The 57,671-nt window shown below is 56.0% G+C and carries 46 protein-coding genes (2 of these 46 only partly in view); 23 read left to right on the plus strand and 23 right to left on the minus strand.

Annotation, left to right across the window (positions count from 1 at the left end; genetic code table 11):
- From RHM65_RS02265 to RHM65_RS02290, 6 genes are all read right to left on the minus strand, one after another.
- On the minus strand, nucleotides 1–448 hold the start of the coding sequence (locus tag RHM65_RS02265) for an aldehyde dehydrogenase family protein (RefSeq protein WP_322167579.1). The gene continues 998 nt to the left of window position 1, outside the view; 448 of the gene's 1,446 nt are visible here — the first part of the coding sequence; it begins with the start codon at nucleotides 446–448; the stop codon falls past the left edge of the window.
- A gap of 77 nt (nucleotides 449–525) precedes the next feature.
- Complete coding sequence (gene kdgD / locus RHM65_RS02270; protein WP_322167578.1) at nucleotides 526–1,437, minus strand: 5-dehydro-4-deoxyglucarate dehydratase; 912 nt, start codon at nucleotides 1,435–1,437, stop codon at nucleotides 526–528.
- A 538-nt stretch (nucleotides 1,438–1,975) separates the two neighbouring features.
- Nucleotides 1,976–2,725, minus strand: a complete 750-nt coding sequence (locus RHM65_RS02275; protein WP_322167577.1) for a FadR/GntR family transcriptional regulator — start codon at nucleotides 2,723–2,725, stop codon at nucleotides 1,976–1,978.
- Between the two features lie 99 nt (nucleotides 2,726–2,824).
- Nucleotides 2,825–4,561 carry an ABC transporter ATP-binding protein/permease gene (locus RHM65_RS02280; RefSeq protein ID WP_322167576.1) on the minus strand — a complete coding sequence of 579 codons (1,737 nt, stop codon included), beginning with the start codon at nucleotides 4,559–4,561 and terminating at the stop codon, nucleotides 2,825–2,827.
- A gap of 98 nt (nucleotides 4,562–4,659) precedes the next feature.
- On the minus strand, nucleotides 4,660–5,226 hold the full coding sequence (locus RHM65_RS02285) for a response regulator transcription factor (protein ID WP_322167575.1): 567 nt from the start codon (nucleotides 5,224–5,226) through the stop codon (nucleotides 4,660–4,662).
- Nucleotides 5,219–6,481: an ATP-binding protein gene (locus tag RHM65_RS02290; RefSeq protein ID WP_322167574.1), complete on the minus strand. Its 1,263-nt coding sequence runs from the start codon at nucleotides 6,479–6,481 to the stop codon at nucleotides 5,219–5,221. The genes RHM65_RS02285 and RHM65_RS02290 overlap by 8 nt, the downstream gene beginning before the upstream one ends.
- Nucleotides 6,482–6,923: 442 nt before the next feature.
- Between RHM65_RS02290 and RHM65_RS02295 the strand changes: the two genes are divergently transcribed.
- The 10 genes from RHM65_RS02295 (at nucleotide 6,924) to RHM65_RS02340 (ending at nucleotide 21,075) form a co-directional block, all read left to right on the plus strand.
- Nucleotides 6,924–7,637 carry an SIMPL domain-containing protein gene (locus tag RHM65_RS02295; protein ID WP_322167573.1) on the plus strand — a complete coding sequence of 238 codons (714 nt, stop codon included), beginning with the start codon at nucleotides 6,924–6,926 and terminating at the stop codon, nucleotides 7,635–7,637.
- Between the two features lie 850 nt (nucleotides 7,638–8,487).
- Nucleotides 8,488–10,074 (plus strand): HET-C-related protein, encoded by a 1,587-nt coding sequence (locus RHM65_RS02300; RefSeq protein WP_416195094.1) that lies wholly within the window; start codon nucleotides 8,488–8,490, stop codon nucleotides 10,072–10,074.
- Between the two features lie 101 nt (nucleotides 10,075–10,175).
- Nucleotides 10,176–11,774 carry an ABC transporter substrate-binding protein gene (locus RHM65_RS02305; RefSeq protein ID WP_322167571.1) on the plus strand — a complete coding sequence of 533 codons (1,599 nt, stop codon included), beginning with the start codon at nucleotides 10,176–10,178 and terminating at the stop codon, nucleotides 11,772–11,774.
- 269 nt (nucleotides 11,775–12,043) lie between these two features.
- Nucleotides 12,044–13,672: an ABC transporter substrate-binding protein gene (locus tag RHM65_RS02310; protein ID WP_322167570.1), complete on the plus strand. Its 1,629-nt coding sequence runs from the start codon at nucleotides 12,044–12,046 to the stop codon at nucleotides 13,670–13,672.
- 366 nt (nucleotides 13,673–14,038) lie between these two features.
- Nucleotides 14,039–15,418: an OprD family porin gene (locus RHM65_RS02315; protein WP_322167569.1), complete on the plus strand. Its 1,380-nt coding sequence runs from the start codon at nucleotides 14,039–14,041 to the stop codon at nucleotides 15,416–15,418.
- Nucleotides 15,419–15,508: 90 nt separating this feature from the next.
- Nucleotides 15,509–17,104 (plus strand): ABC transporter substrate-binding protein, encoded by a 1,596-nt coding sequence (locus RHM65_RS02320; RefSeq protein WP_322167568.1) that lies wholly within the window; start codon nucleotides 15,509–15,511, stop codon nucleotides 17,102–17,104.
- 76 nt (nucleotides 17,105–17,180) lie between these two features.
- On the plus strand, nucleotides 17,181–18,191 hold the full coding sequence (locus tag RHM65_RS02325) for an ABC transporter permease subunit (RefSeq protein WP_322167567.1): 1,011 nt from the start codon (nucleotides 17,181–17,183) through the stop codon (nucleotides 18,189–18,191).
- A 10-nt stretch (nucleotides 18,192–18,201) separates the two neighbouring features.
- Nucleotides 18,202–19,113, plus strand: coding sequence for an ABC transporter permease subunit (locus RHM65_RS02330; RefSeq protein WP_322167566.1), 912 nt, complete (start codon nucleotides 18,202–18,204; stop codon nucleotides 19,111–19,113).
- A gap of 10 nt (nucleotides 19,114–19,123) precedes the next feature.
- Nucleotides 19,124–20,092 (plus strand): ABC transporter ATP-binding protein, encoded by a 969-nt coding sequence (locus tag RHM65_RS02335; RefSeq protein WP_322167565.1) that lies wholly within the window; start codon nucleotides 19,124–19,126, stop codon nucleotides 20,090–20,092.
- Nucleotides 20,092–21,075 carry a peptide ABC transporter ATP-binding protein gene (locus RHM65_RS02340; RefSeq protein WP_322167564.1) on the plus strand — a complete coding sequence of 328 codons (984 nt, stop codon included), beginning with the start codon at nucleotides 20,092–20,094 and terminating at the stop codon, nucleotides 21,073–21,075. The genes RHM65_RS02335 and RHM65_RS02340 overlap by 1 nt, the downstream gene beginning before the upstream one ends.
- Nucleotides 21,076–21,329: 254 nt before the next feature.
- Here the strand turns inward: RHM65_RS02340 and RHM65_RS02345 are convergent, their stop codons facing one another.
- Both RHM65_RS02345 and RHM65_RS02350 read right to left on the minus strand, forming a co-directional pair.
- A complete protein-coding gene (locus RHM65_RS02345) occupies nucleotides 21,330–23,702 on the minus strand; it encodes a PepSY domain-containing protein (protein WP_322167563.1) in 2,373 nt (790 codons plus the stop codon).
- A 116-nt stretch (nucleotides 23,703–23,818) separates the two neighbouring features.
- Complete coding sequence (locus RHM65_RS02350) at nucleotides 23,819–26,113, minus strand: TonB-dependent siderophore receptor (protein ID WP_322167562.1); 2,295 nt, start codon at nucleotides 26,111–26,113, stop codon at nucleotides 23,819–23,821.
- Between the two features lie 190 nt (nucleotides 26,114–26,303).
- Here RHM65_RS02350 and RHM65_RS02355 point away from each other — a divergent pair, with 190 nt between their 5' ends.
- From RHM65_RS02355 to RHM65_RS02375, 5 genes are all read left to right on the plus strand, one after another.
- Nucleotides 26,304–26,984 (plus strand): Fe2+-dependent dioxygenase, encoded by a 681-nt coding sequence (locus tag RHM65_RS02355; protein WP_322167561.1) that lies wholly within the window; start codon nucleotides 26,304–26,306, stop codon nucleotides 26,982–26,984.
- 3 nt (nucleotides 26,985–26,987) lie between these two features.
- Nucleotides 26,988–27,764, plus strand: a complete 777-nt coding sequence (locus RHM65_RS02360; RefSeq protein ID WP_322167560.1) for a tetratricopeptide repeat protein — start codon at nucleotides 26,988–26,990, stop codon at nucleotides 27,762–27,764.
- Between the two features lie 398 nt (nucleotides 27,765–28,162).
- The gene (locus RHM65_RS02365; protein ID WP_322167559.1) at nucleotides 28,163–29,398 is read left to right on the plus strand and encodes an alpha-xenorhabdolysin family binary toxin subunit A; all 1,236 of its coding nucleotides are present in this window, start codon (nucleotides 28,163–28,165) and stop codon (nucleotides 29,396–29,398) included.
- A gap of 10 nt (nucleotides 29,399–29,408) precedes the next feature.
- The gene (locus RHM65_RS02370; protein WP_322167558.1) at nucleotides 29,409–30,419 is read left to right on the plus strand and encodes an alpha-xenorhabdolysin family binary toxin subunit B; all 1,011 of its coding nucleotides are present in this window, start codon (nucleotides 29,409–29,411) and stop codon (nucleotides 30,417–30,419) included.
- A gap of 202 nt (nucleotides 30,420–30,621) precedes the next feature.
- A complete protein-coding gene (locus tag RHM65_RS02375) occupies nucleotides 30,622–31,398 on the plus strand; it encodes a hypothetical protein (RefSeq protein ID WP_322167557.1) in 777 nt (258 codons plus the stop codon).
- A 53-nt stretch (nucleotides 31,399–31,451) separates the two neighbouring features.
- On the opposite strand, the gene RHM65_RS02380 is transcribed toward RHM65_RS02375, so the two are convergent.
- The 5 genes from RHM65_RS02380 to RHM65_RS02400 all read right to left on the minus strand — a co-directional run bounded on the left by RHM65_RS02380 (nucleotide 31,452) and on the right by RHM65_RS02400 (nucleotide 36,504).
- Nucleotides 31,452–32,612: a type III PLP-dependent enzyme gene (locus RHM65_RS02380; RefSeq protein ID WP_322167556.1), complete on the minus strand. Its 1,161-nt coding sequence runs from the start codon at nucleotides 32,610–32,612 to the stop codon at nucleotides 31,452–31,454.
- Nucleotides 32,613–33,040: 428 nt separating this feature from the next.
- Nucleotides 33,041–34,201, minus strand: coding sequence for an ABC transporter ATP-binding protein (locus RHM65_RS02385; RefSeq protein WP_322170713.1), 1,161 nt, complete (start codon nucleotides 34,199–34,201; stop codon nucleotides 33,041–33,043).
- Between the two features lie 14 nt (nucleotides 34,202–34,215).
- Complete coding sequence (locus tag RHM65_RS02390) at nucleotides 34,216–34,869, minus strand: ABC transporter permease (protein WP_322167555.1); 654 nt, start codon at nucleotides 34,867–34,869, stop codon at nucleotides 34,216–34,218.
- 13 nt (nucleotides 34,870–34,882) lie between these two features.
- Nucleotides 34,883–35,776 carry a glycine betaine ABC transporter substrate-binding protein gene (locus tag RHM65_RS02395; RefSeq protein ID WP_322167554.1) on the minus strand — a complete coding sequence of 298 codons (894 nt, stop codon included), beginning with the start codon at nucleotides 35,774–35,776 and terminating at the stop codon, nucleotides 34,883–34,885.
- Nucleotides 35,777–35,790: 14 nt separating this feature from the next.
- Complete coding sequence (locus tag RHM65_RS02400) at nucleotides 35,791–36,504, minus strand: ABC transporter permease (protein ID WP_322167553.1); 714 nt, start codon at nucleotides 36,502–36,504, stop codon at nucleotides 35,791–35,793.
- A 341-nt stretch (nucleotides 36,505–36,845) separates the two neighbouring features.
- Here RHM65_RS02400 and RHM65_RS02405 point away from each other — a divergent pair, with 341 nt between their 5' ends.
- Nucleotides 36,846–38,429 (plus strand): peptide chain release factor 3, encoded by a 1,584-nt coding sequence (locus RHM65_RS02405; protein ID WP_322167552.1) that lies wholly within the window; start codon nucleotides 36,846–36,848, stop codon nucleotides 38,427–38,429.
- 121 nt (nucleotides 38,430–38,550) lie between these two features.
- Here the strand turns inward: RHM65_RS02405 and RHM65_RS02410 are convergent, their stop codons facing one another.
- The 4 genes from RHM65_RS02410 to RHM65_RS02425 form a co-directional block, all read right to left on the minus strand.
- On the minus strand, nucleotides 38,551–39,687 hold the full coding sequence (locus RHM65_RS02410) for an alpha/beta hydrolase (RefSeq protein ID WP_322167551.1): 1,137 nt from the start codon (nucleotides 39,685–39,687) through the stop codon (nucleotides 38,551–38,553).
- Between the two features lie 111 nt (nucleotides 39,688–39,798).
- The gene (locus RHM65_RS02415; protein ID WP_322167550.1) at nucleotides 39,799–40,695 is read right to left on the minus strand and encodes a LysR family transcriptional regulator; all 897 of its coding nucleotides are present in this window, start codon (nucleotides 40,693–40,695) and stop codon (nucleotides 39,799–39,801) included.
- A 416-nt stretch (nucleotides 40,696–41,111) separates the two neighbouring features.
- The gene (locus RHM65_RS02420) at nucleotides 41,112–41,696 is read right to left on the minus strand and encodes an NAD(P)H-dependent oxidoreductase (protein ID WP_322167549.1); all 585 of its coding nucleotides are present in this window, start codon (nucleotides 41,694–41,696) and stop codon (nucleotides 41,112–41,114) included.
- 131 nt (nucleotides 41,697–41,827) lie between these two features.
- Entirely contained in the window at nucleotides 41,828–42,589 is a 762-nt protein-coding gene (locus tag RHM65_RS02425; RefSeq protein WP_322167548.1) for a sulfite exporter TauE/SafE family protein, read from the minus strand.
- A 97-nt stretch (nucleotides 42,590–42,686) separates the two neighbouring features.
- Between RHM65_RS02425 and RHM65_RS02430 the strand changes: the two genes are divergently transcribed.
- Nucleotides 42,687–43,604 (plus strand): LysR family transcriptional regulator, encoded by a 918-nt coding sequence (locus RHM65_RS02430; RefSeq protein WP_322167547.1) that lies wholly within the window; start codon nucleotides 42,687–42,689, stop codon nucleotides 43,602–43,604.
- A 65-nt stretch (nucleotides 43,605–43,669) separates the two neighbouring features.
- On the plus strand, nucleotides 43,670–44,014 hold the full coding sequence (locus tag RHM65_RS02435; RefSeq protein WP_322167546.1) for a cupin domain-containing protein: 345 nt from the start codon (nucleotides 43,670–43,672) through the stop codon (nucleotides 44,012–44,014).
- A 210-nt stretch (nucleotides 44,015–44,224) separates the two neighbouring features.
- On the opposite strand, the gene RHM65_RS02440 is transcribed toward RHM65_RS02435, so the two are convergent.
- From RHM65_RS02440 to RHM65_RS02455, 4 genes are all read right to left on the minus strand, one after another.
- Nucleotides 44,225–45,532 (minus strand): HAMP domain-containing sensor histidine kinase, encoded by a 1,308-nt coding sequence (locus RHM65_RS02440; protein WP_322170709.1) that lies wholly within the window; start codon nucleotides 45,530–45,532, stop codon nucleotides 44,225–44,227.
- Between the two features lie 111 nt (nucleotides 45,533–45,643).
- Nucleotides 45,644–46,531 (minus strand): 3-hydroxyisobutyrate dehydrogenase, encoded by an 888-nt coding sequence (mmsB, locus tag RHM65_RS02445; protein WP_322167545.1) that lies wholly within the window; start codon nucleotides 46,529–46,531, stop codon nucleotides 45,644–45,646.
- Nucleotides 46,532–46,633: 102 nt separating this feature from the next.
- The gene (locus tag RHM65_RS02450; protein ID WP_322167544.1) at nucleotides 46,634–48,172 is read right to left on the minus strand and encodes a CoA-acylating methylmalonate-semialdehyde dehydrogenase; all 1,539 of its coding nucleotides are present in this window, start codon (nucleotides 48,170–48,172) and stop codon (nucleotides 46,634–46,636) included.
- A 78-nt stretch (nucleotides 48,173–48,250) separates the two neighbouring features.
- A complete protein-coding gene (locus tag RHM65_RS02455; protein WP_322167543.1) occupies nucleotides 48,251–49,579 on the minus strand; it encodes an MFS transporter in 1,329 nt (442 codons plus the stop codon).
- Between the two features lie 181 nt (nucleotides 49,580–49,760).
- Here RHM65_RS02455 and RHM65_RS02460 point away from each other — a divergent pair, with 181 nt between their 5' ends.
- The 5 genes from RHM65_RS02460 (at nucleotide 49,761) to RHM65_RS02480 (ending at nucleotide 55,369) form a co-directional block, all read left to right on the plus strand.
- Nucleotides 49,761–50,711, plus strand: a complete 951-nt coding sequence (locus RHM65_RS02460; protein ID WP_322170705.1) for a LysR family transcriptional regulator — start codon at nucleotides 49,761–49,763, stop codon at nucleotides 50,709–50,711.
- A 290-nt stretch (nucleotides 50,712–51,001) separates the two neighbouring features.
- A complete protein-coding gene (locus tag RHM65_RS02465; protein ID WP_322167542.1) occupies nucleotides 51,002–51,853 on the plus strand; it encodes a sugar phosphate isomerase/epimerase family protein in 852 nt (283 codons plus the stop codon).
- A gap of 13 nt (nucleotides 51,854–51,866) precedes the next feature.
- Entirely contained in the window at nucleotides 51,867–52,934 is a 1,068-nt protein-coding gene (locus RHM65_RS02470; RefSeq protein WP_322167541.1) for an isopenicillin N synthase family dioxygenase, read from the plus strand.
- Between the two features lie 63 nt (nucleotides 52,935–52,997).
- Complete coding sequence (locus RHM65_RS02475) at nucleotides 52,998–53,801, plus strand: ABC transporter substrate-binding protein (protein WP_322167540.1); 804 nt, start codon at nucleotides 52,998–53,000, stop codon at nucleotides 53,799–53,801.
- Nucleotides 53,802–53,857: 56 nt separating this feature from the next.
- Nucleotides 53,858–55,369, plus strand: coding sequence for an amino acid ABC transporter permease/ATP-binding protein (locus RHM65_RS02480; protein ID WP_322167539.1), 1,512 nt, complete (start codon nucleotides 53,858–53,860; stop codon nucleotides 55,367–55,369).
- Nucleotides 55,370–55,484: 115 nt separating this feature from the next.
- Here the strand turns inward: RHM65_RS02480 and recD are convergent, their stop codons facing one another.
- Both recD and recB read right to left on the minus strand, forming a co-directional pair.
- Nucleotides 55,485–57,584, minus strand: a complete 2,100-nt coding sequence (gene recD / locus RHM65_RS02485; RefSeq protein WP_322167538.1) for an exodeoxyribonuclease V subunit alpha — start codon at nucleotides 57,582–57,584, stop codon at nucleotides 55,485–55,487.
- On the minus strand, nucleotides 57,581–57,671 hold the 3' end of the coding sequence (recB, locus tag RHM65_RS02490) for an exodeoxyribonuclease V subunit beta (RefSeq protein WP_322167537.1). The gene runs 3,617 nt beyond the window's last position; only the last 91 of its 3,708 coding nucleotides appear in the window; its start codon lies beyond the right edge, outside the window; it ends in the stop codon at nucleotides 57,581–57,583. Before recB ends, recD begins: the two co-directional genes overlap by 4 nt.

Below are 57,671 nucleotides of genomic sequence, written 5' to 3' on the forward strand. Positions count from 1 at the left end.
GGGTGATCAAACCGATCACGCCCAGCGGTTCGCGAGTGACTTCAACGTTGACGCCCGGACGTACGGACGGCAAGTAATCACCCGACAGTCGAAGGCATTCGCCGGCGAAGAATTTGAAAATGTTGCCAGCGCGGGTCACTTCGCCAATCGCTTCAGGCAGAGTTTTGCCTTCTTCACGGGCGAGCAAGTTGCCGAGCTCTTCACGCCGGGCGAGGATTTCGCTGCCGACTTTGTCCAGCGAATCGCTGCGTGCTTGAATGCCAGACGTCGACCAAGCCGGGAAGGCGGCACGGGCAGCATCAATGGCGGCGTTGACTTGCGCCACGTCAGCTTGAGCGTATTGGCCGACGACATCCGACAGATCAGATGGGTTGATGTTGGAGGAGTAAGTCGCACCGGCAACCCACTCGCCACCGATGTAGTTATCAAAACGTTTCGAATCAGACACGAACATTCTCCAAAAGGCACGAAAATCTAGAGGCAAAAAACCGCTGATCGCTCAGCGGCCTTGATTCTGCGTAATTATTATTGAGCGCCCTGCTTGTCCATCAACGCAGCGAGCATTTCAAACTCTTCTGCGGTGAGGTCAGTCAGTGGCGTGCGGACTGGGCCTGCGTCGTAACCAGCGATTTTTGCGCCGGCTTTAACGATGCTGACCGCGTAACCCGATTTGCGGTTACGGATGTCCAGGTACGGCAGGAAGAAGTCGTCGATCAGCTTGCCAACAGTGGCGTGATCGTCACGGGCAATGGCGTGGTAGAAGTCCATGGCCATTTTTGGCAGGAAGTTGAACACCGCCGACGAATACACCGGAACGCCCAGCGCTTTGTAAGCAGCGGCGTAGACTTCGGCAGTCGGCAGGCCGCCCAGGTAGCTGAAGCGATCGCCAAGGCGATGACGAATGGAGACCATCAGTTCGATGTCGCCCAAGCCGTCTTTGTAGCCGATCAGGTTCGGGCAGCGTTCGGCCAGACGTTCCAGCAGCGGAGCGGTCAGGCGGCAGACGTTACGGTTGTAAACGATCACGCCGATCTTGACCGACTTGCACACGGCTTCAACGTGGGCGGCAACGCCGTCCTGGCTGGCTTCGGTCAAGTAGTGCGGCAACAGCAAGATGCCTTTGGCGCCCAGGCGCTCGGCTTCTTGTGCGTATTCGATGGCTTGGCGGGTCGAGCCACCGACACCGGCCAGAATCGGCACGCTATTAGCGCAGGTATCGACCGCAGTCTTGATGACTTCGGAATATTCGCTGGCGGCGAGGGAGAAAAACTCACCGGTGCCGCCGGCAGCGAACAATGCGGTAGCGCCGTACGGGGCAAGCCATTCAAGGCGCTTGATGTAGCCGGCCTTGTGGAAGTCGCCCTGAGCGTTGAAATCGGTAACAGGAAAAGACAGCAGACCTGCAGAAAGGATGGACTTCAGTTCTTGTGGATTCATTATTCGAACACCCTGGGTAGCAAAATATGGAAGGAAGCGCATCAGCGCTCAACTGATGTTGTATGTCATCGTACAACTAGAAATAGAATGACTCAATAGGCTTTTAAACATTTGATTGTCGGCGCCGATCAGAGGTATCGAAATCGATGTGAAGCACCTGTGGGACCGAATTCATTCGGGAAGCAAACAACGCGATCTATCTGAAACACCCCGTTGCGGCCTTCCCGAGCGAATTCGGTCCCACAGATGCTGGCGTTGCACACGTTTCTATAGGCGCTGCCGAAGGCTGCGATCAGAATTTCAATGCCTACTGTTCCCTTGTCTGCCAAAAGTCTTTGTGGGAAGTTGGCTTGCCAACGAAACCGTCAATGCAGACGCCCAGGTTTCAGGTCGACATCAGCGGCGCGATGACCGGCTTCTTCGCAGGCAAGCCTACTCCCACCGTATCGGCGGCTGCTTGCTATCAACCGTGTCAATGAAATCCCAGAGCCATACCGGCTTCGCAGCCTTCGGCTCCTTCAGTAGTGACGCGGCCCAGTTAAGCCTGCTGCTTTTGCGCCTCTTCATGGGCATGGCGCAGGCGTTCGCGGCTATTGGTCAGATGCAGGCGCATGGCGGCGCGGGCGGCGTCGGAGTCTTGGCGGGCGATGGCTTCGAAGATTTCTTCGTGCTCGCGGTTCAAACGACTCATGTATTGCTGCTGATCGTCATGGGCCAGATGCGCGGAATTGAGGCGGGTACGTGGAATGATGCTGGTACCCAGGTGAGTCATGATGTCGACGAAGTAACGGTTGCCTGTCGACAGCGCAATCTGCAAATGAAACTGGAAGTCTGATGACACACCGTCGGCGGCGTTTTGCGCCCTTTCGATCAACGTATCCAGCGCTGTTCGCATTAACGAAAGTTGCTCTGGGGTGCGACGTTGCGCGGCCAATCCGGCTGATTCGACTTCAAGGCTGATGCGCAACTCGAGAATCGCCAGCACGTCACGCAACGTGACAATGGTCGCCGGATCGATACGAAACCCACTGGGGCTCGGCGTATCCAGCACAAAGGTGCCGATGCCGTGCCGGGTTTCTACCAAACCGGAGGCCTGCAATCGCGAGATGGCCTCGCGCACCACTGTGCGGCTGACGCCCTGTTCTTGCATGATTGCCGATTCGGTCGGCAATTTGTCTCCGCGCGTCAGTTGACCACCGCGGATCCGCTCGGAGAGTTCAGTCACCAACTCTTGGGCGAGGCTGCGGTGTTTTCTGCGAACACGTGGCGCAGGGCTCTGATTATCCATATCCGACATCAATCTCTAGAAAGCTTTATAAGCGCGCATGATAGCGCAACCGGGTTGTACGATAACATGCGTAAAAACCCGGTTACATTCAAGTATTTCTTACACGACGGCCTCAGGTTGAGGTTGTTCACGCAACTGGCCGCCATCAATCCGCACATGCCGGCGATGGAAGCGCTTAAGGCTAGCGCGGTGGCCAACACTAAGCAGGGTCACGCCCGGCAGCTCGTCGATCAGCGCCTGATACAGCGCGCCCTCATCTTCTTCGTCCATTGCCGACGTTGCTTCATCCAGATAAAGCCAGCTCGGTGCGTAAAGCAGCGCACGGGCAAAGGCCACACGCTGTTGCTCACCCGGCGACAACATGCGTTGCCAGTGATCACTTTCGTCGAGACGCGGGATCAAATGAGTCAGACGACAGGTTTCCAGCACCTGTGCATAACGGTCGGCCGGATACGCTTCCGGTGCCTGTGGATAACTTAACGCCTCGCGCAACGTACCAATCGGCAGATACGGGCGTTGCGGCAAGAACAAATAGCGCTCGGCGGGCAATTGCACACGGCCCTGCCCCTCATACCACAAGCCACCCAATGCACGCAGCAAGGTACTTTTACCGCTGCCCGAACGGCCGCTGAGCATCACGCGATCACCCGAAGCGATGTCCAGATTGGCGCCGGCCAATAGATCACGACCGTCCGCCAGCTTCAGCTGTAAGTTATCAAAACGCAGCGCATTGCCATCGCGGTCCAGCTTGATCTCAGAACTGTGCGCTTCGTTGTCTGACATACCCTGACGGAAACTCAACAGACGATCGCAAGTGGCGCGCCATGAGGCCAGCGAGGTATACGCGTCGATGAACCAGCTGAAGTTTTCCTGCACGTTGCCGAACGCCGAGTTGATCTGCATCAGACCGCCCAGTTCGATGGCACCCGAGAAGTAACGCGGGGAGGCGACAACGAAAGCGAACACCGTGGCGATCTGTGAATAACCAGCCGTGAAGAAGGTCAGGCGCTTGGAGACCTTCATGATGTTCCAGTAATTGGTCCAGATCATGCCGAAGCGCGAACTCAACCGCTGATTTTCATTCGGCTCCCCATTGGAGAAGGCAATACTTTCAGCATTTTCACGAACCCGGACCAGCGCGAAACGCAAATCAGCTTCGTAGCGTTCCTGTTGGTTGCTCAGCTTGATCAGCCGCTGGCCGATCTTGTGAGTCAGCCAGCTGCCCAACGCGGCATATAACAGTGCAGCCCAAAACATGTAGCCGGGAATCGTGATACCCAGCAGTACGATACTGCCCGAAACACCCCACAAAATGACCGAGAACGACACCAGGCTGACCACAGTGCGGATAAGGCCCAGCGCCAGGCTCAAGGTACTGGAAGTGAAGCTATTCAGGTCTTCGGACAATCGTTGGTCAGGGTTATCGGTGTAACCATGTTGTTCAAGCTGGTAGTAATTTTTGTGCGCGAGCCACTTGGCAAAGTGCTGCTCGGTCAACCATCGACGCCAGCGGATGGTCAGCATCTGCGTCAGATAGAGACGGTACACCGCACCGAGGATCGCGATGGCGGCGATACCGCAGAAATACAGAATCAGATGGGTAAACGCCTCTACGTTTTTCTCTTGCAAGGCGTTGTAGAAGTCTTTGTACCAACTGTTGATCATCACCGAGATCGCCACGCTGAACAGCGACAGCGCGATCACGGATACCAGCAGCAGCCAGGCCATGCCTTTTTCTTCGCTACGCCAGTACGGCGTTATCAGTTTCCAGACGCGGCGGAAGAACTCTCCACGAACGGCGTCATTGACCCCAGAATACTCGGCGTTGCGATTCATTATTCAAGCTCGATTGGGATAGAAAAAACGCGCCGGGCCGATCATAAGTGATCGACGCCGCGCTTCGCGAAGTCCAAGGACATTCGTTCAGCCCCTGTTCAGCGCCTGACCGGCCGCTTTTGCAACTTACGCTGCAAGGTCCGGCGGTGCATGCCCAGGGCTCGAGCGGTGGCAGAGATGTTGCCTTCATGTTCGGTCAGCACGCGCTGAATATGTTCCCACTGCAAACGGTCCACCGACATCGGGTTTTCCGGCACCAGCGTGTCCAGGTCTGCATGTTCGGACAGCAACGCAGCCAAAACGTCGTCAGCATCGGCCGGTTTGCACAGATAATTGCAAGCGCCGCGCTTGATGGCTTCCACAGCCGTGGCGATGCTCGAGTAACCGGTCAGGATCACCACGCGCATTTCCGGATCGATTTCCAGCAGCTTGGGCAGCAACACCAGCCCGGAATCGCCGGTCATTTTCAGGTCCAGCGCGGCGTATTCCGGAATGTCGTTTTGCGCCAACATCAGGCCTTCTTCGGCCGAACTGGCGGTGCTGACACGAAAGCCACGCCGACTCATGGCCCGTGCCATCACGCGGGTGAAGGTCGCGTCATCGTCGACCAACAACAAATGCGGCAGCTCTTCGCCTTCGCCTTCGACTTGAATTTCGTCACTCATGCTTGTCTCCTCGGGCGTCACGGGGCAGGCGCAACTCGGTGAGCGTGCCGCCCTCCTCATGACTGTAGAGTTTTACTGAGCCCCCGGCGCGGGTCACGCTGGCCTTGCTCAAAAACAGACCGAGGCCGAAGCCTTTGCCTTTAGTGGTAAAAAATGGCTTGCCGATTTGTTCGGCAATGGCCAACGGCACACCGGCACCGTGGTCTCGAATACTGATGCAAATTTCTGCGAGCCCCCAATCCAGACGCACTTCCAACCCTTCAGGACAGGCATCGGCGGCATTGTTCAACAGATTGAGCAACGCCTGGGTCAGATCCTGCGGTGGCGCCAGTCGGGGAATCGACCCTTGGCCCACAAGCTGGAAGCGGTAGCTGGCTTCAGGCCGCATCAAGTGCCAACGGTTCAAGGCTTCGTCCAGCCACTCAGTCACGTCACGCTCTTCAACGGCCATGCGCCGATTGGCTTCAGCGGCGCGCACCAGTTGTTGCAGGGTGTGCTTGCACTGCTTGACTTGCTCTTGCAGCACGGCCAAGTCTTCCTGCAACAGCGGATCGTGATGGTCCTGGCGCATTTCTTTGATTAGCACACTCATGGTCGCCAAGGGTGTACCCAATTCATGAGCGGCGCCAGCCGCTTGGGTCGCCACGGCCAGCAATTGTTGGTCACGCAGGCCTTCTTCTCGACGTTCGGCACGTAGTTGTTCTTGGCGTCGAAGCTCTTCGGCCATCTTTGCCGCAAAAAAAGTGATCACGGCAGCGGCCAATGCGAAGCTCAGCCACATGCCATAAATCTGCATGCTCTCCCGAGCGATGGGAAAGGTACCCATGGGGTAGAACTGCACCAGCAATAGGGTGTAGCTGGTCAGCGCCAAGCCCGAGAGCATCAATGAATACAGCCACGGCAACGTCACTGCAGCGATAGTCAGCGGTACTAGGTAATAGGAAACGAAGGGGTTGGTCGAGCCGCCGGAGAAATACAGCAATACGCTGTGGATCAGCATGTCGAGGGCCAGTTGTACGGCATATTCCAGCTCGGTGACCGGCCACGACGTACGCAGGCGAATGGCGGTCAATACGCACAGCACCATGGAAAAACCAAGCGTGATCGCCAATGGCAGCCAGGGCAGCGGTAACAGGTTCAACAGATAGGCGACACCCACCGAACCCGCTTGCGCGGCAAGCACTAAAGTACGGATCACGGTCAGGCGCCACAGGTTCTGGCGAGTGGCTGAAAGCAGTTGAATCGGGGCGAGCATGAGCTCTCCTGATGAGCGATGCAGGCGAATCGCGCGCAGTATAACGAAGCAAATGTAAAAACAGCGTAACTGCGTCAAAGCGTCACAGTGCCATCACCGTGCCTGACCCTTTTGCAGACCCATCGAACTCATTGTAGGAAGGTCCGCCACGTCTTCGACGCCGCGCTGTCTCGCGCAGCAACCTGGGTGGCACTTTGTGTGGTTTGAGGTTGCAGGGTGTCAGGACTGAAGCCTTCCCGAATAAATTCGGTCCCACGGTTTTGCGCTACACAGATTATGTAGGAGCTGCCGAAGGCTGCGATCAGGTCCGAAGGACCTTCGCCAACACGTTGGCTCTACAGTGGTCCGTATACCCCTCAGGAACCGGAGTGGATGATTTACAGTCTGATGGGTTTGCGTCTGACGGCTATCCGCTTCGGATGTTTTTCAACAAGGAGTTTTTATGTTCAGCCTTCGCCCCGCCGCTGCCCTCATTGCTCTCGGCGTTGTTACCTTTGCCAGCCTCCCAGCAATGGCCGATGAGCCGCGTTACAACCAGGTTTCCGTACGCGCAGAAGTCAGCCAGGAAGTGCCGCGCGACCTGATGATGGTCACGTTGTTTACCGAGGCGCAGAACACTGACCCGGCTAAACTCGCCACAGAGATTACTGAGTCGCTGAACAAAGCGCTTGGCCAGGCTCGCGAGGTCAAAGGCGTGACCATTCGCCAGGGCGCTCGCAACAGCTCGCCGATCTACGATGACAAGGGACAAAAAATTACGGGCTGGCGCGAACATGCCGAGCTGCGGCTTGAAAGCGCCGACTTTGCGGCTTTGTCGAAGCTCACAGCAACGTTGCTGGACGGTATGAAAATTAGCAGCATGGACTTCGCCATCGCCCCACCTACACGAAAAGCCAGCGAAGACTCCCTCCTCAAAGACGCCGTGACCGCGTTTAAAGCGCGTGCGCAGTTGGTCACCGACGCCTTGGGTGGCAAAAGCTACAAGCTGGTGAACCTGAACCTCAATACCTCAGGCTTTCCACAACCGTACCTGCGTGCGCCGGTCATGATGATGAAAGCCGCCCGTTCCGATGCGGCCCCTACCCCGGATGTTGAGGCCGGCACAAGCCAGGTCAGCGTTAACGCCGATGGCGTGATCGAAGTACAGATGCAATGACGCCAAAACGGCGGCAGGCCCTGGCTTTCCGCCGTTTCGCTACCTTCGCGCCGACATCGCGCCTTCACGCTGCACCCTCGCCCTACAGCGTCCGCTGACAAGGCTGATTTTCAGACGCCGCTCAAACCGTAAACTCCTGTCTCGCACCACCCATCACGTCGCGCTTCGAACCGCCTTGAAACAGGCTGCATCGCTGCACGTCGCTTTAAATACCTCATGGATGAATACACTGATGTCGTCAAAAATCGACGCTTACAAGACCCTTCGTTTTCTAAAACTCACACCGTACGAGCACCCGCTGCCGGGGTTGGCAGGCCAACTGCACACCACTTACGCCCTGGATCAACTGACGGACCTGGCAAGGATCACCCCGCCAGCCGCCTTCGCCTTGATGATGGCCGAAACGTTCGGCTTCGATATCCCGGCCCACACTTACTTCACGCTTCAAAAAGCCCTGCTGAGCGGAAACGTGGAAAACCCGAAACATGTGGTCATGCCGACTTACACCTACCCGGCCGACTATGACAATCGGGACCGCACCGTGCGCATCCACCCCGCAGCGATTGAACGCGTATTAACGGACCCAAGCACTTCCTGGGAGCTGCTGGCAATTTTGCTTCATGAGTTCGGGCATCATCTGGATAACGTGCTGCGCGGTGATCTTGCGGATAAAAACGCCGACGGCACGCCTAGCGTTGCCCCTGATTCAGCGCGGGAAGAAGGCTCAGGTCACGCTTATCGAATGGCACTTTTCGGCTCAATGGACCAGACCGACGGCGGTATCGAGATCGCCACCTTTTGCCCGCCCGATGCAGATCCGATTGCAATCAGCGCCTGTTACTTCAACGCCATGGAGCGAATTCAAGAAACACAAAGCGCAAACCTGAACAGCCCTATTAATGAACACGGTGATCGAGAAGGGTTTGAGGCGGGGTCCGGTAGCAAGGACAAGCACACCCACCAAACCATTGAAGCCGTACTGGGGTCCGTTGGTCTAGAAACGTCGCAAGTTCAGATGGCGTACTTCGGCAATTGGCTGCGCGATTATTCACAATTACTCGACCCGAAGATCGTCCGAGCCGCCACGATGCCCAAAGACTTTCCAAATGTGCTGTCCCGTGAGGCATTGACCAAGATAGTGGACGTCATGTCGGTGGCCAAATTCAAAAACCTGAGGTCCATCAGGCCCGAGTTCTACACGGTCACGCCAGACGTCCTGGGGGTCTACCGCCCCAGCCAACATATCGACAACCCGAAAGTCACCAACCCAACGCCGGCTGACCCAACGACGCGTGATGCCGAGTTTGAACAATGGGTGATGCCGGGTGACCCGCTGCTTGAGGTCGACCCACAGACCTCCATGAAACGCTACATTCAGCGCTCAGTAGCGGTCATGCAGGACGAACTGCGTCAGGCGATGGCGCAGGGCCCCGATTATCAGGGTTTAAAACCGTTCGGTGCAGCGCTGCACATCCTGGAAGACTTCTTTGCTCACTCCAACTTCATTGAGCTGAGCTTGATCAAACTTGGCCATAGCACGGTGCTGCCATGGACCTCAAAAACCGACTGTAAATGGCACCTGCCATTAGTCACCGGCACCTTCGGCGGTACCGATGTTATTTCCAGTCTGGCGGGCCCTATTGGCGACGTTTTGTTTTCAACCAAGGACGTCGGATTTAAACCCACCGTGCCGGGGTTTCGTTCAGAACGGGATCAGATCATATTGATCCTGCTAAACGAACATCACGATGAGAAACTACTCGACATATTCAACGCCTTTTTGGATGCTCGTGACCAATGGGCCAGTTTGCCGGTATCGGAATATGTCGAAATGTACGCCTGGTTTACCGGGACACCGGGGCGAATATTGAGCAATGTTTTCAACACCGTCATGCAAGGCATGTTGGGATTGATCGGAAACAGCATCGACGATGCCCAGACTCATTTCGGCGATGACCCCAATACCAGTGGCTCCACCGATCCATCGCACTCGCAGCTGTCCAAAGACCACGCGGAGCACCCACTTCATAAGTTGGCCGCCTTGCTGGCTGAAGAAGCAGTAAAACGCGTCGCCCAAGCGATGGTCGCCCATTGGAACGGCGAAGGTGAAGTCGACCCAGTGGCCATGGCAACAGCGTTCTTTGTTCACCCCATGGACTGCACATGGCAGGACGAAATTATAAAAGACTGGGCCTTCAACCACCCCTACCTTGTTCGCCGTAGCACCTCTAAAAGCGATCTGGATGATCTACAAAAAAATGCACATGACGCGGCGGAGCAGGCATTAAAACGATTAAGGAAAGACGGTAAAACTGTTCTGAACTTCATTTTCCGGGGTGAGAAAAACAAAGAATCTTTCTACCACTTGCTGGGTCAGCAAACAGCGCTTGGGCCATTGTTAAACGCCGTTAAGGACCGCGCGGACAAGCACGACTAACTCTGGGCCGTAAACACTGTAAGCAGTGCGGTACTCTCCGTTGTCTATTCGGCTGTCAGGCCCTTTCGACCACGCGATGACCGCACTTACTCGAGGCTCCCATGGGACACACATTTAGACCCTTGTTGCTTGCCACCGTTTTAATAGCCTGCGCGCCGCTCACTCAGGCGGCTACAACCCTGGTGTATTGCTCCGAAGCCAGCCCCGCTGGTTTCGATCCAAGCCAATACACCAGCGGCACGGAATTCGATGCGTCTGCCGAAACCGTGTTCAACCGTTTAACTCAATTCGAGCGCGGCAGCACCAACGTCGAACCGGGGCTGGCGACACGTTGGGAGGTCTCTGCCGATGGCCTGAGATACACCTTTCATCTGCGCCCGAACGTAAAGTTTCACACCACCGACTACTTCACCCCGACTCGAGACTTCAACGCGGACGATGTGCTGTTCACCTTCAACCGTCTGCTCGATCCAAACTACCCGTTTCGCAAGGCGTACCCGTCTGAGTCGCCTTACTTCAATGACATGGGCCTGAACACGACGATCAAAAGCGTCGACAAAATCGATGATCTCACCGTGCGTTTCAGCCTGAACAACGTGGATGCGGCGTTTATTCAAAACCTGGCCATGAGCTTCGCCTCGGTTCAGTCCGCCGAATATGCCGCGCAACTGCTTAAAGAAGGTAAGGCAGCTGACATCAATCAAAAACCCATTGGCACCGGACCGTTTGTGTTCAAGCGCTATCAGAAAGATTCGCAGATTCGCTACAGCGCTAATACCGCGTATTGGAAGCCGGAGGACGTGAAAATCGACAACCTGATTTTCTCGATCAATACCGACGCCGCCGTACGCGTGCAAAAACTCAAGACCAACGAGTGTCAAGTCAGCGGCTACCCTCGGCCACAAGACATTGAACTGCTGGAAAAAGACCCGAACATTACTGTCCTCAGTCAGCCCGGCTTCAACCTCGGCTTCCTGGCCTATAACGTCACCCATAAACCGCTGGACCAGCTCAAAGTGCGTCAAGCGTTGGACATGGCCATCGATAAGCCCGCGATCATCAAGGCGGTCTACCAAAGTGCCGGGCAACTGGCGCAGAACGCGTTGCCGCCTAACCAATGGAGTTATGACCCGACGATCAAGGACGCGCCGTACGATCCAACGAAAGCCAAACAACTGCTCAAAGAAGCCGGCATTGCACCGGGCACAGAAATCAGCCTGTGGGCGATGACGGTACAACGGGCTTCCAACCCCAACGCACGAATGTCTGCGCAGATGATTCAAGCCGACTGGGCGAAGATCGGCATCAAAGCCACGATTGTCAGCTACGAATGGGGCGAGTACATCAAGCGCGCCAAGAACGGCGAGCATGACGTAATGACCTATGGCTGGACCGGTGACAACGGTGATCCCGACAACTGGCTCGGCGTTCTTTATAGCTGTGCGGCAGTGACCGGGAGCAACTTTGCCAAATGGTGCGACCCGGCCTACGACGCGCTGGTAAAAAAAGCCAAAGTCACCAGTGATCGCGCAGAAAGAATCAAGCTGTACCAACAAGCACAGCACATTTTGAAGGAACAAGTGCCCATTACGCCGATTGCCAATTCCAAGGTTTTTCAGCCAATGCGCAAAGAAGTGCAAAACTTCAAACTCAGCCCATTTGGCCTCACGCCCTTCTACGGAGTGAGCCTTAGCCAATAGCCATTCAGTAACACCTTTGCTCTAACCGGGTGCAATTTACACGCCCGATCGCACTTACTCGGTGCAGGCCATGTTGCTAAAAACGACCACGCAAACGATCAAATGCGCGTCGAATTACATTTATGCGACATTCCTGTACGTTCGCGCCACTGTTTGACACTTCAATGGCGCCAGCATCTTGCTTTGGGTATGGCGCCTGCATAAGTATCCGCAGGGTCGACTCATAAGGTCGCGCCCTCTACTAAAAAATGACAACAACTGAGGCCACCATGCTCAAACAAGCGGTCATTCCGTTTCTACTCAGCGCAGGTTTAATTGCCTGCGCTCCGTTCGCCCAAGCAGCTCCTACTTCACTGGTGTTTTGCTCCGAAGGCAGCCCGGCCGGTTTTGACCCAGGTCAGTACACTACCGGAACCGATTTTGACGCTGCCGCCGAGACGATGTTCAACCGTCTCAGTCAGTTCGAGCGCGGTGGTACCGCTGTTATTCCAGGCTTGGCGACTAGCTGGGACATTTCCCCAGACGTGTTGACTTACACCTTTCACCTGCGTGAAGGCGTGAAGTTCCACACCACCGACTACTTCAAGCCGACCCGTAACTTCAATGCCGATGACGTGCTGTTCACGTTCAACCGCATGCTGAACAAAGACGATCCGTTCCGCGTCGCCTATCCGACCGAATTCCCGTACTTCACCGACATGGGGATGGACACCAACATCACCAAGGTCGAGAAAGTGGACGATCACACGGTCAAGTTCACGCTGAAAACGGTTGATGCCGCGTTCATCCAAGACATGGCCATGAGCTTCGCGTCTATTCAGTCCGCTGAATACGCCGCGCAACTGCTCAAAGAAGGCAAGGCTCAAGACATTAACCAGAAGCCAATTGGTACTGGTCCGTTTGTGTTCAAGAGCTATCAGAAAGACTCCAACATCCGTTACACCGGCAACAAGGATTATTGGAAGCCTGAAGATGTCAAAATCGACAACTTGATCTTCGCTATCACCACCGACCCGTCAGTGCGGATGCAAAAGCTGAAGAAAGGCGAATGCCAGATCACCCTGTACCCGCGTCCAGCTGACCTTGCCGGGCTCAAAGCCGACAAAGACCTGAAGATGCCTGACCAGGCGGGCTTCAACTTGGGGTACATCGCTTACAACGTCATGCCAAAAATCAAAGGCAGCGACGAACCTAACCCAATGGCTCAGCTGAAAGTTCGTCAAGCGCTGGACATGGCCGTCAACAAGCAGCAGATCATTGACTCTGTGTATCAGGGCGCGGGCCAATTGGCCGTCAACGCCATGCCGCCGACCGAATGGTCCTATGACACCACCATCAAGGACGCCGGTTACAACCCGGAAAAAGCCAAAGCGCTGCTCAAGGAAGCCGGTATCAAAGAAGGCACCGAAATCACCCTCTGGGCGATGCCGGTTCAGCGACCTTACAACCCCAACGCCAAGTTGATGGCTGAGATGCTTCAGTCAGATTGGGCAAAAATCGGCATCAAAGCCAAAATCGTTACCTACGAATGGGGCGAGTACATCAAACGCGCCAAAGCAGGCGAAAACGGCGCAATGTTGATTGGCTGGAGCGGCGACAACGGTGACCCGGATAACTGGTTGGGCACCCTGTTCGGTTGCGACGCGATGGACGGTAACAACTTCTCGAAGTGGTGTGACAAGCCGTACGACAACCTGATCAAGCAAGCGAAAGAAACACCTGACCAGGCTAAGCGCACCGTACTGTACAAACAGGCGCAACACCTTCTCAAAGACGCCGTGCCGATTACTCCAATCGCGCACTCGACCGTCTATCAACCTATGCGTAACAACGTCCAGGACTTCAAGATCAGCCCATTCGGCTTGAACTCGTTCTACGGTGTGAGCGTTAGTAAGTAAGAACTATGTCGCCGCGCTGTTACCAGCGCGGTGACATTTTTTCAGAAAGGAAAAACTGTCCAGCGTTCAGCAAGTAACTGCCAAAAGCAGTTGCCCACTATCGCTATGCACTTTTCCTACAAACTCTGAAGCACTTAGGACTATTTACTCCGCAGCCCGAGCCCTTTAGTTTTCGGGGGCTTGCGTCAGTTATTGCTTGATAAAAACCGTTTCAAGCCGGGAGGAAGCACTTCGTCCCGAGCAAAGCCGTTCCGACGATTTGACTGTAGGCATTTGCCACTACTTCGAACGAGACGGACACCGAGCACCATCCAAGCCAGATCAACCAAAAAACTGGCCCTATAAAAGTTGTAAGGGAGCTTAAACGTGAAAAGAGCGAGTACCGCACTATTAGCCCTGTCCATCTCCACATTGGGAGCAATGGCACAGGCGGAAAGCGTCAGTCAGGATTTCGAACCTACAACGGTCAGCACCAGCAAGGCTCAAGATGACGCCAAGGGCTTCATCGAAGGTTCAACGATAAAGGGTTCCACAAAGAACTTTTTCGCGAAAGAAGAAAGTAGCCGTAACGATCTTTTCAGGTATCAAAAAGACGGCACGACAGTCTCGACGCCACGCCGCAATACCTGGACCCAAGGCACGATCATCGATTACTCCTCGGGGTTCACCCAAGGTGTTGTTGGTTTCGCGACCGAAGCCGCTATTTACAACGAAGTCGCACTCGAAAGAGGTCACGCGCGAATCGCCGGCGGCGGCAACCGAACGCTGACAGACAGCAGCGGCGATGCCGTTGACCAGTGGAGCAAAATGGGGCTTGGCAACATAAAGGCCCGGGTGTCCAACACCATCGTGACCGCTGGCCGTCAGTCAGTGAATACGCCAGTGATCGCCTTTATCGGCAACCGTGCCTTGCCTTCAAGCTTTCAGGGTTTCGCCGTACAGAGCGACGAACTGAGCAACCTGTCGTTCCAGGCTGGCAGCTTCGACCGCGTATCGCCGCGTACCGAAGAAAGCCTGACCAAGTTCCGCTCTGAGTACGCTGACCGCAGTATCACTTCCGACCGCTTGAGCATGGCCGGTGTGGACTGGAAACCGTCGAAGGCGCTGACGGCAAGTTTCTATGCGTCTGACCTGGAAGATTTCTGGAAGCAGTACTACGTCGGGGTCAACCACGACCTGGGCGATCCATCCGTCCTGGCCCTGAGCACTGGTTTTAACTACTACAAAACCAAGGACAGCGGCCAAAGCAAACTCGGCGCCATCGACAACGATACGTACAGCCTGTCATTCACCCTGGCTCACCAAGCCCACAGCTTGACGCTTGCGTATCAGCAAGTCGCGGGCGACACGTACTTCGATTACGCCCATGAAACCAACGCCATCTTCCTCGCCAACTCCTTGCTGTCCGACTTCAACGGACCGAATGAGAAGTCGATCCAGATTGGTTACGGGTTGAACATGGCCGAATACGGCGTACCGGGTCTGAAATTCAGCATCTACTCGGCACACGGTTTTGGTATCGACGGCACTCACTACACCGGCACTGCTTATTCCGACGTGAAAGCCATGAACGGTGAACACCACCAGGAATACGGTTTCGGCACCGCTTACACCATGCAAAGCGGCCCGTTGAAGGCAAGCAGCGTCAAAGCCAGCTATACCACGCACCGTGCTACGGCAAATCAGGTGGACGGCAACATCCGGGAACTGCGAGTCGTGACCACGATTCCATTCAACATTCTTTAACGCATCAACGGCGCCTGATGCGGGGGTTTCGGAGCAGTCCGCGATCATCCGCACAGGCGTCACCATTCAGATGTTTGCGGAGGGTTTATATTGAAATTACTTTCTTTACGTACCTCGATTGCACTGGCGTTGCTCAGTGTCGCCGTCAGCGTTTCAGCCAAACCTTTGGTGGTTTGCACCGAAGCCAGCCCTGAAGGTTTCGACATCGTGCAATACACGACCGCCGTCACCGCCGACGCGGCAGCGGAGACCATCCTTAACCGACTGGTAGATTTCGCACCCGGTACCACGGATGTGGTCCCTGGCCTGGCCGAAAGCTGGGAGATCAGCCCGGATGGCCTCACCTACACGTTCCACTTGCGCCACGGCGTGAAATTTCAGACCACCGATTATTTCAAACCAACCCGCACAATGAATGCCGACGACGTGCTCTGGAGTTTTGAGCGCCAGCTCGACCCGAAGCACCCTTGGCATGACAAATCACTGATTGGTTTCCCTTACTTCGAAAGCATGGGCTTTACCGACCTGCTTAAGAGCGTTGAAAAAGTCGACGACTCCACGGTCAAATTTACGCTGACCCGCCCTGAATCACCCTTCCTGCGCGACATGGCCATGGCCTTCGCCTCGATCTACTCTGCCGAGTACGGCGACCAACTGCTCAAGTCCGGTAAAACCGCCGACCTCAACAGCAAACCCATCGGCACCGGTCCGTTCATCCTTGTTCGCTATGCCAAAGACGCCCAAATCCGCTATAAAGCCAACCCGGATTACTGGAAGGGTCAAGTGCCGAGCGAAGCACTGATCTTTGCCATCACCCTCGACAACAACACCCGACTACAAAAACTAAAAGCCAACGAGTGTCAGATTGCCCTGTACCCAAAACCTGATGACATCGCCAACATCAAGGCTGACCCCAATCTCAAGATCGACGAGATGGAAGCCATGATGACCAGCTACGTCGCCATGAACACATCCCATAAATACTTGAGCGACGCGCGCGTGCGTCAAGCGATCAACCTGGCCTTCGACAAAAAGTCTTATATCCATGCACTGTTCGGCGAAGGCAAGGCGACCGAGGGCGTCAACCCGTATCCGCCAACGCTGCTAGGCTACGCCGCAGACATCCAGAACCCGCCTCGTGACCTGAACAAAGCCCGCGCATTGCTTAAAGAAGCCGGCGTGCCGGAAGGAACGGTATTGACCCTGTTCACCCGTAACGGCGGTGCAGTGACGAACCCGAACCCGCTGGTGGGGGCACAGATGTTGCAGTCTGATCTGGCGCAGATTGGCATCAAGGTGGATATTCGCGTTCTGGAATGGGGCGAAATGCTCAAACGCGCCAAAAATGGCGAACATGACCTGGTGTTTGCTGGCTGGGCCGGAGACAACGGTGACCCGGACAATTTCCTTACGCCAAATCTGAGTTGCGATGCGGCGAAAAATGGCGAGAATTACGCACGCTGGTGCGACAAGACGTTCGAAGACGCGATTTCCAAGGCCCGAGCCATAACAAATCCTGCTGAGCGTGCTGCGCTGTATGAGCAAGCCCAGCAAGAGTTCCACAAAGAACAACCGTGGCTCAGCCTGGCTTACCCCAAACTGTTCACTGCCATGCGCAAAAACGTCGAGGGCTATCACATCAGTCCTTTGACCACTAATAACTTCGCCACCACACGGGTGAAGTAGATAAGAAATACCGGCGTCGCTCGTAACCCGGGCTTCGTCGGTGCACGCCTAACCGGCTGATGAGGTACACCAGAAGATGTTTAGTTTTATTGCCCGCCGCGTGGGGTTGTTGATACCCACCTTCTTCGGCATCACCCTGCTGACGTTCGCTTTAATTCGCTTGATCCCCGGCGATCCCGTGGAAGTGATGATGGGGGAGCGCCGGGTTGACCCGGTCATGCACGCCCAAGCCATGGAACGTCTGGGTCTGAATAAGCCTCTCTACGCCCAATACCTGGATTACGTCGGCAAGCTTGCCCACGGTGATCTGGGCGAATCGCTGCGCACCCGTGAAAGCGTGTGGACCGAATTCACCGCCCTGTTTCCGGCCACGCTGGAACTGTCGATTGCGGCACTTATTTTCGCTGGCATCCTGGGCCTGCTCGCCGGGGTGATCGCGGCACTCAAACGAGGATCCCTGTTCGACCATGGGGTCATGGGTATCTCCTTGGCGGGGTACTCAATGCCGATTTTCTGGTGGGGCCTGATTCTGATCATGTTCTTCTCGGTGACCCTTGGCTGGACACCGGTGTCCGGGCGCATCGATCTGCTGTATGACATCCCGCCCAAAACCGGCTTTATGTTGATCGACACCCTGCTCAGTGACGAGCCCGGTTCGTTTCTCGACGCCCTGCACCACCTGATTTTGCCAGCCATCGTGTTGGGTACCATCCCGCTGGCGGTGATCGCCCGGATGACCCGTTCCTCGATGCTTGAAGTGCTGCGTGAAGATTACGTGCGCACCGCCCGCGCAAAAGGCCTGTCGCCTGCCCGAGTGGTATTCGTCCACGGCCTGCGTAACGCGTTGATTCCGGTATTGACCGTGTTCGGCCTGCAAGTCGGTACGTTGCTTGCCGGTGCCGTACTGACCGAAACCATTTTCTCTTGGCCCGGTATCGGTAAGTGGCTGATCGAAGCCATCGGCGCCCGGGACTATCCCGTGGTGCAAAACGGCATCCTGCTAATCGCCTGCCTGGTGATTGTGGTCAACTTCGTGGTGGACATCCTCTACGGCTTTGCCAACCCACGCATTCGTCACCACGGCTGAGATCATTCCTATGAGCACATCTACTCCCGCGGTAGCAGTCGATCAAAGCCTGCTGTACCCGTCGCCATACAAAGAATTCTGGAGCGCATTTGCGCAGAACAAAGGCGCCGTTGCCGGCCTGATGTTCATGACCCTGATCGTTTTCTGCGCTTTGTTCGCGCCGTGGGTCGCCCCACACGACCCCAGCGAACAATACCGCGACTTCCTGCTGACCCCACCGGTCTGGCTGGCGGGCGGTCAATGGCAATTCCTGCTGGGCACCGATGAACTGGGTCGTGACTTGTTGTCGCGCCTGATCACCGGTTCGCGCCTGTCGCTGCTGATCGGCATGTCCTCGGTGGTCATGTCGTTGATCCCAGGGATTCTAATGGGCCTGCTGGCCGGGTTCTTCCCGCGCATTCTTGGCCCGTCGATCATGCGCCTGATGGACATCATGCTGGCGCTGCCGTCGCTGCTGCTGGCTGTGGCGATTGTCGCCATCCTCGGCCCTGGCCTGATCAACACCATCATCGCCATTGCCGTTGTGTCGCTGCCTTCCTACGTGCGACTGACCCGTGCTGCGGTCATGGGCGAACTGAACCGTGATTACGTGACCGCCGCCCGTTTGGCCGGTGCCACCCTGCCACGCCTGATGTTCATCACCGTGCTGCCCAACTGCATGGCACCACTGATCGTGCAGGCGACCTTGAGTTTTTCCTCGGCGATCCTTGATGCAGCGGCATTGGGTTTCCTTGGCCTGGGCGTTCAACCGCCAACCCCGGAGTGGGGCACGATGCTGGCCTCCGCGCGCGATTACATCGAACGCGCCTGGTGGGTGGTAAGCCTGCCTGGCCTGACCATTTTGCTCAGCGTGCTGGCAATCAACTTGATGGGTGACGGGTTGCGCGATGCGCTGGACCCGAAACTCAAAAATGCCGCCTGAGGAGATTCGTATGTCACTTCTAGAAATCAAGAATCTCAACGTCCGCTTCGGCGACGCCAACGCTATTCCGGTAGTAGACGGGTTGAGCATCAGCGTAGAAAAAGGCGAAGTACTGGCCATCGTTGGCGAATCGGGTTCCGGCAAATCGGTGACCATGATGGCGCTGATGGGCTTGATCGACAAACCGGGCGTGGTCACTGCCGACTCGCTTAACTTCGACGGCAATGAACTGCTCACCCTCAGTAACCGCCAGCGCCGCCGCATCATTGGCAAAGACATGGCAATGGTGTTCCAGGACCCGATGACGGCGCTCAACCCGAGCTACACCGTGGGTTTCCAGATCGAAGAAGTCTTGCGTCAACACTTGAACATGAACGGCAAAGCCGCCCGCCAGCGTGCCTTGGAGCTGCTTGAAAAAGTAGAAATTCCCGGCGCCGCCGCCCGTTTGAATGCTTACCCGCACCAACTGTCGGGCGGCATGAGCCAGCGTGTTGCGATTGCCATGGCGATTGCCGGCGAACCGAAACTGCTGATCGCCGACGAACCGACCACCGCGTTGGACGTGACGATTCAAGCACAAATCATGGACCTGTTACTGAGCCTGCAAAAAGAGCGGGACATGGCGTTGGTGCTGATCACCCACGACCTCGCCGTGGTCGCTGAAACCGCCCAGCGCGTGTGCGTGATGTACGCCGGCCAAGCGGTAGAAATTGGCCAGGTGCCGGGTTTGTTCGACGTTCCAGGTCATCCGTACAGCGAAGCTTTGCTGGCCGCGATTCCTGAGCACAGCATGGGCGCCGATCGCTTGGCGACCCTGCCCGGCATGGTGCCGGGGCGTTATGACCGGCCACAAGGTTGCCTTCTGTCGCCGCGCTGCCCGTACGTGCAAGACAACTGCCGGACCCAGCGTCCTGGTCTGGACCTGAAAGACCATAGCTTCGCTCGCTGTTTCTACCCGCTGAACCAGGAGGTCGCGTAATGACCGTCGTTCTTACTGCCCGCGACCTGACCCGTCACTACGAAGTATCACGCGGCCTGTTCAAAGGGCACGCGCTGGTTCGTGCGCTCAACGGCGTGTCGTTTGAGCTGGAAGCCGGGAAAACCCTGGCTGTGGTTGGCGAATCCGGCTGTGGCAAGTCGACCCTGGCCCGCGCCTTGACGTTGATTGAAGAGCCCTCCTCCGGTTCGCTAAAAATTGCCGGCCAGGAAGTCACCGGCGCCAGCAAAGCAGAACTCAAGCAATTGCGACGTGACGTGCAGATGGTGTTCCAAAGCCCGTATGCATCGCTTAACCCCCGGCAGAAAGTCGGTGATCAACTGGGCGAACCCCTGCTGATCAACACCAACCTGTCGCGGGCAGAGCGTCGGGAGAAAGTGCAGGCGATGATGCAGCAGGTCGGTCTGCGGCCCGAGCATTACCACCGCTACCCGCACATGTTCTCCGGCGGTCAGCGCCAGCGTATTGCGCTGGCCCGGGCGATGATGCTGCAACCTAAAGTGCTGGTGGCGGACGAACCGACCTCGGCGCTGGACGTGTCGATTCAGGCCCAAGTGCTTAACCTGTTCATGGATTTGCAACAGGAGTTCAACACCGCTTACGTGTTCATCTCGCACAACCTGTCAGTGGTGCGTCACGTCGCCGATACCGTGCTGGTGATGTACCTGGGACGTCCGGCGGAAATGGGCCCTAAGGAAGAGATCTACAACCGGCCATTGCATCCGTACACGCGGGCCTTGCTGTCCGCGACCCCGACCATTCACCCGGACCCGCTGAAGCCGAAGATCAAAATCATCGGCGAACTGCCTAACCCGCTCAACCCGCCAACCGGCTGCGCCTTCCACAAGCGCTGCCCCTATGCGACCGAGCTGTGCGCCACCGACGAACCTGCCTTGCGTGTAGTCGACAACCGTCAGGTTGCCTGCCACTACGCCGAGCAGTTCGTCGAGGGTAACGCCGCGTAATATCTCTAAGAACCAACCTGCTGGCGAGGCGGTGTATCAGGCCCACCTCGCCAAGCCCTTCGGACTGGTCGCGGAAGAACGCTTCCCGAATGAATTCGGTCCCACAGAGCCCGTGCCCACACACCCAATTTGGGCACGACTCGAATCTCTGTGGGACCGAATTTATTCGGGAAGCAGGCAGCGCGGTGTATCAGAAAGACCTCATTGCTGCCTTTCCTAATCTCGGCATGCCGCCGATCCAGCGAACAGCTCAGTCAATACACATCCCGCCGATAACGTCCGTGCTCGACCAATTGCTCGACCTCGTGAACGCCCAGTAACTCGACCAGCACTTCCTCGACGCCCATCGCCATGCCCTGCAAGCTGCCGCACATGTAGATCGCTGCGCCATCCGCCAGCCACTTGCGCAGTTCATCGCCAGCTTCACGCAACCGATCCTGCACGTAGATTTTCTCGGGCTGGTCGCGGGAGAACGCTAAATCCAGCCGCGCCAGATCGCCCGTCGCTAACCAACCTTGTAGCTCTTGGCGACAATAGAAATCGTGAGCTACATTGCGCTCGCCGAACACCAACCAGTTCCGCGTTTGCCCCTGAGCAATCCGTGCCTTGAGCAAGCTGCGCAAACCCGCCAACCCAGTTCCGTTGCCCAGCAATATCATCGGCACCGGTTCGCTTGGCAGATGAAAGCTGCTGTTACGCCGCAGACGCAGACTGACCGATGAGCCTAACAATGCACGTTCAGTCAGCATCCCCGAGCCCAGCCCGAGGCTGCCGTCCGGGTGTATTTCCTGGCGAACAATCAGCTGCAAGTTGCCGTCCGAAGGGATCGAAGCGATGGAGTATTCACGGGGTACCACGCTGTCACACGGCAATACCTCGACCAAATCCCCTGCCTCCCAGGCACAGAGGGCAGGCGGCATCAGGTCGATCAAGAATACCTTCGACCCCTCGCTGTTCGGGTTCAGTAGCTCACGCCGGCTTAAGGTCCAGTTTTCAAATTCAGGCGATTGCCACGCCGCCGACGACTTGCGTCCAGTCAACGTCTCCAGGCGTTGTTGCCACTGATGCAGGGATGCGCTGTCTCCGCTATCAACTTCAATCGGCGCGAACAGCGAGCTGCCGCCGTGTGCCGCCAACCAATCATGTAATCGTTTAGCGAACGCGCAGAAATGTTGGTACTGCCGATCACCCAATGCCAACACCGCGTAATTAAGCTCCAGTAGCGGTAACGACCGACTGAGCAACGCCCGCTCAAACCCGCGTGCACTGTCAGGCGCCTCGCCGTCGCCAAAGGTACTGACCACAAACAGCGCATTGCGGCTTTGGCGTAAATCCTGCTCGGTGATCTCGGCCAACGGTTGCACACGCACCGCTAACCCGGCGGCCTGCAACTGCCCAGCCGTTTTCCACGCCAACTGCTCGGCAAAACCACTTTGGCTGGCGAAACCGATCAACCAGGCGGGCGTGCGGCTGTCTGGATTCGCCGTCAGCGCGCCACGGGCGGTTGCGATCTGGCGTTTCTTGCGACGTCGATCAAGGTACAGCAACCATCCGGTGATAAAAAACAACGGCATCATCAGCGCCGCAAGTGACATGACAATCCGCCCGACAATCCCGAAATAGCTGCCCACGTGCAGCGCGTAATTACTGATCAATAACCTGGCCGCAGGGCTCTTGTCGGCATAACGCGACTGGGCGCTGACAATGCCCGTCGCTGGGTCGAGGGTGATCTGTTTAAGGGCACGCTGATGCTCGGCATTGCGTAACAGGTAGTAGACCGTCGCGGGCTGACCCGAAACCGGTGGCAGACGAAAGTTCCAGCTGCTCAACTCAGGACCCGCAACACGCTGAATGCTGTTCCACACGGCGTCGTAATTCACAGTGGGTAACGGACCTTCTGGCCCGGAGGGTCCGCGGCCACCACGACCGCCTTTGCGCACCTCGCCTGCAGGGCCGTCACCGAGCAATAGATTCATCCCATTGCTGTACCACTCGTAGGACCACATCAGGCCGGTCAACGCTGACACCAGGTAAAACACCAAGCACCAAGTACCAAAAATCGAGTGCAGGTCCCATTTGAATGCGCGGCCTTTTTTTGCCCAGTCCAACGTCAGCCATGTACGCCAGCTGAGTACTTGGCGCGGCCAGCGCATGTAGAGGCCGGACAAACAGAAGAACACCAAAATCAGGGTGCTGGCGCCGGTCAATTGCTTACCGAATTCGTCCAGCACCAGCGTGCGGTGCAGTTGCAGCATCAGCGCAAAGAAATCCTCACCGAATAAATGAACGTCCAACACCATGCCGGTGTAGGGATCGAAATAATTCAGTTCGCCACGGCGTTGACCCGGCGGTGGCGTAAACAATACCCGCGCGGCTTTATCGTCGGACACGCTGACCCAGAGTGCGGATACAGCTTTTCCGGTGCTGGCTTCGAGTTTCTGTACCCACTGCGAGGGCGGCAATTGCCCTGAAATACGCTGTTCAATGCGCAATGCATCGGGATTGAACACGTCTATCAATTCATCTTGAAACGAGGTGATCGCTCCGGTGATCCCCATGATCACCAGGACCAGACCCCCGCTGATGCCGAAGAACCAATGGACTTGAAACAGCGCTTTCTTCAACACCTTAATGACCTCAGTTGCATCTGCTGAGGCGCATTATGCCGCCTGAACAGAAAACATTCTCATCCGCATATAAAAACCCCGCGCACGTCAGTGAGCGGGGTTGGAGCAAGCGTGTATCAGAAGTGGACGCTTACGCCCATGAGCGCTGTGCGACCGGCAGCCTGATTGGCGAAGTGCGCAGCGTAAGCTTTGTCGTAGTACGTTTTGTCGGTGAGGTTTTGCACGTTCAATTGCAGGTCGACATTTTTAGTCAGCTTGTAGCTGGCCATGGCGTCATAGCGGGTATACGAGGGAACATACACGGTGTTGGCCGGATCACCGTAAACGTCGTCGACATAAAATGCACCGCCACCAATCGTGAGTTTTGGTATCACTTCATAGGTGGTCCACAGGCTGAAACTGTTTTTCGGCGTGTTGGGCATTTCGTTGCCCGCCGAGGACAGCGCGTTCGCGGTGACAACGCCGTTGCGTCCGGTCAATCCAGGATCCACCAGCTCGCTGTTCAAGTAGCTGTAGCCGGCGAAGACTTGCCATTTTTCGGTGATCTTACCGGTGGCTGACAGCTCCAATCCATCGACACGGGACTTACCGGCATTTTGGTAGGTATTGCTCTGCACCAATACCCGAGTGTTCTCTTTCTCTGTGCGGAAAACTGCCGCGGTTAGCGAAAGGCGATCATGGAATAAATCCCACTTGGTGCCCAACTCATAGTTCTTGGTCGTTTCCGGCTGCAGATCACTTTGCAGGGTGCTGTTACCCGCCGTCAGGGGGTTGCCATCAGACCCTTCGTTCAGCGAAGAGCCCGGCGGTGTTGCCGAGGTGGCGTAGGACACATAAACGCTGCCGTTTTCTATCGGTTTCCAGACCAGACCCGCTTGCCAGTTCCAGAAGTTACTTTCGTTACTGGTACGGCCGGTGGTGGTGTTCTTTGCTGTTGTATCGAAGGTGTCATAACGCAGGCCGAAGTTTAGCAGCCACTTCGGGTCCAGCTCGATGGTGTCAAACGCGTAAAGCGCGCGGGTGTTGCCCACCGTGTTAGTTCCTGCGTAGTTGCGCGCGATAGAACCCGAGAAGTCATCGTTGTCATTAGGGTCGCTTAACGAAGTACAGGTACCGCTGGCAACGACGCCAGGACGGCATCCACCGCCCGCCGGGTTACTGTTTGGCGTGACGGTGTAGCCCGTAACCGTACTTTCTTCCCGGGTTACTTCCAGCCCGGTTGAATATTTGTTCTTGAAGCCCAGCGCCCGGAACTCGCCAAACAGGTCAGTCTGGTTAGTACTGGTTTCGGTGCTGCTGACCCGGGTGTTAGCCCGGCGCCATACGGTGCCGTATTGGTTGACGTTGTGCTGGCTATCGTCCGGTTGGGTGACGATATAATCCTGACGGGTGCTGCCATGACGCAGGGTGTTCTTCAGCGTCATCTCATCGTTGATATCGTGCTCGATAGAGAACGTACTGATGTCGGTCCGGGTCTTGCGGAAGTCACGGTCCTTCAGGCCATAGAAGTTGCTGCTGTTGCCGCCATCGGTTGGCTTGTCGTGTACGTGCGCGGCAGTTGCCGATGCTGAGCTGTACCCGTACGGAATGCCGGAGTCCGGCAGGTCGTTACTTTCAAGGTGGTAGTAATTGACGTTGACCCTGGTCGGCGTGCCCAAGCCAAAGGTCACCGAAGGCGCTACACCCCAGCGATCGTAGTTGACCGCATCGCGGCCCGCCACATTCTGTTCGTGGCTCATGAGGTTCAAGCGAAACGCTGCGGTGTCGAGAAACTTCCGGTTTACATCCAGCGTGTAGCGGCGGGTCTGATCCGAGCCGAAAGTGAAGCCCCCGTCCGTGAAGTCAGCGTCTTTCGGCGCTTTACTGACGATATTCAAGCTACCGCCGGCCGAACCGCGACCACCGAATGCAGAGTTGGGCCCTTTGCTGACTTCGATTGAGTCGACGTCAAAGATTTCCCGGGTTTGCGAACCCGTGTCACGCACGCCATCCAGGTAAGTGTCGCCCTGAGCGTCGAAGCCACGGATAAACGGCCGGTCACCTTGCGGGTTACCCCCCTCGCCTGCGCCAAAGGTAATCCCCGGCACGGTACGCAACGCATCCTGCAGCGATGTCGCGCCGGTATCCTTGAGTACTTGCTGCGCAACCACCGTCACTGAGCGCGGGGTATCAACCAGCGGCGCGGTGTATTTGGGCGAAGACGCCTTCTCTACCTGATAAGCCGTTTGGTCTTGGCCTTCACCGGTAATCTGGGTGGCGCCAAGGGAGACCGCAGTGTCAAGAGCCACATCGTTAGTGCCCTCGGCGGCATGTACTAGTTGCGCTGCGGAGAAGGCCGTCATGACCACGCCTAATGCAGAAGCAACTAGCCGAGGTGACTGAGCCGAAGGGTGTAGTGGGCTTCGCAACATGGGTGGATTCCTTCCCCAAAGAATTGAGGTTGCGGAATATAGGGGAAATAAGTCTCTCTAGCAATTGAGAATCATTATTATTTGAACTGATCGCTTATTTAATTTTAAAACCGCGATTTGATACATAAAAGCATTTACAACGCCAATGCAAATCATTAGCATCCGGCATTTATTCTCAAGAGCGCCTCCCATGCTTCTTCACATTCCGGGTATTTTTAACCGCGACGAGGTCGCTCGTATTCGCTTAGCACTGGAACAAGCGGACTGGGCAGACGGTAAAATTACAGCGGGTTTTCAGTCGGCAAAAGCCAAGCACAACTTGCAACTGCCCGAAGGCCATCCGCTGGCACAAGAGATTGGAGCCGCATTGCTGGAGCGCCTTTGGGCCAACCCGCTGTTCATGTCTGCCGCATTGCCGAACAAGGTTTTTCCACCGCTGCTTAACTGCTACACCGCCGGTGGCAGCTTCGATTTCCATATCGATAACGCCGTGCGCCAGGCCCAGGGCAGCCCGGAGCGAGTGCGCACTGACTTATCGTCCACCCTGTTTTTCAGCGATCCCGATGAGTACGACGGCGGCGAACTGGAAATTCAGGACACGTATGGCGCTCAGAAAATAAAGTTTCCCGCCGGTGACCTGGTGCTTTACCCAAGCACTAGCTTGCACAAGGTCAACGCCGTCACACGTGGTGCGCGATATGCCTCATTCTTCTGGACCCAGAGCCTGGTTCGGGAGGACAGCCAGCGTGCGCTGTTATTTGAGATGGACAGGTCACTCCAGCAACTGACGCAGGACGTCCCGGATCACCCCTCACTGATTCAACTGACCGGCACCTACCACAACTTATTACGCCGCTGGGTCGAGGTGTAAGCGGTGACCTATACCTTGCGACGCACAGAGACGGTAAACGGCGATCAGCTTCGCGCCATGTTGGCGCAAAACCCACCCCGAGCCGCTCAAGCGATACTCAGTGCGGCAAAGTCGCACGTGGTCGATGCGCAGGCGTTGCTAGGGCAAATCCTGCTGGACGGCACCGGCATTCAGAAAGACCCGGCGCTGGCCTTAGTGTGGTTTCAGATAGCCGCGAAGAACGGCCATGTCATGGCGCACAACATGCTCGGTCGCTGCAAGGAACATGGCTGGGGTTGCGATATCGACTGGGAACAGGCCGCCAGTCATTACCAGACGGCTGCCGAAGCGGGACTAGATTGGGGCTTGTATAACCTGGCTAATCTGCTGGCGACCGGGCGCGGTATTCCTGAGGACCAACATCGAGCGCTAGCGTGTTATCGCAAGGCCGCCCACATGGGCCATGCAAAGTCCATGAACCTGCTGGGCCGCTATCTGGAAGACGGCCGAAACTGTGACCTTGACCTGCCTGCGGCTCACGAGTGGTACAAGTTGTCTGCTGAAGCCGGGGACTTCCGCGGCCAGTTCAGCCACGCCGCCGTTTTGGCACAAGAAGGAAATATTACCCGCGCCGTGTACTGGCTGGAAATTGCCCTGAAAAAAGGCAATATAAATTTTTTACGCGTAAGCGGTAAATCACTGGGCGACGCAAAAGATAAGAGAATCCGAAAATTTTCGGAAAGATATAACGAACGTTTGGCGCAACTTGTTCGTCTTGAAAATAACCACCCGCTGTCATAACGAAAATACTCTTCCTACCCTACATTTCGTTTCTTCCTACCTTGACCTCAAATCACTCCGCAGGGGCGCATTATGACGCCTAAACAAAAAATATTCTCATCCGTCGATTCACAAACACGGCACGACCTGACAGCCGTGAATAATTTACTAATGGCCTGCCATTAATTCATAAGTTGATACAACACTGCGGCGCAACGCCCTCTTCGGTATCTAGTACGTAATAGACGATTACCTACATATTTCCCAATTTCGTCCTACGACTCGTGACCTGTTTTCGCTTTTGACAGCCCTAACAGCAAGCCCCTAGTCTGCATGCAAGTGCCAAAAACACCCAACACATTGCACTTACACCAGTTGCATCAGGATCGATGCATACTCCTCACACAAAGGACTTAACCATGAATCAAGCAGCTTATGACGATGACGCTAAAGACTTTATAGACGATGCCATTAACGCGCCTAAGATTTTTATCAACGCCTCCGCTGGCCGCGCAGAAAACAGCACCCGAGGAAAGGGTGTTGCGCTGACTAAAGCTGAACTTGTTCAGCTTCGTCTCTATGAAATCGCAGGATTGCAGCTGCCCACTGACCTCAAGGGTGTAGAGAACTACCTCAATTTTGAAACCTATGCGGGCCCGGGATTACTCCTGGAAAACTTTCAACACACGTTTACCATTGTCCACAACCACGCGAAACGCTGGAACCCTATTTGTGTAAAGATCAAAGCAGTAGGCAGTGAACTTAAAGTGTTTGCTGGGCATATTGTGCTGTTCGGCAAAGCCATTGCAAACGCCATTGATGAAATCAAAGGTAATCAGCGCCTCTCTGACCTCGGCATTGATACCGTCGAAGACCTGATGCGAGTGCAAGCAGAACTGGGCCCTGACTTCCCGGACATTGGCTTCGACAGTGCGGACAAAGAAGCCGCAAACGATTTTGGCCACTTTGTTAAGCAGATGTTAAAAAAAGTCGAACAGAAACAAAAAGACGCCCAAGAAATCAACCAGCTGCTGTTCGATTTTGGTAATGATCTCTCTCTAACCGTTCGCCCGGAAATTCATCAACGACTGCAAGCCATCAGCAACACACCTCTTACGGCGGAAATCAAATCCCTGGCTGGGGTGATAGAACAACGAGCACTCGACATTGATGAGAAAACAAAAGAATACAAGAAAGCAGTCGAGGATTCATTGAAAGCAGCGTCTTCTTTGAATGTCTATGGTCTGGGCATGGCTATTTACATAGGCGTTGAAGCTGAAAAAATCCGAACAGAAAGAAATCGCCTTAAAGCCTTGCAGGAAATCGACATTGGAACTCTAGGAATAAAAGACAGGACACTGTACAACTTGAACAGAGTCAAGCTTGATATGCAAGACCTTGAGTTACTGGTAATCGATGCTGACACCGCCACTAAGAATTTGATCACCGTTTGGAACGCGATGTCGATCTATGCAAATAAATCGCTGGAAGAAGCTAACGAAATCGACGACGCAATGAAAGCCCGTTTATTTGCGGCGCACTTCGGCTTCGTCGTAGAACCCTGGGTATCAATTGGCAAAGACGCTGACGCATTACTGGATGTATTCCGGGAAGCGGATGATGAAATCAAATCTTTAGGCCTTAATAACAACTGAGAATAACGCAATGATCACTAAAACGAACGTCGTTACAATGAAACAAAACGCAGAATTTGACGATCCACAACTGGAGGTTATGAACGGCAGTACCGAACAGATGAGGGACGCGCGGGCAATCGCTGAAGTAGCGGCTTTAAACACAAATTACCTGCCTAGCCTGCTTGCCAAATCCCGAGGATGGTGCGAAGTGGTGATCGGCTCCCGTAGCACCCTCGAAAATAGCTGCCAAGCCATCGCCATAGAACTCGATCTTGCCGTATCAAGGGTGCGCAGCTACCAAGAAGAACTGGCGCAAATGGACGACGAGGAGGACCAAGAGGACGCCGTAAGCGGTGGAAACGCCCGCCTGGCGAGGGCCATTAAAGCAACCGGTGAAGAGGCCAGCAAACTGGCATCAGCCTTGAGCAACATGAGTGACCACTTTGACCCGGCCAAGACAAAGGCCTACTGGTTGGAGTTTGCAAGCGGGAACGAACAATTGATCGCTGACATTCAGCAACTCACTGAAGCACGTGACGTGTTTTCCGCACAGCGTAAAGTCATTACCAATGCCATGGCAACGCTTGAGGCCGTCGGCCTTATGAGCATCGGCGAAGATGCCATTTTGACGGCGGAAAAAATCGCCGGTATGGGCATGCAACCACCGAAAATGGCACTGGTACAAATGGCCCTCGACCAAATGAAAAAAACGTTAGCTGATGCACAGGCTGCGTTTAGCTACTTGTCGATGGTCGCCGAGCGTGATGGACTACGAAAAAAGATTGACGCTAAATCTGACGCTATTACCGTCCTCGAAAAAAGTAACCTTTTGGTCATAGAGCGCATGAAGTTTCTCACCGCGGTTCATACCATGGACGAACAACGTAAGCTCTACCGCGCCGAGTTCAAAAAAGTTGTTTCTTCGGTCAACCTGTTCTTGACGATTAACGCGGCGGCGACGATGGAGGACGCTGACGCTTCCCTTCAGTTTATTAATAACGCATCGCAGCTAGTGAGCTACCTTAGCGCGATTCGATAGTACAGCGCTTTCAGGGTTCATCATTCACAGCAGAGGGAGGATTGAGTGCAGCCTTCCTCCGCACCTTACTGCTATTCAAACGCGAACTTCAAACATGACACTAACCTCAAACCGCGACCCTTTGACTGTAACGTTGAAACGGTACAGGCTGTTTTTGCAGACACTGTCTCAGCAGACTGAATCTATCGTTACGAATCTAAACATGGCGTCTAACGCAAAGTACCGTCAACACCTACAACCCTCACTGAACTTTTTACTTCCCGTTGCTGAAAACAGATCAACATTCTGGCCCATTGATCTCGAAGAATTACCTAGCCGGCATGCCAAGCTAAACGGCTTAATGGCTGATGTAATTATAGTATCTGAACAGCTCAGCCATGCCAGCACGTTATTAAGCCGTGAACAGAAGAAAGTCCCACTCTCGGAACTTAATTTTTATGGACCGCCCTTCTCTCTGATGGCTCGCTTAACGACGCTCAGTCTCGCCGCCCCGGTGGCCTTTATCGAGCACATCAGGAAGCACATTAACGAGGCAACGAAAGCTTATTCTGACAGAGTTTTTTCGTCTTCGATCATCTTGGACAGCGTCCCCTTGATCGTGCCACCTGCGATCAGGTTTATGGAGCAGGTCGCTACGCTCTATGCTAAACAGCAAGGCGTTAATTCAGGTTACCTTTTACACCTGCTGTCCGACTCACACGCCGCTGCAACATCTGGCACGCCTGACGTGGAGGCGAAGTTGGCATCTGTACGGAAAGCGGTGGCAACCACAAACACGCTTTACATCGATACGATGCTGGCATCCGGCAACATGGTGGCCTATTACACTCGCGTCAGTCAGCTATTAAATGAATCAGCCCAACTGATGGTCAACGTTAACCCACGCAACACGATCCTTGAACTTGAGCGAGCGCTGGGCATGATGGTGCCGAGCTTGAAAGAAGTCGTTTATCAGCTTAGCGATTTTGAGCGTGTATGACAGGTATAAAAAAGCCCATGAAGCATCATGGGCTTTTGATGACTCGCTAGCCGTCAGACGTAAAACGATTTCAAGGGTGGAAAGCCATTGAATTCTACGGCGCTATAGCTTGTGGTATACGCGCCCGTGGACAACCAATACAAACGATCGCCAATCGCCAAGTTTAACGGCAGGCCATACTTGTAGTTCTCGTACATGATGTCGGCGCTGTCGCAGGTAGGACCAGCGATCACCACTTCTTCCATTTCGCCCTTCTTCTCGGTCCAGATCGGAAACTTGATCGCTTCGTCCATGGTTTCAATCAAGCCGGAGAATTTGCCCACATCCGTGTACACCCATCGCTCAACGGCAGTGCGCGATTTACGCGCGACCAACACCACTTCGCTGACCAGAATACCGGCGTTGGCAATCAACGAACGACCCGGTTCCAAGATGATTTCCGGCAGGTCGTCGCCGAAGTCTTCCTTGAGAAAGCGAATAATTTCTTCGGCGTAGGTTTCCAGGCTGTTGGTGCGGGTGATGTAGTTGGCCGGGAAGCCGCCACCCATATTGATCAGTTTGAGGATGATGCCGTCTTCTTCTTTCAGACGCTCAAAGATCACTTTGACCTTGGCAATGGCTGCGTCCCACACGCTGATGTCTCGCTGTTGCGAACCCACGTGGAACGAGATGCCGTAAGGTACCAAGCCCAACTCACGTGCGAGGATCAGCAGGTCCATGGCCATGTCGGTCTGGCAGCCGAACTTGCGCGACAACGGCCAATCAGCAGTGGTCGAACCTTCGGTAAGAATACGGACGTAAACTTTGGAGCCCGGCGCCGCCTTGGCGATGTTGCGCAGGTCGGCTTCAGAGTCGGTGGCAAACAACCGCACGCCCTTCTCGTAAAAGTACCGAATGTCCTTGGATTTCTTGATGGTGTTGCCGTAGCTCATGCGATCAGGCGTTACGCCCTCGCCCATGACTTTATCCAGCTCGTAGATCGAAGCGATATCGAAGCTGGAGCCCTTGTCCTTAAGCAGGTTGATGATTTCAACCGCTGGGTTGGCTTTGACGGCGTAATAGATCTTGGCGAAATCGAAGCCTGCGCGCAGGTCATCGTAGGCCTTGTCGATCATCGCAGTGTCAATGACCACGAATGGGGTTTCATGCTGATCGGCAAACGCCTTCATTTTGTTGAAGGTGGTGAGCTCAAAATAGTCTTCGACTTTGATCATGCTGGATCTCCTACGGGGCAAACTGGATTAATCAATGGGTGCGAATGAACGTCCTCCGTGTGTATCCCCACTTTGGTTCGCCTACTTCCCAAGGCCATCGCCGAAAGCAAAAAGGCCATGGGAAAAAAGCGCTTCCCTTGGCCTTGCTGTCTCGTCGTCAGTACTTGAGCCGGATGGATCGTTTCCAGCATGGACGTTCGGCGCGAACTTTAGGACTTGATAGCCTTGAGATCAACAAAAAATGTCGCGTTTTTGCACACGTCCGTCGCAAGGGGTCAGGCATTGACCTGTGTAACCGCCCCGTGTGACAGGTTGATGTTCCCTACCGAGACTCCATACAACACCTGTAGGGGCCAACTCGTTGGCGAGACATCATCCCTGACGCGCCGCTTATGGCCCTTCGCCAACAAGTTGGCTCCTACAGACAGCTAGGCTTCAGCGACCAACTCAGCCGGCGAAACGATGCTGGTTTTACCCCCACGGGATTTGCCGGAGCTCAGGTACTCGGCAATCGACTCCTGCGTGACTTCGCCCAGGAAAACGTTCTGCGCATCTAATACCGGTAACCAGGAACGATTAAATTCGTACATGCGCGACAGCAGAATCCGCAGATGCTCATCGAAAGCAGCCGTGGCATTGAACTCAAGCAAGAATTGCGCGCAGGTGCCGGTTTGACGATGCAAGTCGCGACGGCGAACGTAACCAAGGCCTTTGTTTTCGGCATCGGTGACTACCACGTAACGGCGGTCAAGCTCGTCCATCAGTTCCAACGCTTCGGCGACCGGAGTTTCAGGGCTGACCGACGGCGCGTTGTCCGCCGCGTCTTCGGCTTTTACCAACAACAGACGCTTGAGGGTGCTGTCCTGGCCAACGAAGCTTTTTACAAAGTCATCTGCCGGGTGTGCCAGTAAGGTGTCGGGGTGGTCGACCTGAATTAGTTTGCCGCCACGAAAAATCGCGATTTTGTCGCCGAGCTTTATTGCTTCGTCGATGTCGTGGCTAACCATGATCACGGTCTTGTTTAGCGCCCGCTGCATCTCGAAGAACTCATTTTGAATCGACTCACGGTTGATCGGGTCAACCGCGCCGAACGGCTCATCCATCAACAACAGTGGCGCGTCTGCGGCCAAGGCGCGGATCACGCCGATCCGTTGTTGCTGACCGCCGGACAATTCTCGCGGGTAGCGGCTCAGGTACTGCTTGGGCTCAAGCTTGACCATCGCCATTAATTCGATAGCGCGGTCGCGGCACTTCTGTTTGTCCCACCCCAACAAGCGCGGAACGATGGTGATGTTTTCTTCGATGGTCATGTTCGGAAACAGGCCGATCTGCTGAATGACGTAGCCGATATTACGGCGCAGGGTCACTTCGTCCAGACCGCTGGTGTCTTCGCCGTTGATCAGCACCGTGCCGGAGGTTGGCATGATCAAACGGTTAATCATTTTCAGCGTGGTGCTCTTGCCGCAACCCGACGGCCCGAGGAACACGCAAATTTCGCCCTCGTTGACGGTCAGGCTCACTGAATCCACGGCGGTGACGTCTTTGCCGTTGGTGTGAAAAGTCTTGGTCAGGTTCTGCAGCTCGATCATTTGCTTGGGACTGTTCATTTCAGTAATCCTTTTGGAGTCAGCGTGCGTTGCAGCCATTGCAGAAGCAGGTCGGCGAAGATGGCCAGAAGACTGACCAATACCGCGCCCACGATTAGCATCGACATATCGCTGCGGCTGATTGAAGCAAGAATAAGTACACCCAAACCGCCCGCGCCAATGGTGGCGGCGATGGTCATGACACCAATGTTCATCACCACGGCCGTGCGCACCCCAGCGAGGATCACTGGGACCGCAATCGGCAGCTCAACCATGCGCAAGCGCTGGCTGAAAGTCATGCCGATGCCTTTGGCGGCTTCGCGGATGCCCGGCTCGACGCCAGTTAGTGCCAAATAGGTGTTGCGCATGATCGGCAGCAGTGAGTACAGAAATACGGCGGTGATCGCCGGCATCGGGCCCAGCCCTTGGCCGAATTTTGAATAGAACGGCAATAACAGACCAAACAGTGCTATCGACGGCACCGTCAGCAGTACGGTAGCGCCGGCTTGCAGCGGTCCGGCCAGCGTCGGGAAGCGGGTCATCACGACGCCCAGCGGCACGCCGACAATAATCGCCAAGGTCACCGCCACGCCGACTAACGTGATGTGCTGCAAAGTCAGGTGCAGGATCAGCGACCAGTCCAGATGGGAGAAGGTGTTCAAGATGTTCATGTCTTCTCCTTGATCAGTTAAGTGGGTGTTCGCGCAGAAAATCTGCGGCAACGAGGGAGGGACTGTCGTGGTCCACATCCACCCGAGCGTTCAACGCACGCATGGTGTCGTCGTCTAACAGTTCCGCCAGCGGTTTGAGCTGCGCAGCCAGGTCCGGGTGAGCGTCGAGGTAATCCTTGCGGATCACCGGGGCCGCGGTGTAATCCGGGAAATAGTGCTTGTCGTCGGCGAGCACCTTGAGGTGAAACGCGTTCAGACGACCGTCGGTGGTGTAGACCAATCCGGCGAACACCTGGCCATTACGCAGCGCGGTGTAGACCAGCCCGGCGTCCATCTGACGGGTGTTCTCCCGGTTCAGGTTCATGCCGTAGTCCTTGACCATGCCGACCAAGCCGTCGGAGCGGTTAGCGAACTCGGTATCCAGCGCAACGATATGATCTTCCTTCGCCTCGTCTTTCAAGACCTTGGTCAGGTCGCTGATGCTGTTTATCTGGGGGTATTTGTCGGCAATTTTTTTCGGCAATGCCAGCGCGTAGGTATTGCTGAACTTGGACGGTGCCAGCCAAACCAGACCCTTCTTCAGGTCCAGCGCTTTCACCCGTGCATAGGATTGCTCGCTGTCGAGTTTTTCAGCGACGTGGTTGTAAGACACCAACGACACACCGGTGTATTCCCAGAGCATGTCCAATTGGCCACTTTCCTGAGCGCTACGTGCCAGGTTACTGCCCAGCCCGCCGGTAACCTGGACTTCATAACCCTTGGCCCTGAGGTACTGCGCGGTGATTTCCGCAAGGATCGTTTGCTCAGTAAATACCCGAGCTCCGATACGAATCACCGGTTTGTCAGCGGCGCTGGCCAAACCTGAGAGCAACAAGGCAAAGCCTATGAATAAGCATGATTTTTTCATTGGTTTTTCCTCTCTCAGCGGGCCAGGCCGCGTTCCAGCCAGATACGGCTGGCTAGCGTCACCACACCGTCAAGCAATAGCGCGAGCAAAGCGGTACAGGCCGCACCGAGTAATAGTTGCGGCTGATTGTTCAGCGCAATGCCGGGAAAAATCAGGCTGCCCAGACTGTTCGCGCCAATCAAAAACGCCAGCGGCGCAGTGCCGACGTTGATTGCCAGCGAGACCCGCACGCCACCGATAATGATCGGCACGGCATTGGGCAGCTCAACGCGCAACAGCACTTGGCGCGGTGTCATGCCAATTCCGACGGCCGCTTCCTTGAGTGAGCTTTGAACGTTTTTCAGGCCTTCATAAGTGTTGCGCACAATGGGCAACAACGAGGCGAGGAACAGCGCGAAGATGGCGGGTCCGCTGCCAATGCCGAGGATCCCAAGGGCAATGGCCAACACGGCGAGAGGAGGAACGGTGTTGCCAATATTGAAAACTTGCATGAAGCGTTCAGCGCTACGAACCATGCTCGGTCGGCTGAGGACAATACCGGCCGGTATACCGACCACCAGTGCCGCCAACATTGAAACCACGACCAAAATCAAATGCGCTTGCAGGTAGAACCACAGGTCGTCTTGGTACTTTACGATGGTACTGATGCCGATCCAATGGACCAGCAGGGCCAGAAGCGCAATAACAACTGCACCTCCCAATAGCCCCTTGCCATAGCGATTAGCCACAGGCGGACTCCTTTTTTACGTCGGCGAACGCGTTGCCGTAGCGGGTCATTTCTGACCGCACTGATAAGTGCAATAACGTTCGCGAAGAGCAGCGGGTGGGTCGCCGGTAAGGGGTTAACCTCGGCGAAAACACAAGCCATTAGCGTAGCTTCGTCAAGCTAACGTGTTGATTTATCAGCCCCAGATACTGGCCGTATCGGGGGAGTGGACGTCTCTACAGTGCGAAAGGTTCCCACATAAGATAGTAATTGGCCACCTTGCGTCGACTGAACGGTTCGGTTATTGCATCCAATTGAGCTATAATCTGCCCCCTTTTTTGATCACCTGCCAGGCGATTTCCCATGACCAACCAGGCCGCCGAAGTCGCGAAACGCCGCACCTTCGCCATCATTTCCCACCCGGATGCGGGCAAGACCACCATCACGGAAAAACTGCTGTTGATGGGCAAGGCGATTTCCATCGCGGGCACGGTGAAATCTCGTAAGTCCGACCGCCATGCGACGTCTGACTGGATGGAGATGGAAAAGCAACGCGGCATTTCCATCACCACGTCGGTCATGCAGTTTCCGTATCGCGATCACATGATCAACCTGCTCGACACCCCGGGCCACGAAGACTTCTCCGAAGACACTTACCGTACCCTGACCGCAGTGGATTCAGCACTGATGGTGCTCGACGGCGGTAAAGGCGTCGAGCCACGGACCATCGCCTTGATGGACGTTTGCCGTCTGCGTGACACGCCTATTGTCAGCTTCATCAATAAGCTCGACCGCGACATCCGCGACCCGATCGAACTGCTCGACGAAATAGAAGCAGTCCTCAAGATCAAGGCGGCGCCGATCACCTGGCCGATTGGTTGCTACCGCGATTTCAAGGGTGTTTATCACCTGGCCGACGATTACATCATTGTGTACACCGCCGGTCATGGCCATGAGCGCACCGACGTCAAAATCATTGAAAAGCTCGATTCCGACGAAGCCCGCGCCCACTTGGGTGACGAGTACAACCGCTTCTGCGATCAGTTGGAACTGGTGCAAGGCGCCTGTCACGAATTCAACCAACAGGAATTCCTCGACGGCCAACTGACGCCAGTGTTCTTCGGTACAGCGCTGGGTAACTTCGGGGTTGATCACGTGCTTGATGCGGTGGTGAACTGGGCGCCACAACCGTTGGCCCGTGTCGCCAACGAGCGCACCGTGGAGCCGAACGAAGAGAAATTCAGCGGCTTTATTTTCAAGATCCAGGCAAATATGGACCCCAAGCACCGCGACCGTATCGCGTTTATGCGCGTGTGTTCCGGCCGTTATGACAAGGGCATGAAAATGCGCCATGTGCGTTTGGGCAAAGAAGTGCGGATCGGCGACGCGCTGACGTTTTTCTCCTCCGAGCGTGAGCAGTTGGAAGAAGCCTTTGCCGGCGACATTATCGGTTTGCACAACCATGGCACGATCCAGATTGGCGACACCTTCACCGAAGGCGAAAACCTGGGCTTCACTGGCATCCCGCACTTCGCCCCGGAACTGTTCCGCCGCGTACGCCTGAAGGACCCGCTGAAGTCCAAGCAGTTGCGTCAGGGCTTGCAACAACTGGCCGAAGAAGGCGCCACTCAGGTGTTCTTCCCGACGCGCAGCAACGACATCATTCTCGGCGCCGTCGGTGTGCTGCAGTTCGATGTGGTCGCGAGCCGTTTGAAGGAAGAATACAAAGTCGAATGCGCTTACGAGCCAATCACCGTGTGGTCAGCGCGCTGGATCGATTGCAGCGATAAGAAGAAGCTGGAAGAGTTTCAGATCAAAGCCGTGGAAAACCTGGCGGTTGATGGCGGCGGTCACTTGACCTACCTGGCACCGACCCGCGTTAACCTGGCATTGATGGAAGAACGCTGGCCCGATGTGAAATTCCGCGCGACTCGCGAGCATCATTAACTGACGACTGAGCAACGCCGCTCGCCAACAAGTCTGTAGGAACCAACTTGTTGGCGAGGCGCCCGTGTCAGGTTGACCGCGTAAAACCTCTCGCCAACAAGTTGGCTCGTACAGCGATGTACTATTGCAACCAGCCCGCAGTTCCCAGCCAGCCCGGTGCCGTTTTCTGCAGCCAATCGCTGGCGGCCGGGTTGTGTTTCACGCGGCTGTCGAGAAAGGCTTGGCTAACCGCCTGAATCGATGCCACTTGTTTCGGGTCTGGAACAGGCTCAGCCCCGACAGGACTGTGAGCGCCCGACCCGACGAGTTTGGTTTTGGCGTGGGATTTTCCGCCTGGGGTGTGATCCTCGCTCGGTGGCGCCTTGAGCGCTTTTCCTTCGGTGGGAATGGGCACCAAATCTGAGCCAGACAAGGTCTTGTACGTTGCACGCGACATTCTCAGGCGATGGCTGCCTGCAGCGGTCACCGCCGCACCCACCATTTCGCGCTGCTGATTAGAGCTGACCCAGTTGAACGGGTCTTCGTCGTCTTGGCTGGTGATCGTCAAGACCGGCGAAGCGATGCGTGCGAACGTCTCAGGCCTGGCCTGGATTTCGGCATAAGGACTGATCAGCAGTACGGCTTTGGGCTGCACATCAACGCCGGTTGCACTGTCGGTTTGACCCGCCCCCGCCACCGCAGCCGCCGTTTGCGCGCCCAAATCAAAACCGGCCACGGTTACTTGGTTCCAATCAATGGACGCTAACTGCGCATCACCTTTAGCCGCCCGAGCCCGCACTTCGGTTAACACTTTTTGCAGCGTGCTCAACCGGTCGCGCAAAGAAGCGTTGGAATAGCGATCAGCCGCCAATTCACGAAACACGCCCGCCTGGGCTTGCCCCGTCAAGTAAAGCGCCGGACCGTAAGCTTGCCCCTGAACCGACAACACGGCGTACCCGGCCTGCGCCCAAGCATTGCGCCATTGCTCGCCCCCTGAGGCTGACTCACCAAGGCCCGGCAGATAAATAATCAGCGGTAAACGCTCATGGCTAACGGGCGCCATCCACGCGACACTCACCGATTGCCGGCCCAACTTCCACGTATCATCCCAACTGGTGATTTCGTTATGGGCCGGTTGATACCCGGTGGTCAGGTCTTTGTTCACCTGCTCGATAAATTTGATGTGCGGTTCCGCTGGGTCGCTAGCGCAGCCGGTTGTCAGACCTATTGTGCCAAGCAGCACACTCACAGCAAGCCAATGTCTCGGTTGAAAATTCATGCGCCCCACAGGTCCATCCCTATCAGTTGGCTCGGCTATAGCGAGCAAGCCTAACCGCACCGGCTTCATGCAACGAGCCCGGCACAGTAAATAATCGGTAAAGGCTCAGCCTCACGCGGCGTAATTTGCCAGCTTCTTCTGGATGAAGTCGAGAAAACATTGAATACGCAGCGCTAACTGTGAGTTTCGGTAGTACACCGCGTGAATCGGCTGCCGATAACCGCTGTTGGCTTCGGGCAAGATCACCTGCAAGCGCTTGAGGCGAATGTCTTCGTGGGTCATGAAGTGTGACAGGCAAACAATGCCCTCCCCGGCCAACGCTAATTGGCGCAGGGTTTCTCCGCTTGAAGCACAAAGCGCTGGCTGAATCTGCAGCCGATCCCCTTCGGCGTGCCGCAACGGCCAATGATTTAGGGTTTGGGTCTGGGTGAAACCGATTAGCGCATGATTGGCCAGCGCTTCAACCGTGGTCGGCGTGCCGTGCTTTTTGAGGTACGCCGGGCTGGCGAGAATGTTCAACGGGCTGCTGCCCAGCGAGCGCGCATGCAGGGTTGAATCGGCCAGGGTGCCAATCCGGATCGCGACGTCTGTGCTTTGTTCGAGGAGGTCGATGATCAGGTCGTTGCTGTTCAGCTCCAACTCGATATCGGGGTACAACGCGCGAAACTCGGGCACATAGGGCACCACGGCGTGCAGCATGAACGGCGACGCCGCATTGATCCGCAAGCGCCCGGCGGGGGTTTGTTGGCGCAGGGTTAAGCGTTCTTCAAGGTCGTCCATTTGCGCGAGGATATGTTTGGCTTTTTCGAGGAAAAATTTACCTTCTTCGGTCAAATCCATACGCCGCGTGGTGCGGTTGATCAGGGTTGTTTCCAGCTTCGCCTCAAGCCGCGACAACGTGCGGCTGATCGCCGAAGGGGTTTGCCCGACGTGCTCGGCGGCGGCTGATATCGAACCGCTTTCGATCACAGAAACAAACACCTGCAACTCATCGGATCTGGCTTTCACTGTTGTTCTCCGCTCAAAACTGGCTAGATATTAGCGTTGTTTTGCCCAAAGAACGGTGCCCTTTCTGTGGAGCCAGATTCCCAATGGGACCGAATTCATTCATGCCCTGAGGTCATTGACACGGTTGATAGCAAGCAGCCACGAATCCTGTGGGAGTAGGCTTGCCTGCGAAGAGGCCCGTAATCGCGCCGCTGATGTCGACCTGAAAACTGGGGCGCTGCGTTGACGCTTTCGTTGGCAAGCCCACAGAGACATCGGCAGAGTAGGCACTGAACATCTGATCGCAGCCTTCGGCAGCGCCTACAGAAGATCGTGTGTCGCCAAACCCGTGGGACCGAATTTCTTCGGGAAGGCACCAACGCGGTATTTCAGGAAAACGCGCCAGCCGCTTCCCGAATAAATTCGGTCCCACAGATTTAAACGCTAAACACCTTTGCCAGATGCGCCTCATAACGCTTCACATCCGCCTCAATGGCCGGGACCTTCATCACGTCTACGCACAGGAATGTCGGCAGCGCCGCCAGGCCCAGAAATTCGTTGGCCTTATGGAACGGGAAATATACCGCGTCCACACCCTTGCCTTCGAAAAAGTCAGCCGGGTCGTCGAACGCCTGTTGTGGCGCGTTCCAGGTAGCGGAAATCATGTACTGCTTACCGTGCAACAGACCACCACTGCCATAACGCTGGGAAGCGTCGGAGCGGGTGCGACCGTCGTTGGCGTACAGGCTGCTATAACCTTCGGTGAACACCTCGTCGATGTACTTTTTTACGATCCACGGCGCGCCCATCCACCATGCCGGCATCTGATAAATGATCACGTCAGCCCAAACAAACTTCGCCACTTCCTCAACCACGTCATAACCGGCATCGATCTGTGTTTCTTTAACGTCGAAGCCCGAGTGGTCGAGAAAGGCCAGTGCGGCGTTGTGCAAGGTAGCGTTGTATAAACCATCGGAGTGCGCGAATTTTTTACCGCCGTTCAGTAGCAAAATCTTTTTCATGGGGTTCTCATCGAGAAGAGTGCAAATCGGATGACGGCAGAATACCAATGCGTAAACGATGGAATAACCCTTGACCGGCCAAAATACTTTTGATCAATACGCACGAATCAAACCTGGATTGTTGCCGATCATTAATTAAAGAGCAGGTGTAATCCAAGCAATCCCATTCCAATAAAGAACACACGCTTGAACAGCACGGCGCTGATGCGATGGCGCAACCACTGGCCAAGCATCATCCCCAATAACGCCGGCACCAGCGCTAACAGCGAGGCGCCCATTTCACCGCCGCCCAGCGCTCCGCGCCAATACAGGCCCGCCGCCAATGCCAGCGTCGATACGGTGAACGACAAACCCAGTGCTTGAACCAACGGGTTGCGGTCCAGGCCCAACGCTTGTAAATAAGGCACGGCTGGAATCACAAATAATCCGGTAGCGGACGCCACAAACCCGGTAATCAATCCACACAGCGGCCCAAGCCACAGCTCGAATCTCGGCGCGATGCGCAGCGGCGGCAGAAACAATCCAATCAGCGCATACAGCACCAAGCCCCCACCCAACGCGCGACTCATTGACTGATCCAAACCCATGCCCAACCAGAGCGTGCCCAACCCAGTCCCTAGAAAGATCAATAACAACATCGGCCACAATCGCTTGATCAATGCTCGCAATTGCCCGCCAGTTGCCAGTTGCCAAAGATTGGTCACTGTTGCCGGAATGATCAGCAAGGCAGCTGCCTGCGCCGGCAACATAGCCAAACCCAATAACCCCATGGCGACCGTGGGCAAGCCAAGACCGATCACACCCTTAACCACGCCAGCTATCATGAAGACGCACAGCACCAGCAAGGACAACGCCCATCCGAGGTGCTGGTAGATTTCGATAAATGTTTTCATCTGCCGATGTTGGCTGGACCGAAGGTATCTGAACAGTTGCCATATACTGAGGCTGCCTCAGGCAAAGACGGAGGCTGATCTTTACAGGTAAATTCACATGCGCTTCGACCTGATTGACCTTCGGCTATTTCTCAATATCACCGAGAGCGGCAACATAACCGCCGGGGCCTCGCGCAGCCATTTGTCGTTGGCATCCGCTAGCGCACGGGTTCGGGCGCTTGAAGCGTCACTGGGGACGCCCTTGCTGGAGCGTGGACGACGTGGCGTTACGCCCACTCCAGCGGGCAAAGCAATGACGCGGCATGCCCGGCTGATCTTGCAGCAGGTTGATCGCATGCAGTTTTGTTTGACCGATTACGCAAAGGGGTTCAAAGGTCAGGTCCGGCTGCTGTGCAATACCTCAGCGCTGACCGAGTACTTGCCAGAATTGTTAGCTGACTTCTTGATTAAGCATCCTTCCATCGATGTTGATCTGGAAGAACACCCCAGCCTGAGAATTCTGGAAGCGGTGCGTCAGGGCGCAGCAGACATCGGTATCATTTCCGATGCAGTGGATGCCAGCGACCTGCAAACAGTGCCATTTCGCGACGACCCGCTGGCGTTGGTCATGCCACTGGACCATGCGCTAAGCAGTCATCAAGCCCTTTGCTTTGCCCAGACGCTGGACTACGATCACATCGCGCTAGCGTCCAACAACGCGATGTCGATTTACCTTGAAGAACAGGCTTTGCATGCTGGCAAACGCCTACGCATTCGGGCGCGGGCCGAAGGATTTTCCGGTGTCATGCGCATGGTCGCGCGCGGCACCGGGCTCGGGATTGTCCCGCAAGCGGCGGTAGACCGCTGGCAACACGCCCATCACCTCAAAAGTGTGCCGTTGAGCGACCCGTGGGCTGATCGAAAACTGCTGCTTTGTGCGGCAGATTTCAACGTACTGCCGGGGTATGCCAAAACGTTATTGAACGACTTGACCACCGCGTTTCTGGATACCTCGATGTCGAGCACAGACAACTGACGATCAGGCAACCGTCCTATGGTGTGCGCGCGCTATCAATCGCGCGCCCACCTTTTGGAGTTGCCATGCCTACGCCGATTACCGTCCTTCGCGACACTCACCCGCTGCCCATACTTGATGCCTGCAAATGGGAAAAGCTCGAAGGTGATCCGCACACCGTCAACCTCAACGCCTACACCTCCGAGGACGGCAGCAAAATCATGGGCACCTGGATCTGCACACCGGGCAAATGGCGCGTGGATTATGTGAAGTGGGAATACTGCCATTTTCAAGAAGGCTACTGCATCATCACCCCGGACGGCATGGAACCTATTCACCTGCGTGCGGGCGATATTTTTATCGTTGAGCCGGGTATGAAAGGGATTTGGGAAGTGGTTGAGACGGTCAGGAAGTATTTTGTTTTTGCTTGATAGCCAAACCTTAAAACAGCAGCGATTACGTCTGTGGTGGGCGCATATCTGTAGAAGACAACGTGTTGCGAGGCAGTCGAACAGGCACACCGAAGAGGCTTTTCGCCAACAAGTTGGCTCCTACAGAGATTGTGGAAGTCCTTCTAATATGCCGAAATCTGTGGGAGCAGGCTGCCTGCGAAGAGGCCGACCACCCCACACGAGCTTGAGCTAAACCGCCTTGACCGGAGCAATCAAAGGAGCCGGAACCGGATCAAGCACAACTTCAAAGCAGCACCCGCTCGGCTCCAGGCTCCTGAGGGTGACACTCCAGTGCTGGTTGTCGCAGATACGTTGTACCAGTGAAAGACCTAGACCAAGCCCTTCGCCGCGTTGTTCATCGCCTCTGACGAAGGGTTGGAACATAGCTTCGTGAAGGCTTTCGGGGATGCCGATGCCGCTGTCTTCAACGGTAAAACCATGAGGATTTAGCGTCAGTCGGATGAAGCCTGCGTCGGTGTAATGCCAAGCATTGCGCAGGAGGTTGCCCATCACCGAATGCACCAAGGTTGCGTTGAACAACGTGGGCAAGGTTTTGCCGGGATCGAACACCAGTTCCAGGCCTTTTTCGGCTATCGGTTTACGCCACAGGTCGACCAGTTCTTCCGCAATGTCCAACAGCGTCGAGCGCGGGCCGTGCCGGCTTTCGTTGCCTTCGACCCGCGCCAGCATCAGGAAGGTTTCGACCAACTGACTCATCCCGGCGCTGGCCCGCGCGATGCGCCTGACCTGATTGCGGGACCGATCATCTAATAAAGAACTTTCCAACAACAATTCGCACGAACTGGCCAACACCATTAAAGGCGTTCGCAGCTCATGGCTGACGTCGCTGGTGAACAGTTTTTCCCGAACCAGCGCCGCGTGCAATCGGCCCAAGGTGGCGTCGAACGACACCGCCAGCTCGCCGACTTCATCACGGGCATAGTTAGGCGATAACGCCGGGGCGAGTTCAAGGATTTGGTCGCGGTAGCGAACCTGGCGTGAGAGGTTGACCACTGGCGCCATCACGCGGCGCGCCAACAGTCGACCCAACAGGATCGCCAGCAGAATACTGAGGATGAAACCGACGAACACGATTCCAAATAGAATTTTTTCACGCTTTTCAAAGTTGCGCTGGTCACGCAGCAGCACATAACGACGACCGCCCACTATCTCGGCCATGGCGTAATAGGCTTTTTCGCCGCGGTACACTTCATGAAAGCCCGGTGTCAGCTCGGTCAAATCGCCGACCATGGCAAGCTCGCCGGCGCCACCGTCGACGTAAAATAGTTCTTCCTTTTCTGGCTTGTGGCTCCAGTTTTCGACGTTATCCATCACCATTAGCCGGTGCAAATCCCGGCCGAGACTGGCGGTGGTCAATCGTTTCTCGACGACGTGCACCGTCGCGATAATGCCTACGGCGAACACCCCGGCCACCAGCACGCTCATCAGCGCAAAGACCATGACGATCCTTTGCTTCAAGCTGTGCTTGATGCCCATCGACTTCCAGAACTTCAACGACATTCAGGCTTTACACATACAAGAGGGCACCGGGATCGAGGCCAATAGGCGCCATGATACCCGCCTATTGAGGGCCTTAAAACTCCGCGTTCACTCAGGCTTGCGATAGGACTCGATGATCGCCGAAAAATCCTTGCCACCTTCACCACGCAAGCTCATTGCCTGGTACAACTGCTGGGCGACTGCGCCCAGGATTACCGGTTGATGAGCCACCCGCGCCGCTTCGGTCGCCAGGCCCAGGTCTTTGAGCATCAGGTCCGCACCAAAACCGCCGGTGTAGCCGCGTGATGCCGGAGCGGTTTCGACGATGCCCGGCCACGGGTTGTAGACCTCCGAACTCCAGCAACGCCCAGTGGAGCTGTTGATGATGCTGGCCAAAATGCCAGTATCGATCCCTAAGGTGTTGCCCAATGCCATGGCCTCGGCGACACCGATCATGGAGATGCCCAACAGCATGTTGTTGCAGATTTTGGCGATTTGCCCGGTGCCGACGTCGCCGCAATGGACGATGTTTTTGCCCATCTGCGCCAAGACCGGTTTCAGCACTTCGAAATGTTCTGCACTGGCGCCCACCATAAAGGTCAGGGTTCCAGCTTGCGCGCCGCCGGTGCCGCCCGACACCGGTGCATCACCGAGAACCACGCCTTGTTTGGCCGCCGCCGCCGCCACCTCACGGATGGTCTGCGGGTCAATGGTGCTGCAATCCACTGCCGGTACGCCACCGCTAATCCCGGCCAGCACGCCGTCGTCGTTCAGGTAAACGCTGCGCACATGGGCAGCGGCGGGGAGCATGGTGATCACCAACTCGACACCTTGGGACGCGTCCTTGGGTGACGCGCTGACGGTGGCGCCCAGTGCGCCAAGTTCCGCCAGTACGGTTTTATTGAGGTCGAACAGGTTGAGTGAATGACCGGCTTTGATCAGGTTGCGCGCCATGGGCGCACCCATATTACCGAGACCGATGAATGCAATTTTCATGTTTTTCTCCTTTTCCTGTGGGAGCCAACGTGGTGGCGAGGCCGCTTGATGCGGTGCGCTGGAAAATGCTTCGCCAACACGTTGGCTCCTACAGGTGATTGCTTAGCGCAGGTTGATGGTGGTGTTGACGCCATCGTTCACACTGCTGTCATCAAACCAGCGACTGGTGACGGTTTTGGTCTGGGTGTAGAACTGCACCACTTGCTTGCCGTACGGACCCAGATCGCCGAGTTTCGAGCCGCGCGACCCGGTGAAGCTGAAATACGGCACCGGCACAGGGATTGGAATGTTGATGCCCACTTGGCCGACGTCGATCTCGTTCTGAAACTTGCGCGCTGCTGCGCCGCTTTGGGTGAACAGGCCGGTGCCGTTGCCGTACGGGTTGGCGTTGACCAAGGCAATCGCCTGATCGAGGGTGTCGACTTCCAGAACCACCAGCACGGGGCCGAAGATTTCTTGAGTATAAATTTGCATCTCGGTGGTGACACCGGAAAACAGAGTCGGCCCAACAAAGTTACCGTCCTCAAAGCCCGGTACCGAAATGCCACGACCATCCAGCTCAAGCTTGGCGCCCTCGCGAACGCCGCTTTCGATCAAGCTCAACACACGCTCTTTCGCACGCTTGGAAATAAGTGGACCGACATCGGTGCCCGCTTCGCTACCGGCATTCACCGTAAGTTTCTGCGCCAGCGCTTTGAGGTCCGGCAGCCATTGTTTAGCCGCGCCCACCAACACCACCACAGAGGTGGCCATGCAGCGTTGACCGGCGGCACCGAAACCTGCGCCCACCAGCGCATTAAGGGTTTGCTCACGGTTGGCATCAGCCAGCACCACGGCATGGTTTTTCGCGCCCATCATCGATTGCACGCGCTTACCGTGCTGACCGGCGAGATTGTAAACATGAGTGCCAACTTCGGTTGAACCGACGAAGGAGACGGCTTTGATGTCTTTGTGGGTGCAGATGCCATCCACCACTTGCTTGCCGCCGTGCACCACATTGAGTACGCCAGCCGGTACGCCGGCCTCGACTGCCAACTCAACCAACAACAGGGTCGACATGGGGTCTTGTTCAGACGGTTTAAGCACGAAGGTGTTGCCGCAGGCGATGGCCATCGGGAACATCCACAGCGGAATCATGGCTGGGAAGTTGAACGGGGTGATCCCGGCGCAGACACCGATCGGTTGACGCAAGGTGTAGGTATCGACACCCCCTGCGACGTTTTCCGAGAATTCGCCCATCTGCAAGGTGCCGATAGAACACGCGTGTTCAACCACCTCTAGGCCGCGAAAGATGTCGCCTTCGGCGTCGGCGATGGTTTTGCCTTGCTCAGCGCTCAGCACCGCCGCGATGCGCTTGGAGTGTTCACGCACCAGCGCTTGAAGCTTGAGCATGATGCGCATCCGCGCACCGATAGGCGTATGGCGCCAGGTCTGGAACGCCAGTTTCGCGGCAGCGACGGCGGCGTCCACTTCGGCTTCAGTGGCGAACGGCACTTGCGCCAGTACTTCTTGGGTGGCCGGGTTAACGATGTCGCGCCATTCAGTGGTTTTCGAATCGACCCACTCACCACCGATCAGCAGTTTGACCCGGGCAACCGCGCCGGATGTGTTGTTGATGGAAAGGCTCTGTAAAGCGTTCATGCACGTTCTCCAGTGTTCGAGCGGCCCCGTCAGGGGCGGCGATAAATTCAGATCAAGCAGTACGCCTTCAAGATCTGTTCAGGGCGCGCGATACCGCGCCGGATCGGGTTTCATCAGCGCCGTACAGAACAGCGCAATCACGGCCATGCCAATGAGGTAAACAATGACGTAGTGCGGGCTGCCGTCGGCATACGCTAACAATTTAGTAGCAATCATCGGCGCGAACCCGCCACCCAGTACGCCGGCCAGTTGCACGGACACCGAGATGCCGCTGTAACGAATTTCCGCAGGGAATTGCCGAGCGAACAACAGTGATTCAGGGGCATACATGATCGGGAAGACCACCCCGACCGCCAGCACCATCGCCCACCAGACCAGCACCGGCTCGCGTGTTTCGAGCATGGCAAAGAATGGATAGATGAAGGCGCAGAGCAGTAACAATCCGGCGAAGTACAAGCGGCGCTGGCCAACCTTGTCTGAGAGGTACCCGCAGAACGGCATGGTGATCAGCGACAAGGCCGCACCGCAGGTAATCGCATAGAGCACATCGGCCCGGGGGATCTGCAACTGGTTGGCGGCGTAGGCCAGGGCGAAAGTCACTGACATATAGAACCAGGCGTTTTCCGCGGTGCGGGCGCCGATAATTGTCAGGGTTTCCCGTGGGTGTTGACGCAGCACTTGGAACAGCGGGATTTTGACCGCAATGTTCTGCGCTTTGATTTTTTCGAACGCGGGTGATTCAGGGACCTTCAGACGGATCAACCAACCGATGCCCAGCAACACGACGCTGGCAATAAACGGCAGGCGCCAACCCCAGGTGAGCATGTCCGCTTCAGGCAGTTTCGCCACCAGGCCCATGGCCAACGACGCCAATACCAAGCCTGCACCAACACCGGTTTGCGGCAGGCTGCCATAAAAACCTTTTTTGCCTTCGGGAGCATGTTCGACGGCCATCAGCACCGCCCCGCCCCATTCACCGCCCACCGCCATGCCTTGTAGAAAGCGCATCAACACCAGAATCAACGCGGCCCAGTAGCCGATTTGATCGTAGCTCGGGATCAGCCCGATAACGATAGTCGGAATTCCCATCATCATCAGCGTGAGCAACAGCATGGACTTACGCCCGATGCGGTCACCAAAGTGGCCGAAGATAACCCCACCCAACGGCCGGCCAAGAAAGCCCACGGCGTAGGTGGCGAAAGCGGCCAACACTCCAGTGATCGGGTCCAGCGCAGGAAAAAATATTTTGCCGAAGATCAGCGCGGCAGCGGTGCCGTAGAGGAAAAAGTCATACCACTCGATGGTGGTACCGGCCATGCTTGCCATACCGGCGAGCCGATAGGATGCGATCTTTTTTGCAGGACTGGCGCCAGCGAAACCTGCGCCCACAGTTGTAGCGTTCTTCATAAACTCCTCCGCTTATTATTTTTGTGCAGGGTGTTATGGCATGTAGCTTCGTTTAGCGATGTGGTGAGCGGCCTTGCTGATTAGGTCTCCTGAGCCACTGATCCTGAGTTTGGTCATGGGCGTGTTTTGGAGTATAGATGTGCAAACATCTAATAAGAACGCACATAAAAACCGGATCAACATGCAAAAAAACATCACCTCTTTGAACCTGCTGAACTGGGACGACCTCAAATTTTTCCTGGAAGTCGCCCGCACCCGCAAGGCCAGCATTGCAGCCAAACGCCTGGCGGTGGACTACACCACGGTGTCGCGACGGATTAATTCACTGGAGGCGGCGCTGGGCACATTGCTGTTCGAAAAATCCCGCAGCAACGGCTTCATTCTGACCGCCGAAGGCCAGCGTTTGTTGGGGTATGCCGAGTCGATTGAAAGTACGCTGCACTTGGCGTGCGAGCAAGTTTCAGGCTCCGGCGTGGCGCTGTCTGGGCATATTCGAATGGGCTGTACCGAAGGGTTCGGCAGCTTTTTTATCACCCCGCAACTGACCCATTTTCTCGATGCCTACCCGGCGATATCGGTGGACATCCTGCCACTGCCGCACTTCATCAGCCTGTCCAAGCGCGAGGCCGACATCGTGATCGCGCTGGAGCGTCCGGAACATGGGCCTTATGTGTGCTGCAAGCTGTGCGATTACAGCCTGCGGCTCTACGCGACTCAGGATTATCTCGATAGCCATGCGCCGATCAAACGCAGCGCCGATTTGGCTAACCATTCGTTCATCAGTTACGTCGATGACTTGGCGTTCAGCTCTGAGTTGCTGTACCTGAGCAACCTGCTGCCCGGCGCCAGCGCCAACCTGCGCAGCACCAGCGTCATCGCCCAATACGTCGCAGCGCTGCAAGGCCGATCGCTGGCGATACTGCCGTGTTTTCTTGCCGCGCAAGATTCGCGGCTACTGCCGGTGTTGGAGGACGAAGTGAATATCACACGGCAGTTTTGGATGTACTGCCGGGAAGACCTGAGGAAGCTCAAGCGGATCACCTTGTTGTGGGATTACATCCGCGCGGTAACTGAGCAGAACCGCCCGCTGTTGCTGGGGGAAACTAAGGGGACGGTGTTTGCTTCGGAGTAGTCTGCAAGGACTCAGGGAGGGTAAATATGACCGCGTCTGTGGGACTGGCGCGGTTCGGGTAGTTCTGAAGAAGTCATCGAAGCGGTTTAGTTTAGAAATCTCTGAACTATCGATTTGAGCTTTCCTATTCTTTCCTGTCCCGCACCCCACCTAAGATCATTCTCACACGGGACCGAAACCCCAGAGATTCGGCCCAAGGATTACCTCTTTCTGCTGCTGCCCCCCGTTGCCCGACCCGGTCTTGCCGTTGTCGTGCTGTGCCGTAGCCCGAGGAATCTTTGAGGTCGTTGATGAAACTGGAAATATTCCGAACGCTTTGGGGTTACACCGCCAGTAAGGTCCAAGCATTGGAGGAGCTGCTCGAAGCCGGTTTTGACGGCATCGAAGCGCGCCTTCCACTGGAAGCCAGCGAACGAGCGGAGTTTGCCACGTTTCTGCGGGCCAATCGGCTGGGCTACATCAGCACCGTGTTCACCGCTTATAACGTGTTGCCCGAGCAAGCCGCGCCGGTCGACGAGCACCTCCAGGACCTCGACAAAAAGCTCGCTTGGGCAGCAGAGCTGTCGCCGCGTTTCGTCAATGTGCTAGCCGGCAATGACCGCTGGCAGTTGCCGCAGCAGGTAGATTTTTTCGGCCGCGCACTGGAGCTGGCGCACAAGCATGGCCAAGTGTGCAGCTTTGAAACCCATCGATCGCGCTCGTTGTTCAACCCGTGGGTCACCCTCGAACTGATTCGCCAATTGCCCGAGCTGCGGTTCACCAGCGACATCAGCCACTGGATCGTCACCTGCGAACGTTTGCTCGACGATCCCGAGGACGACCTGAGCGCCTTCGTTGAGCGGGTCCATCACATTCAGGCTCGGGTCGGGTATGACCAAGGCCCGCAAGTCCCTCACCCCGCCGCGCCGGAATACGCCAAAGAGTTGGCTTTCCATCAACAGCACTGGGAAGCGATCTGGCGCTCACAACAAGCGCGTGGCTATCAGGTCAGCACGTTGACCCCCGAGTTTGGCGCCGACGGCTATTTGCATCACCTGCCATTTACCAATGTTCCGGTGGCCGATCTGTGGTCGCTGAACGTGTGGATGGCACAGGCCGAACGCGAGCATTTCAAACGTTTTACTCATTCGTCCCGCCATTAAGGAGCGCTTTTCCATGCCTGAATTGTTACCCAAAGCAGCGCCCTCGCTGGCCGCTAACTTCAACAGCATCCCGATGGTGGACATTGCCGGGCTGTTCAGCGCCGACCTTGAAGAGCGTCAAGCAGTGGCCGAAAAACTGGGCGCCGCGGCCCGTGACGTCGGTTTTCTGTACATCAAGAACCACGGTATCGAAGCGCAGTTGATCAACGGGTTGTATCAGGCCGCCAAGGACTTTTTCGATCAGTCTTTCGAGACCAAGATGCAGCATTACATCGGCACCTCGAAAACCCATAAAGGTTTCGTTCCCGAAGGTGAAGAGGTGTACGCCAAGGGCAAGCCGGATCACAAAGAAGCCTTCGACGTCGGTTTCGAAGTGCCCGCCAATGACCCTTTGGTACTGGCCAGCACGCCATTGCTTGGCCCTAACGAGTGGCCGCTGCTGCCCAATTTCAAGGAATCGGTGCAAGCCTATTACGCGGCGATCTTTGCCCTGGGCCGCCGGTTGTTCGATGGCTTCGCACTGGCATTGGGCCTGGAAGAGGGCTATTTCGATGCGATGGTGACGCGCCCGCCGTCGAAGCTACGCCTGATCCACTATCCATTCGACGATGCAGCTCAAGACGCGCCCGGTATTGGTGCGCACACCGACTACGAGTGCTTCACGATATTGCTCGCCGATCAGCCGGGCCTTGAAGTGATGAACGATCAAGGCCAATGGATCGACGCGCCGCCCGTGGAAGGCGCCTTCGTTGTGAACATTGGCGACATGCTTGAGGTGATGACCGCTGGTACGTTCGTTGCAACAGCTCATCGGGTCAGAACAGTGAGTCAGGAGCGGTATTCCTTCCCGTTGTTCTACGCCTGCGACTTCCACACCCAGATCAAGCCGCTGCCCAGTTTCGCGCAGGCCGGCAAGGATTACGAGGAAATCGCCATCGGTGAGCACATGTTCGGCCAGGCGCTGCAAACCTATCAGTACTTACGCAAGCGGGTGGAAAACGGCGAAATCATCCTGCCGGAAAAAGCCCGTAAACCGTCGAGTTTCGGGCATTTGAAAAACCAGACCCCGGACGCGCCGTAAATGCAGGGCCTTAACGATTCATTTGATCAATGCAGTCCCTTTCCTACTGTGGAGTCACCGACGATGCGCAACAAGAACAACACTGCCGTTCGCTTGACCGTATTGGCCGTCGCCCTCCTCGGCGCGACCGTGGCGCAAGCAGCAGCGACCGTGACACCGGGCCAGTTCAAGGTGGGCATGGAAATTACCTACCCGCCGTTTGAGTCGTATGACAAAGACAAGAACGTCGTAGGCTCGGACCCTGAGCTGTCCACAATGCTGGGCAAACACATGGGCCTCAAGACTGATTTCGTCGACACCAAGTTTCCTAGCCTGATCCTCGGCCTGAACTCTGGCCATTACGACGCGATCATTTCCGGGATGTACATCACCCCGGAACGTCAGACTCAAGCTCAAACCATTGCTTATGCCAAGACCGGCGCAGCGATCATGGTGCTCAAAGACAGCACGGTTAAACCGAAAGTCCCCGAGGACCTCTGCGGTCTGAAAGTCGGCCTGGAAAAGGGCACGACCTGGGTAGCCCAATTCAACAAGCTGTCCACTGATTACTGTGTGCCGAACAACAAGGGCGCCATCGCAGTCAGCGAATTCCCGTCTGCACCGGAAGTGACCCAAGCGCTACTGTCCGGCAACGTTCAGGCTCAGGTTGAAATCGACGGGGCGGCCGGCATGATCGCCGAACACACCAAAGGCCGGGTGATGGTCAGCACCGAACATTCCATCTACCAACAAACCTTGGGCATCTTCGTCAAAAAAGGAAATGAAGAGCTGTATAAAGCGTTGCTGACAGCCTTCGATGACAGCAAGAAATCCGGTGAATACGCCGCCCTGTTGAAGAAATACAACCTCGAAGAACCGAGCAACTGATTCTTCTCCCCGTTTGACCCGCCGGCTTCCCACGAAGCCGGCAGCTTGAGGTGTGCATGCAATTCGAATGGCCCTACTTTTTTTCTTTGTTTTCTGTGTCGGATTTTTGGGAAGCGTGCATCACCGTTATCGAACTCAGCGCATTAGGCTGGTTCATCGGCATGGTGCTCGGGTTTCTGCTGGCCTCGGCCAAGCTTTCGACTTCGCGCTGGTTGCGCATACCGGCGTCGATTTATATCTGGTTCTTTCGCAGTATTCCGTTGTTGGTGTTGGTGGTGTTCGTCTACAACCTGCCGCAGCTGTTTCCGTTTACCCGTGAGGTGTTGTCGAACCCATTCAACTCCGGCGTGTTCGCCTTGATCGTGACCGAGGCGGCGTACATGGCGGAAATCCATCGCGGCGGTTTGATTTCGGTGGCCAAGGGCCAAAAAGAAGCCGGACGGGCATTGGGTGTCGGCCTGATCGGTTTGCAGCGGCTGGTCGTTATCCCACAGGCATTTCGGATTTCCCTGCCGACGCTGATCAACGAATACATCACCGTGGTCAAGCTAACCTCGCTGGTGTCGGTGATTTCGCTGACCGAGATTCTGACCGTGGGCCAACGGCTGTATGCGACGAATTTTCTGGTGATGGAAACCTTGTCCGCCGTGGCGGTGTATTACGTACTGATCGTGACGGTGTTTGGCTGGCTGTTGCAGCGGTTCGAACAGTATCTGGAAATGAGCAACCGTACTCCGCAGACGCTGGATGAGTACGGATTGAGCGCGCTGAGAGGGAATTTAACCGCCCAGCCGTCGTTGGTTCGTTCGCATGTCGGCCCCGGTGCGGCGCCTGCGTTGCAGTTAAATAACATCCATAAAAGTTACGGCCAGCATGATGTGCTTCAGGGCATCGATCTGGACGTTCGCGCCGGGCAAGTGATTTCTATTATTGGCCCGTCCGGCTCAGGCAAGACGTCGTTGATACGCACCATCAACGGCTTGGAAAGTATTGATCAGGGCGAGATTATTCTGTTCGGCGAAAGCTTTATTCATGCAGGCGACAACCCTAACAGCCTACAAATTCGCCAGGGCGTGCAGCGGATTGGAATGGTGTTTCAGAACTTCAATCTGTTCCCGCACCGCACCATTCTCGACAACATCACCCTAGCGCCGCGCTACCACGGGCAGGATCGAGACGAAAGCGAGCAGCGTGCCTACGCGTTACTGGATAAGGTCGGGCTGCTGGCTCACGCGCACAAATACCCGCATCAGTTATCTGGCGGCCAGCAACAGCGGGTGGCGATCGCCCGTGCGCTGGCAATGGACCCACAGATCATGTTGTTTGACGAACCGACTTCGGCCCTTGATCCAGAGCTGGTGGGCGACGTGTTGAATGTGATTCGCGATCTGGCAAAAGAAGGCATGACCATGCTTATCGTCACCCACGAAATGGAATTCGCGATGTCGATTTCTGACCGGGTGATTTTTATGGAAGACGGCAATATTCAAGTCGACGCCGCGCCGCAAGTGATCCGCGCACACGACGCTGGGCATCGGGTGCGCAGATTTATGGGGTTGGTGCATTGATAGGCAATGAATTCCTACAGAGAAACTAAATCTGTGGATACCGTCTTGTTCGCGAGGGTTATACGCGGCGTATCAGGTAAAAACCCTCGCCAACACGTTGGCTGCTACAGGGGGATTACACACCCAACATAAGACCACTGAGCCGTTTGACCTTGCGCTTGATGGCGTCTTCGAACACGCCGGGGCGGGGTTCGATGAGGCTGAACCAGTGTTTTGCGCGGGTGATGCCGGTGTAGATCAATTCCTTGGTCAGCACCGGGTTCAGCACTTCCGGAAGGATCAACGCAGTGTGGGCAAATTCCGAGCCTTGGGATTTATGCACGGTCATGGCGTACACGGTTTCGACGTCATTCAAACGGCTTGGCAGGACAAAACGCACACCGCCGCTGCCGTCATTACGCGGAAATGCAACGCGCAATACCTGATGGCTGGGCTCAACACCATTGCGCTCGGGCAAGCGCAGGGTGATGCCGATGTCGCCGTTCATCAACCCCAACCCGTAATCGTTACGCGTCATCAGCACCGGGCGGCCTTCGTACCAGTGCTGGGCGCTTTCGATCAGCCCCGCGTCGAACAGCGCGTGAGTGATGCGCTGGTTCAGTCCTTCAACACCCCAGGGGCCTTTGCGCACGGCACACAACAACTGAAACGAATCGAACGCTTCCAGCACTGAGCGCGCCCAAAGGGTCCAGCAGGGGTCTTCAAGTGCAGCGCTCGCGGCCGGGCGTTGATCCGCCAGCACGCCCAAGTAATACCGATAACCTTGCGGCCCTTCGGTGCCTTGACTGTGCCCTTCGATCAACACACGCTCAAATGCGTGGTCCTGCTCGCCTTTCAAGCCCAGCGCAAAAAGATCTTTGTGGGTCCGTGCCGCGAGCAAGGCCCGTGCTTCCCCCGCTTGCTGTTGATTGACCAGCCGGGACAATTGACCAATGCCGCTGCCTTGCACAAAACGCCGCGAGTGCCGCAGCATTACCACTTGTTGCGCCAATGGAAATTGCAGGGCGTCACCCTGTTGCAGACCGCTGCGGCCCAAGTCTTCGCCGCTGACCGCTTGTAGCCATGTTTGGGTTTGCGGGCTGTATCGGCCTGCTTCGGCATCACGACACAGATCGCCCAATACCGCGCCCGCTTCTACAGAGGCCAGTTGGTCTTTGTCGCCGAGCAAAATCAATCGCGCGTGGGGCGGCAATGCGTCCAGCAGGTTGGCCATCATTTCCAGGTCGATCATCGACGCTTCATCGACCACCAACACGTCCAGCGGCAGCAGATTACCGGCGTGATGGCGGAAGTGCCGAGTGCCCGGACGACTGCCTAACAAGCGGTGGACAGTGGCGACGTCGCTGGGGATTTTCTGTCGAACGGCTTCTGTCACGTCCAACGATTGCACTTGATGACTGATGGATTCAGTCAGCCGCGCCGCTGCTTTGCCGGTGGGCGCCGCCAGACGAATGCGCAACGGTTGACCGCTCTCTACCGCTGGCGCTTGGAGCAAGGCCAACAAGCGAACCACGGTGGTGGTTTTACCGGTACCGGGACCGCCGGTGATGATGCTGAAAGCGCCACGTGTCGCCAAGGCACAGGCCAGTTTTTGCCAATCGATCAGGGTGTCAGGCGCAGGGTTGGCTTTACCAAACAACGTGTCGAGACGTTGCGCCAAGTCCATCGGTGCTGCGTCTTGCTGCGCTAAACGCTGACGCAACGCGTTGTCGATACGTCGTTCGTAGCTCCAATAGCGGCGCAGATACAAACGTCGTTCCGACAACACCAAGGGTTTTTGCGCTGCCGACTCAGTGTGATCATCGGCTTGCGCCACCAAGGCACTTGCGGCCAAGGCGTGGCACCAGTCGCTACCGTCCAATGACTCCAGCAGTTGCGACGGCAACAGCATCGGGCCCATTTGCGCGTCACCCTCAGGTGGCAGCGACAGCGCGAAATCCGGTTCCTTCAGAGTTTCATAAAGGTCCAGGCACACATGCCCATGACCCAATTGATGGCTGGTTAACGCCGCCGCAAGCAACACCAATGAGTCGGCGTGCGGGTCTAGCTCACTGAGGAACGCCACAAACGCGCGATCCAGTGCGCGCAACCAACCGCGTTCGACCCAACGCTCCAGCAACAGCAGCAGATCGTCAACCCGACTCAATGGCGTCAGCGAGGACAGGCTCGGCGCGTCCAGCGCAGTGGGCAACAGTTCGGCGAATGAGCGACTCATGCGGGCTCTCCTGACAGCGCATCTTCTTGAAGCATGGTTTGGCCTTGAAACAGCAGGTCGAGACCTTCGATCAATTCACGTGGCGGG

The sequence above is a fragment of the Pseudomonas sp. CCI4.2 genome (genome assembly GCF_034350045.1).
In the GTDB taxonomy this organism is placed as follows: domain Bacteria; phylum Pseudomonadota; class Gammaproteobacteria; order Pseudomonadales; family Pseudomonadaceae; genus Aquipseudomonas.

Bases quoted from the DNA above. Each gene is read 5' to 3' on its own strand.
- kdgD (WP_322167578.1), bottom strand. From the start codon at position 1,437: ATGAATCCACAAGAACTGAAGTCCATCCTTTCTGCAGGTCTGCTGTCT.
- RHM65_RS02275 (WP_322167577.1), bottom strand. From the start codon at position 2,725: ATGGATAATCAGAGCCCTGCGCCACGTGTTCGCAGAAAACACCGCAGC.
- RHM65_RS02280 (WP_322167576.1), bottom strand. From the start codon at position 4,561: ATGAATCGCAACGCCGAGTATTCTGGGGTCAATGACGCCGTTCGTGGA.
- RHM65_RS02285 (WP_322167575.1), bottom strand. From the start codon at position 5,226: ATGAGTGACGAAATTCAAGTCGAAGGCGAAGGCGAAGAGCTGCCGCAT.
- RHM65_RS02290 (WP_322167574.1), bottom strand. From the start codon at position 6,481: ATGCTCGCCCCGATTCAACTGCTTTCAGCCACTCGCCAGAACCTGTGG.
- RHM65_RS02295 (WP_322167573.1), top strand. From the start codon at position 6,924: ATGTTCAGCCTTCGCCCCGCCGCTGCCCTCATTGCTCTCGGCGTTGTT.
- RHM65_RS02300 (WP_416195094.1), top strand. From the start codon at position 8,488: ATGGAGCGAATTCAAGAAACACAAAGCGCAAACCTGAACAGCCCTATT.
- RHM65_RS02305 (WP_322167571.1), top strand. From the start codon at position 10,176: ATGGGACACACATTTAGACCCTTGTTGCTTGCCACCGTTTTAATAGCC.
- RHM65_RS02310 (WP_322167570.1), top strand. From the start codon at position 12,044: ATGCTCAAACAAGCGGTCATTCCGTTTCTACTCAGCGCAGGTTTAATT.
- RHM65_RS02325 (WP_322167567.1), top strand. From the start codon at position 17,181: ATGTTTAGTTTTATTGCCCGCCGCGTGGGGTTGTTGATACCCACCTTC.
- RHM65_RS02330 (WP_322167566.1), top strand. From the start codon at position 18,202: ATGAGCACATCTACTCCCGCGGTAGCAGTCGATCAAAGCCTGCTGTAC.
- RHM65_RS02335 (WP_322167565.1), top strand. From the start codon at position 19,124: ATGTCACTTCTAGAAATCAAGAATCTCAACGTCCGCTTCGGCGACGCC.
- RHM65_RS02340 (WP_322167564.1), top strand. From the start codon at position 20,092: ATGACCGTCGTTCTTACTGCCCGCGACCTGACCCGTCACTACGAAGTA.
- RHM65_RS02350 (WP_322167562.1), bottom strand. From the start codon at position 26,113: ATGTTGCGAAGCCCACTACACCCTTCGGCTCAGTCACCTCGGCTAGTT.
- RHM65_RS02355 (WP_322167561.1), top strand. From the start codon at position 26,304: ATGCTTCTTCACATTCCGGGTATTTTTAACCGCGACGAGGTCGCTCGT.
- RHM65_RS02365 (WP_322167559.1), top strand. From the start codon at position 28,163: ATGAATCAAGCAGCTTATGACGATGACGCTAAAGACTTTATAGACGAT.
- RHM65_RS02370 (WP_322167558.1), top strand. From the start codon at position 29,409: ATGATCACTAAAACGAACGTCGTTACAATGAAACAAAACGCAGAATTT.
- RHM65_RS02375 (WP_322167557.1), top strand. From the start codon at position 30,622: ATGGCGTCTAACGCAAAGTACCGTCAACACCTACAACCCTCACTGAAC.
- RHM65_RS02380 (WP_322167556.1), bottom strand. From the start codon at position 32,612: ATGATCAAAGTCGAAGACTATTTTGAGCTCACCACCTTCAACAAAATG.
- RHM65_RS02385 (WP_322170713.1), bottom strand. From the start codon at position 34,201: ATGATCGAGCTGCAGAACCTGACCAAGACTTTTCACACCAACGGCAAA.
- RHM65_RS02390 (WP_322167555.1), bottom strand. From the start codon at position 34,869: ATGAACATCTTGAACACCTTCTCCCATCTGGACTGGTCGCTGATCCTG.
- RHM65_RS02395 (WP_322167554.1), bottom strand. From the start codon at position 35,776: ATGAAAAAATCATGCTTATTCATAGGCTTTGCCTTGTTGCTCTCAGGT.
- RHM65_RS02405 (WP_322167552.1), top strand. From the start codon at position 36,846: ATGACCAACCAGGCCGCCGAAGTCGCGAAACGCCGCACCTTCGCCATC.
- RHM65_RS02410 (WP_322167551.1), bottom strand. From the start codon at position 39,687: ATGAATTTTCAACCGAGACATTGGCTTGCTGTGAGTGTGCTGCTTGGC.
- RHM65_RS02420 (WP_322167549.1), bottom strand. From the start codon at position 41,696: ATGAAAAAGATTTTGCTACTGAACGGCGGTAAAAAATTCGCGCACTCC.
- RHM65_RS02425 (WP_322167548.1), bottom strand. From the start codon at position 42,589: ATGAAAACATTTATCGAAATCTACCAGCACCTCGGATGGGCGTTGTCC.
- RHM65_RS02430 (WP_322167547.1), top strand. From the start codon at position 42,687: ATGCGCTTCGACCTGATTGACCTTCGGCTATTTCTCAATATCACCGAG.
- RHM65_RS02435 (WP_322167546.1), top strand. From the start codon at position 43,670: ATGCCTACGCCGATTACCGTCCTTCGCGACACTCACCCGCTGCCCATA.
- RHM65_RS02440 (WP_322170709.1), bottom strand. From the start codon at position 45,532: ATGGGCATCAAGCACAGCTTGAAGCAAAGGATCGTCATGGTCTTTGCG.
- mmsB (WP_322167545.1), bottom strand. From the start codon at position 46,531: ATGAAAATTGCATTCATCGGTCTCGGTAATATGGGTGCGCCCATGGCG.
- RHM65_RS02450 (WP_322167544.1), bottom strand. From the start codon at position 48,172: ATGAACGCTTTACAGAGCCTTTCCATCAACAACACATCCGGCGCGGTT.
- RHM65_RS02455 (WP_322167543.1), bottom strand. From the start codon at position 49,579: ATGAAGAACGCTACAACTGTGGGCGCAGGTTTCGCTGGCGCCAGTCCT.
- RHM65_RS02460 (WP_322170705.1), top strand. From the start codon at position 49,761: ATGCAAAAAAACATCACCTCTTTGAACCTGCTGAACTGGGACGACCTC.
- RHM65_RS02465 (WP_322167542.1), top strand. From the start codon at position 51,002: ATGAAACTGGAAATATTCCGAACGCTTTGGGGTTACACCGCCAGTAAG.
- RHM65_RS02470 (WP_322167541.1), top strand. From the start codon at position 51,867: ATGCCTGAATTGTTACCCAAAGCAGCGCCCTCGCTGGCCGCTAACTTC.
- RHM65_RS02475 (WP_322167540.1), top strand. From the start codon at position 52,998: ATGCGCAACAAGAACAACACTGCCGTTCGCTTGACCGTATTGGCCGTC.
- RHM65_RS02480 (WP_322167539.1), top strand. From the start codon at position 53,858: ATGCAATTCGAATGGCCCTACTTTTTTTCTTTGTTTTCTGTGTCGGAT.
- recD (WP_322167538.1), bottom strand. From the start codon at position 57,584: ATGAGTCGCTCATTCGCCGAACTGTTGCCCACTGCGCTGGACGCGCCG.